We start from the raw sequence: 55,246 nt of genomic DNA on the forward strand, positions 1-55,246 counted from the left end.
GTGGCGCCAGGAGTACCAGGACTCGGGGAAGCCGTGCACCAGCAGGACGAGGGGCCCCGTGCCCTGTTCCACCAGGTGGATCCGGCCCGCCGGCGAGGGGACCAGCCGGTGGGTGCGGTCGGTGAGGTCGGTGAGGTCGGTGAGATGGGTGCGGTCGGTGGCGGTCGGTGGCTCGGTCAGGGTCATCAAGTCCTCCTGGCGGCATGGGCCCTTGCGGGCTTCGGCGACGGCTCTGGCCATGAGGATGCGACGCGGTCCGCGCGCGAGACGACGTTCGTTGCCGTTCCGGCAAAACGGCGAGCCCCCCCCACTACCGCCCCCGCCTACCGACCACCGACCATCGACCACCGGCTACCGGCTACCGGCTACCGGCTACCGGCTACCGGCTACCGGCTACCGGCTACCGGCTACCGGCTACCGGCTACCGGCTACCGGCTACGGAACGATCGAGTCCACGTATCCGCCGTCGACCCGCACCGCGCCCCCCGTCGTCGCCGACGCCAGAGGCGAGCTGAGGTAGACGACCATGTGCGCGATCTCCTCCGGCTCGATGAGCCGCTGGATCAGCGACTGGGGGCGGTGCTCGGTCATGAACTTCCGCTGCGCCTCGTCCCACGGCAGGGACCGGTCCACCAGTTCGTAGACGAAGTCCTCGACGCCGCCCGTGTGCGTCGGCCCCGCGATCACGGAGTTGACGGTGACACCGGAGCCCGCCGCCTCCTTCGCGAAGCCCCGGGAGACCGCGAGCAGCGCGGTCTTCGACGTGCCGTAGTGGATCATCTCCGCGGGCGTGACGAGCGCCGAGTCGCTGGCGATGTTCTGGATCCGCCCCCAGGAACGGTCCTTCATGCCCGGCAGGTAATGGCGGATCATCCGCACCGCCGTCAGGACGTTGACCTCGAAGTAGCGGCGCCACTCGGCGTCGGTGATGTCCAGGGCGGGCTCTGCGCCGAAGACGCCGAGGTTGTTGACGAGGACGTCGGTGTGCGGCACCGCTTCGAAGACCTGCCGGGCGCCGTCGTCGGTGGAGATGTCACCCGGCGCGGGAATGAACTCGGCGCCGCCGCACTCCCCCTTCAGCCGGTCGACGGCGGCGTCGACGGAGCCGCGGGAGCGGCCGTTGACCGCGACGCGGGCGCCGGCGCGGGCCAGGCCCACGGCGATCGCGGCGCCGATTCCCTGGGTGGAGCCGGTGACGAGCGCGGTCTTGCCGGAGAGATCGACGAGCACGGTGCGTACCTCCTGGAACGGTTTACCGGACGGGGCGCTTCACCCCGCTCCCCCACCCCTGCCCCAGTCATACGCCAAGTCCCCACCTTGCGCCGGGGGTTGACACGCCCGGTGGCCTGAATATGTTACATGCAATATGGAACATGCCGTCGAACAACCGGGGGCTTCGTGCTACACACCAGTGATCAACGACCACGACCGTGCGACCTTCTGCTGTCGTACGCCCATGTGGTCACCGTCGACGAGCGCCGAGCGGTGTACGAGCCGGGGTCGGTCGCCGTCGTGGGCGGCCGTATCGCGGCTGTGGGGCCCGCCGCCGAGGTCGACGCGGCCTGGCGGGCGGCCAGGACCGTGGACTGCCGGGGCCGTGCGGTGCTGCCGGGCTTCACCGACGGGCACACCCATCTATTCCAGTCGCTCGCCCGCGGCCTGGGCGAGGGACTGCCCATCTGGCCGTGGCTGTGCGAGTTCATGTGGCCGTACTCCATCGCCATGCGCCCGGACGACGCCCGGGTGGCGGCGACGCTCGGCGCGGTGGAGGCGCTGCGCTCGGGCATCACGACGGTCGTCGACAACCATTACGCGCCCACGGACGCCGAGACGGTCCTCGCCGTGGCCGACGCGGTCGAGTCGGCGGGTCTGCGCGGCGCGATCGCCCGCGGCATGCTGGGCGACCGGACGGCCGTGGCGGCGGCGCGGCGCCTGCCCGAGGAGCTGTTCCGCTTCTCCACCGCCGAGGAACTGGAGCTGACCCGCGAGTGTCTGACGAGGCGTCCGCCGGGGTCGCGGGTGAGTGTGTGGCCCGCCCCGCTGAACCTCAGCTATGTGGACCAGAAGCTGGTCACCGGTTCGGTGGCGCTGGCCGAGGAGTTCACCACGCGCTGGCACACGCACTGTTGCGAGGGCGCGAAGGACCCGGTGAGCTACCGGGAGGCGTACGGAGTGCGTCCTGTGGAGTGGCTCGAACGCGCGGGGCTGCTCGACGAGCGGGCCACGCTCGCCCACGCCGTGTGGCTGGACGACGACGAGATCTCCTGGCTGGGTGAGCGCGGGGCGGGGGTCGCCCACAACCCGGCGTCCAACGCCTACCTCGCCTCGGGAACCATGCGGCTGCGGGCGCTGCGGGAGGCCGGGGCGGTGGTGTCGCTCGGCACGGACGGACCCGCCGCGGGCCACCGGCAGGACATGTTCGAGGTGATGAAGCAGGCCCTGTTCGGCCAGCGTCAGCACACCTTGGACCCGGGCGTGCTGCGGGCCGAGGAGGCCCTGGAGCTGGCCACGCGCGAGGGCGGCAGGTACGCGGCGGTCGGCGCGGGGCCCAGGCGTGGCAGCACAGGGCCCACGCACATCGGCGCGGGGTCGCTGTGCGTCGGCGCGCCCGCGGATCTCGTCGTGGTCGGCCTCGACCGGCCGCACCTGCGCCCGCTGCACCGCGTCGTGGCGACGCTCGTCCACGCGGCGCGCGGCGCGGACGTCGACATGACCATCGTCGACGGGCGGGTCGTCTTCGAGGACGGCCGCTGCCCGCTGGTCGACGAGGAAGCGCTGCTCACCGAGGTCCAGGAGCGGGCCGAACACCTGGTGGAGCGGGCGTCCTTCGGCGGCCTGCGCACACCGTGGCTGCGCTGAGGGGCCCTCAACGGAGGGGGAACGCACATGCCGCACCGGAATCGAACCCGGAACCGAACGCGGAAGTTCGAGCGGAATCGGAACAGCGCAGCGCACCAGAGAGAAGCGACGGATCCCGTCGAGGCCGTACCGTCCGTCTGGCGGCTCGGCGTCTACGGCCTTCAGCACGTCCTCGCCTTCTACGCCGGCGCCGTGGTCATGCCGCTGCTCGTCGCCGAGGGCATCGGCCTGTCGGGCGACGACATCGGCCTGCTCGTCAACGCCTCGCTCCTGACCTGCGGCATCGCCACCCTGTTGCAGTCCGTGGGGCTGCCGGGGATCGGCATCCGGCTGCCGGTCGTCCAGGGCACGTCGACGACCGCCGTCCCCTCGCTCGTCTCCGTCGGTCTCGCGGCGGGCGGCGCGCGGGCGGGGCTGCCGACGGTGTTCGGCGCGGTGATCGCTGCCGGGCTCGCGCTGTTCGTGATCGCGCCCGTCTTCAGCAGACTGGTGCGGTTCTTCCCGCCGCTGGTCACCGGCACGATTGTCACGATCGTGGGCATCACCCTGCTCGCGGTGGCCGCGCGGCAGGTCGGCGGCGGCGATCCGTCGTCCAGCTCCTTCGGCTCGCCCTCCCAACTGGGCCTGGCGGCCGTCACGTTGGCAGCGATCCTGTTCTTCAACAAAGTCTCGCGGAGGTTCCTCGCCACCGTCGCCGTCCTCGCGGGGCTCGCCATCGGTACGGGGGTCGCCGCGCTCGCGGGCCGTACGGACTTCTCCCGGATCGGGGACTCCGCCTGGCTGGGTGTGGCGGCGCCCCTGCACTACGGCGCGCCGCGGCTCGACGCGGTCGCCGTGCTCTCCGTCTTCCTCGTCATGGTCATCATCGCGGTGGAGTCCATCGGGCAGTTCTTCGCCGTCGGGCGGATCGTGGGCCGGGAGGTGTCGGGCCGGCACGTCACCCGCGCCCTGCGGGCCGACGGCCTGGCCACGGCCGCGGCCGGCGCTCTCAACTCCTTCCCCAGCACGGTCTATTCGCAGAACATCGGGCTGATCCAGCTGACCCGCGTGAAGTCACGGTGGATCGTGGCGGCGAGCGGCGTGATCATGATGCTGCTCGGTCTGGTGCCGAAGGTGGGGGCCGTGGTGGCGTCGATGCCGACGTCCGTCCTCGGCGGGGCGACGATCGTGCTGTTCTCCACGATCGCGGTGGTCGGTGTGCAGATACTTGGTCAGGCGGACCTGACAGACCAGCGCAACACCATCCTTGTCGCCGCCAGTGTCGGCGTCGGCTTCCTGCCGACCGCGTTCCCGCAGTTCGCCGAGCAGATGCCGGGGCGGCAACTGCATGCGCTCTTCGAGAGCGGCATCATCCTCGGCACCCTCACGGCGGTGCTGCTCAACCTCTTCTTCCACCATCTGAGGCTGCCGGGCCTGGAGAGACCGCCGGGGCACAAGGAGAAGGCCGCCCGCTCCATTGACCGGTCAGAACATTACATGCAACATGAAGAGCAGGTGGCCGGGTCCGGTACACCGGCCAAGGAGACACCGTGACAAGGGGGTTGGGGATGTCCACGCAGAGGGCGGTGAACCCGGTGGCGGCGGGGAGCCTGCTGGCGGAGCGCGCGTACGAGGAGCTGAAGAGCGCCGTGCTCGCGGGCCGGCTGCGCCCCGGCGACGCCCTGTCGGTGCCCGCGCTCGCCGTGCAGATGGGCATCAGCCGCAGCCCCGTCCGCGAGGCCGTCCAGCGGCTCATCCACGACGGTCTCGCCACGCACGCCGCCCACCGGGGCGCCGTCGTCGCCACGGTCGACATCGAGGACGTGCGCCAGCTCTACGTCGTGCGTGAGGTGATGGAGGGCCTGGCGGCCCGCCTGGCGACGGAGCGTCTGGACGCCGCCGCGGTCGACGAGCTGCGCCGCCTCCTCGAGCGCCACGAGGCCGTCGTCGCCGCGGAGTTCGACGAGCAGGCGCACATCGAGATGGACATGGCGTACCACCGGCTGATCCGCGAGGCCGCGGGCAACGACCATCTGACCGCCGCCCTCGACACCATTCAGGGCAAGGCACACCTGGCCCTCCATTCGCTGTGGCGCAGCCCGCAGGCGCCGCGGCTCGCGGTCGACGAGCACCGGCGCATCTTCGAGGCGATGACGGCGGGCGACCCGGACGCCGCCGAGCAGGCCGCCCGAGATCACATCAGGCGCCTGCGGACCCGCCTCTCGCAGGCCGTGACGGCGGACCCGGCGCAGGGCACGGACCGCCGGGCGGTACGCCCCACCGCGTAACCGCGCGGCCCATCACCCGCAACCCAGGAAGGGATGTGACCGCCCGTGGACACCGTCACCGGTGTGCGTCGCGGCGTCGGCGAGAGCGTCCGGCGCCCCGACGGCAGGCTGAAGGTCCGTGGCGACTTCGCCTACGCGTCCGACCTGCGCTGGGACGGCATGGTGTGGGGCGCGACCCTGCGCAGCCCGCACCCCCACGCCCGCATCCTGCGCCTGGACACCACCCGGGCGAGGCGGCTGCCGGGCGTGGTGGCGGTGCTCACCCACGAGGACGTGCCGGGGCGGCCGCTGTACGGGATGAAGGTCGCCGACCAGCCGGTGCTCGCCGCGGACCGCGTGCGCCACCAGGGCGAGCCGGTCGCCCTGGTGGCCGCCGACCACCCCGAGACGGCCCGCAGGGCGCTGCGCCTCATCGAGGTGGAGTACGCGGAGCTGCCCGCGCTCACCGATCCCGAGCAGGCGCTCGCCGGCACCGGACCGCTGGTCCACGAGCGGCGTGTGGACGGCGGGCGGGGCAACGTCGTACGTCACGTCCGCATCCGGCACGGGGACCTGGCCGCCGCGCGGGGATCGGCGGACGTCGTGGTCTCGGGGACGTACGAGGTCGGGATGCAGGACCAGGCGTTCCTCGGCCCGGAGGCGGGGCTGGCGATACCGGGCGAGGACGGCGGCGTGGACGTGTACGTGTCCACGCAGTGGCTCCATGACGACCGGCACCAGATGTGCGGGGCGCTGGGTCTGCCGCCCGAGAAGGTGCGCCTGACGCTGTCCGGTGTGGGCGGCGCGTTCGGCGGCCGGGAGGACGTGTCGGTGCAGATCCACGCGGCGCTCCTTGCGCTGCACACGGGCCGACCGGTGAAGATGAGCTACCACCGCGAGGAGTCCTTCTTCGGGCATGTGCACCGCCATCCGGCGCGGATGCGGTTCGAGCACGGTGCCACCCGTGAGGGCAGGCTCGTCTTCGTCAGGGCGCGGCTGCTCTTCGACGGCGGGGCGTACACCTCCACGTCGCAGGTCGTCATCGCGAACGGCTCGTACTTCGCCGCGGGCGCCTACGACGTGCCGCACGTCGAGATCGACGGCTACTCCGTCTTCACCCACAACCCTCCCTGCGGCGCGATGCGCGGCTTCGGGGCCGTCCAGTCCTGCTACGGGGTGGAGTCCAACCTCGACAGGCTGGCCCGCGAACTGCGCCTCGACCCGGTGGAGTTACGCGTCCGGAACGCCATGCGGACCGGGACCGTACTGCCGACCGGGCAGGCGGTGGACGGTCCCGCGCCCGCCGCGGAGCTCCTGGAGAGGCTCCGCGCCCGCCCACTGCCGGCCACCGCCGACGGCCCCTTCAGCCTCCCCGGAGGCCTCAACAACACCTCACACGGCGAGGGCGTCAAGCGGGGCGTCGGATACGCGATCGGGGTCAAGGCGATCGGCTTCTCCGGTGGTGTCGACGATCGCTCGGTGGCCCGCGTGCGGCTCTCCCTGGTGAACGGCGAGCCCGTTGCCGAGATCCACACGGCGGCGGCCGAGTGCGGGCAGGGCATCGTCACCGTCCAGGCCCAGATCGCCCGCACCGAGCTGGGCGTGGACCGGGTCGTGGTCCTTCCCGCGGACACCCGGGTCGGCGACGCGGGCTCGGCGTCCGCGTCGCGGATCACCTGGATGAGCGGGGGCGCGGTCCAGGGCGCGTGCAAGGAGCTGCGGGCACGGCTCGCCGGTCTCGGTGACCGGCCCCTCGCGGAACTCCTGGCGGACAGCGGTCCGTTGGAGGCGAAGTACGAGTTCGCGCACCGCCGTACGTACCCCGTCGACCCCGAGCGCGGGCAGGGCGACGCGCACATCGCCTTCGCGTTCGCGGCACACCGGGCGGTCGTCGATGTGGACACCGAACTCGGCCTGGTGAAGGTGGTGGAGCTGGCCACCGCGCAGGACGTCGGCAGAGCGATGAACCCCCTGGCGGTGGAGGGGCAGATCGAGGGCGGCAGCGCGCAGGGTCTGGGCCTCGCCCTCATGGAGGAGCTGCGGGTCTCCGACGGGCGGGTGCGCAACCCGTCCTTCACCGACTACCTGATCCCCACCATCGCGGACATGCCGCCCGTCCCCATCGACCTGCTCGAACTCCCCCACCCGGACGCGCCGTACGGCCTGAACGGCGTGGGCGAGCCGCCGACGCTGTCGTCGACACCGGCGATCGTCAACGCGCTGCGCGACGCGACGGGCCTGGAGCTGCCCAGGGTGCCGGTGCGCCCCGAGGACATCTGCGGCACCGAGCGTTCCCGCGACACGGAAGGGAGGTGAGGCGGGCCCTGCCCGGGGTCCCCAAACGGTCCACCAGCAGAGACACGGTCGGTACCAGCCGGGAAGGAACGAGCACCTTGATCATCGACACCCATATGCATCCCACGAACATCGTCGACCAGGCGTGGCGGCACGACGGTTCCCCGTTCACGGGCGAGCGCACCATCGAGATGATGGACGGCCCGTACATGATCAACGGCAAGCCGCGCCGGATCGACTACGGCTGCATCATGCCGCCGCCCGGCAACAGCGTCTGGCAGGACGGGATGCGCACCGGCCGCGAAGGCATCCGGGACTACATGGCGTACATCACGGAACTGGTCCAGCGGTACCCCGACCGGTTCATCGGGAACTTCATGTACAACCCGCGCTTCGGGCCCGAGAACGGCGCGAAGGAGCTGGAGTTCCACGTCAAGGAGTACGGCTACAAGATGGTGAAGCTGCATGCCAACATGCACGCCTACCGTCCGGACCGGGCCCTGGACTGGCTCCGTCCCGTGCTGCGGGTCTGTGACGAACTGGGGCTCGTCGTCCTGATCCACACCGGGGACGGGCCCTACTCCATTCCGACGCAGTTCTACCCGATCATCCGGGAGTTCAAGGACGTCAACTTCATCCTGGCGCACTTCGGGGTGCAGACCGGCGGGGTGTACTGCTTCGAGGCGCTGTACATGATCCTCGACTCGCCCAATGTGTACGGGGAGTCGGGGTGGCTGCTCCAGTCGCGGATCGTGGAGTTCGCCCAGCAGATGGAGCGCCACCAGCTGGTGTTCGGCACGGACTCGCCGCCGAACGAGCCGGGCATGTGGGCGCGGGAGCTGGAGGTGCTGTGCGGTCCGCCGCCGCAGGGCATGCACCTGTCCGAGGACGATCTGGAGGGCTACCTCGGGAACAACATGGCCAGGCTGCTCGGCCTGAAGCCCACTCCCCCGCCGCGCGACCAGGCGGAGGCGCAGCTGCGGCTGAAGGACACGTACGCCTCGTCGGCCACGGTGTCGGGGCCGTAGCCGTGCCCTCGGGGCCGCCCCCCGCACCCCGGGGGCGGCCCGCCCTGTCCTCTGCCCGTGCCCCACGGCGACGAGAAACGGACTTCCCCCATGCGGCGCATCGGTCACCTCCTCCCCTCCACCTCCCTCGGCGCCGAACGCTGGGCGGCGCAGATCTGCGCGCCCCTCCCGGTGGAGGCCGTGCACCCCACGGCGCGGGCCGCGCTGCCCGAGCAGTTGTGCGGCCCCGCGGTCTCCGGCACGCAGGAGGCCGAACTGACGCGCGGCGCCGAACAGTTGGCGCAGGCGGGTGCGGACGCCGTCGTGTGGAGCGGCGGCTCGTGCGGACTGCACGGCCCGGCGCACGCCCGGTCCGTCGCCCGCACGATCGAGGCCACGGCGGGTGTGCCCGCCTCCACGGTCACGCTCGGCCAGCTCGACCTCCTGGCCCGCCACGCCCTGCCCTCCCTCGCCCTGGTCACCGCGGGCTCGCGGGAGAGCGCCGGGCGCGTCGCCGACACGTACGTCGCCGCGGGGCTGCGCGTCACCTCGGTGACCGCGCTCGGCCTGGGGACGCCCCGGGAGGCGGCGGAGCTGCCGGTGGCGCGGCTGCGGCGGCTGCTGCTCGACGCGGGCTCCGGCGACGCGCACTGCGTGGTGGTGGCGGGCACGGAGCTGCCGGTCGCACCGGTGGCGGCGCTCGTGGAGCGGGAGCTCGGCAAGCCGGTGTTCGACGGGGCGCGGGTCGCGGTGCACACGGGGCTCGATCTCCTGGGCCTGCACGTCAACTCCCCCGGCTGGGGTCGGCTGTTCGCCTCCGGCGACCGCGCGGGAGTCTGCTGTGACACGCACTGATGGGACGTCCGCCGCAGCGGCCACGTACACGGATACGCAGGATCTGCGCGCGTTCCTGCGCGCCCACGGACCCGGGCAGGCCGACGACGTACTGACCGTGGCGCAGGAGATCGAGGGTGAGGACGTGGCCGCGCTGGTGATGGAGCTCGCCGGGCGGGGCCGTGCCGATCTCCTGGTGTGCCCGCGGGTCGCGGGGCTCGGCACGACGCTGATCACCAACGTCTTCGCCTCGCGGGACCGCGTCGCCCGGCTGCTCGGCACCGACCGCGCGGGGCTGCACCGCGCCTACCAGGCGGCCGCCGCGCGCCGCAGAGAGCCGCGCGTGGTCGCCGACGGCCCTGTCCTGGAGGTGGTCGAGGAGGGCGAAGCGGTGGACCTCGGCACGCTGCCGCTCATCCGGCACTTCGCCTCCGACCGCGCCCCGTACATCACCAACGGCATCATCACGGCGGAGGCGCCGCCCGACGCGCCCGGCCGCGCGGGCAACCTCAGCTACCACCGCTCCATGGTCCACTCCCGCACCGAGCTCGCCACGAGCCTGCACTCGCGCGGCCATCTGTGGCAGCTGCTTCGGCTGACCGAGGAGCGGGGCGAGGTCCTGCCGGTGGCGATGGTGATCGGCGCGCACCCCCTCTTCCTGCTCGCCGCGTCGGCCCGTGTCGGCCCCGACGTCGACGAACGCACCATCGCCGGCGGCCTGTTCGGGGCCCCTCTCGACGTCGTGCGGACCCCGCGCCGCGGCATCCGGGTGCCGGCCGGGGCCGAGATCGTCCTTGAGGGGTTCATCGATCCGGGGCGGCGGGCGGACGAGGGGCCGTTCGGGGAGTTCTCCGGCTACTCCTCCGACCGTTCCACCAACAACGTCCTCACCGTGGAGACGGTCCTGCGCCGCCGCGACGCCCTCCTCCTCGACGTCGTCGGCGGCAACACGGCCGAGCACCTGAACCTCGCGCGGCTGCCCCGCGAGGCGGAGATGGCCGACCAGCTGTGCCGCCGCTTCCCCGAGGTCACCGCCCTGCACTACCCCACGTCCGGGACGCACTTCCACGCGTACGTCGCCCTGCGCCAGGCCCGCCCCGGCCAGGCGCGGCAGATCATGCTCGCGCTGCTCGGCTGGGACCCGTATCTGAAGACCGTCGTCGCGGTCGACGACGACGTGGACGTCACCCGTGACGCGGACGTGCTGTGGGCGATGGCGGCCCATCTTCAGCCGCATCGCGACCTGTTCGTCGTCGACGGCCTGCCCGGCAGCCCCCTCGACCCGTCGTCGACCACGGACGGCACGACGTCCCGCATGGCGCTGGACGCGACGCGGGGCGCGGACTTCCACGGCGTACGCATCCGCATGGAGCCGCGCCGCGTGGAGACCGCGCGGCGCCTGCTCGACGGGGACGCGCCACGCGGCTGACGTCCGCGCGCCGGGCCCTCACGGCGACTTCAGTACGTCGACCAGGACCCGCACGTGTCCGTGCGGCAGGTCCTTGGTCGCCGTGAGCAGGGTCAGCCGTCCCGCGCGTGCGACGGCGCGCAGCCGCTCCAGCTCCGCCGCCCGGCCGTCGTCCGCCAGCTCCTGCCGGTAACGCTCGGCGAACGCGTCGAACCGCGCGGGGTCGTGGTCGTACCAGCGGCGCAGTTCGGTGGAGGGCGCCAGCTCCTTGCCCCACGTGTCGAGAGCGGCCCGCTCCTTGGAGACGCCCCGGGGCCAGAGCCGGTCGACGAGGACACGCGTCCCGTCGTCCCGCTCCACGGCGTCGTGGATCCGCTTGACCTGCACGTCGAGAGGGCGGCTCGTCATCATGTCGACATTGTGCTGCGGCCGGGCGCGGACCGCGCGCGTGACCCGTTCGGGCGAGCAGTGCGGGCCGCGGCCCCCGCGCCCTGTTCCAGTGAGGCCATGAGGCGACGGATCGACAGCATCGACCGGCGGTGGTTCGAACGGGTGGCGGCGGCGCGGCTGCCCGGCGCGGAGCAGGTCCTGCCGCCGCTCAGCTCGGCGGCCGACCACGGGCGGCTGTGGTTCGGTACGGCGGCGGCCCTCGCGGCGGCCGGCGGCCCCGCGGCCCGGCGTGCCGCGCGGCGCGGGGTGGGTTCCCTCGCGCTGGCCTCGCTGACGACGAACGTGGCGGCCAAGTACGCGGTGCGCAGGCGCCGGCCCGGCCTCGACGCGGTGCCCGTGGTGCGGCAGCTGTCGAAGGCACCGTGGACGTCGTCGTTCCCGTCCGGGCACTCCGCGTCGGCGGCGGCGTTCGCCGTGGGGGTGGCCCTGGAGGCGCCCCGGTACGGCGCGCTGATCGCGCCGGTCGCGGCGGCCGTCGCCTTCTCCAGGGTGTACGTGGGGGTCCACTATCCCGGCGACGTGCTCGCGGGGTGTGCGCTGGGGGCGGCCGCCGCCGCGGTCACCTGCTACTGGTGGCCGCCGCGTCCCTCGCCCGCGCGGCAGCGGCGGACGCGGGTGCGGGTGCCCGCCCTGCCGGAGGGCGAGGGCCTCGTCGTGGTCCTCAACTCCGGTGCCGGGAAGGGCGTGCCGGGGCGGCTGCCCGCGCGCGAACACCTGGAGCTGCTGCTGCCGAAGGCCGAGATCGTGGCGTGCGACCCGGCGGACGACCTCCACGAGGTCCTCGACAAGGCGGTGGCGCGGGCGGCCGGGTCGGCCGGTGTGCTCGGTGTCTGCGGCGGCGACGGCACGGTGAACGCCGTCGCCCGGCGGGCCGCGGACGCCGGGCTCCCGCTGGCGGTGTTCCCCGGGGGCACCCTCAACCACTTCGCCCTGGACGTGGGGGTGCCCACCTTCGAGGACACCGCGCACGCCGTGCTGCGGGGCGAGGCCGTCCGCGTCGACCTGGCACGGGTGCGCGACGGCGACGGCGCGGAGGTGACCGGTTTCGTCAACACCTTCAGCATCGGCCTCTACCCGGAACTGGTACGCAGGCGCGAGAAGTTGGAGGGCCGCATCGGCAAGTGGCCCGCGGCGGCGTGGTCGGTCCTGGAGGTGCTGCGGACGGCGACGCCCCTGCGGATCCGGCTCGACGGCCGCGACCGCGCGCTGTGGCTGCTCTTCGCGGGCAACGGCCAGTACGTGCCGGACGGTCTCGCGCCCACGCACCGGCCCCGCATGGACGACGGCCTGCTCGACATCCGTACCGTCGACGCCGGGGCGCCACTGGCCCGTACGCGCGTGGCTCTCTCCGCCCTGGGCGGCGCGCTGCGGCGCTCCCGGGTCTTCCACGCCGAGCGCGCCGAACAGCTGAGGCTCAGCGGCCTGGAGGACGTGGCCACCCTCGCGTACGACGGTGAGACCGCCCCCGCGCCGGACTCCCTGCTCCTCGACAAGCGGCACGCCGCGCTGACGGTCTACAGTCCGGCCGCGCGCCTCGACGAGATCGCACAGCGGGCCCGCACCATGACGCGGGCGGCCGGCCGCCGTCCGCGCCAAGACCCGGCCTGATCCCCGTTGCTCCCGGCCCTCGGCGAGTACCGTGTGAGCACGGATGATCTGCTCGAACTCCCGATCCCCGACAGCGCGTTGACCGACGAGCTCGTGCCGTACGCGCATCCGGGCGAGAACTCCCCCGAGCTCGCCTACCTGCGTGAGCGGCGTGCCGCGCTCGGCGGCCCCGCCCCCGCCCGCAGGGTCGTCGCCAAGCCGCTGCCGGTCACGGGCTCCACGGTGGCCGACAAGGCCTTCGCCGCGCTGAAGAAGGGCTCGGGCACGCAGGAGATCGCCACCACCATGGCGTTCGTACGGCTGGTCAAGGAGCTGATGCGGGACAAGGAGACGGGCAGGCGCTGGGTGCCGATCGTGCCGGACGAGGCCCGTACGTTCGGCATGGAGTCGCTGTTCCCGTCCGCCGGGATCTACTCGCCGCTCGGCCAGACGTACGACCCGGTCGACCGCGACCAGCTCCTCTACTACAAGGAGGCGCGCGACGGCCAGATCCTCAACGAGGGCATCACCGAGGCCGGTTCGCTGGCGTCGCTGACCGCCGCGGCCACCTCGTACGCCACGCACGCCGAGCCGATGATCCCGTTCTACATCTTCTACTCGATGTTCGGCTGGCAGCGGACGGCCGATCAGTTCTGGGCGCTCGGGGACCAGTTGGGGCGGGGCTTCGTCATCGGCGCGACCGCCGGGCGGACCACGATGACCGGTGAGGGCCTCCAGCACGCCGACGGGCACTCGCATCTGATCGCCTCGACCAATCCGGCCGCGATCAGCTACGACCCCGCGTTCGCGTACGAGGTCGCGGTGATCGTCGAGGACGGCCTGCGCCGCATGTTCGGCCCCGACGCCGAGGACGTCTTCTACTACCTCACCGTCTACAACGAGACGAAGGTCCAGCCGCCGATGCCGCCCGGCGACGGCGTCGAGGAAGGCATCCTGCGCGGCCTGTACCGCTACCAGGAGGCCGGACCCTCGGCCCCCGACGCCCCGCGCCTGCAACTCCTGGCGTCCGGCACGGCCATCCACTGGGCCCTGGAGGCCCAGCGGCTGCTCCACGAGGACTGGGGCGTCGCGGCCGACGTGTGGTCGGCGCCGTCCTGGACCGAGCTGCGCCGCGACGCGCTGGCCTGCGACGCCGCGAACCTCGCGGCCGCGTCCCACGGCGCGGGGGCGGGCGGCCGCGTCCCGTACGTCACGCGGGCCCTCGCGGGCGCCCCCGGCCCGGTGGTGGCGGTGAGCGACTGGATGCGGGCCGTCCCCGACCAGATCCGGCCGTGGGTCGAGCAGGACTGGACGTCCATCGGGACGGACGGGTACGGCCTCTCCGACAGCCGCGAGAACGCCCGCCGCCACTTCGGCGTGGACGCCCACTCGATCGTGGTCGCCGCCCTGGCCGCCCTCGCGCGCCGCGGCGACGTCAAGCCGGAGACGGTGCGGGAGGCCGCCGCGCGTTACGACAGGTAGGCGCCGGGCGGGCACGCCCTTGCGCCGGGAGCGTGCCGTTCACTTCAATGCGGCGTATGGCAGCCCGTCGAACGACCTCGCAGCAGCAGGTGGCCGCCGACTCCACCGCACCCCCTGACGGCGGGCTGCCGCCGACCGCGTGGGCCGTGCTCGGGCTGCTCTCCTTCCCCGGCGAGCGCACCGGGTACGAGCTCAAGAAGTGGGCCGACGCCTCGCTCCGCTTCTTCTACTGGTCGCCCGCCATCAGCCAGATCTACGCCGAGCTGCGCCGCCTCGAAGCGCTCGGATACGCCACGTCACGGCGCTCGGGGCCCGAGGCGCCCCGCACCAAACGCGCGTACGCCATCACCGACGAGGGCCGTGCCGCACTGGCCGCCTGGGCGGGCGGCGGCCAGGACGTGGGCCCGCCCGTCCTCAAGCACCCGCTGCTGCTGCGGGTCTGGCTCGGGCACCTCACCGCGCCGGAGCGGCTGCGGGCGCTGGTCGCCGGGCACATCGCGCGGACCGAGGAGGAGTTGGGGGAGGTCAGGGCCGCGCTCGCGCGGGCGGACGGCGCGCCCGCGTGGTCGCATCCGCAGGTCGCGCTGCGGTGGAGCGAGCGGCGCCTGGAGTCGGAGGTCGAGCTGGCGCGGGCGATGCTCGACGACCTCGACGACCTCGACGAGCGGGATGAACCGGGTGAGTTGGACGTGGGGACGACCTCGACGGGCTGACCGCGGAAGCGCGTCCGGTCAACGGTCAACGCGGAAAGGACTCGCCCACGCCCGGGTGAAGCCGCTCGCCCCGGCGGCGCTCCCGACGGTAGGACGGACGGGCCCGCCCGACCCCCGCCGTTCGGAGCCGCGTCACCGTGAGCACCCGCGCCGTTCTTGTCGCCGCCCTGATCACCGGGCTCCTGCTCGGCATCTCGGGAACCAGAGCGGACGGCTCCACTCACTCGCGTCCACCCGGTTCCCACGCCGAGGCGGGCCATTAGGCTGCGACATTGCCGCACGGCTTCATCCGTCCTCGCCGCGCGGTCGCCGAGCCTCCGTCGACGGAAGCGAGTGGATCTTGAACTTCCTCACCATCGGTCATCGCGGGGTCATGGGTGTCGAACCCGAGAACACCCTCCGTTCGTTCGTCGCCGCGCAGGCGGCGGGCCTCGATCTCATCGAGCTCGATCTGCATCTGAGCAAGGACGGCGCCCTCGTCGTCATGCACGACGCCGACGTGGCCCGTACGACCGACGGCAAGGGGCCCATCGCCGAGAAGACCCTCGCCGAACTGCGCGAGCTCGACGCCGGCCGCGGCGAGCGCGTCCCCGTCTTCGAAGAGGTCCTCGACGCGGTGAAGGCACCGTTGCAGGCCGAGATCAAGGACGTCGCCGCCGCGCGCGCCCTCGCCGAGGTCATGCACCGCCGCGACCTGGTCTCCCGGGTGGAGGTGATCTCCTTCCACGACGAGGCGATCGCCGAGATCGCGCGGCTTGTCCCCGGGGTGCGCACCGCGCTCGTCGCCAGCCGCTACGGCACCGACGTCGTACAGCGCGCCACCGCCGTCGGCGCCACCACGCTCGTCCTCAACATCCGGCGCCTGACCCTGGAGATCGTCGAGCACGCCAGGAAGGCCGACCTGCGGATCATCGGCTGGGTCGTGAACACGCAGGACGATCTGCGCCTCGTACGGGCGCTGCAACTGGACGGGGCGACCACCGACTACCCCGAGATCAAGCGGACGGGCCGCTTCACCGCCTAGGCATCCGGCGCGTCCCCCGGCGCGGCCTCAGCTCAGCTCCTTGACCAGCAGTTCGAACTCGAGGTCGTCGCGCTGCGGGATGCCGAAGCGCTCGTCGCCGTACGGGAAGGGGGTCATCTTTCCCGTACGGCGGTAGCCGCGCCGCTCGTACCAGGCGATGAGGTCCTCGCGGGCGGATATCACGGTCATGTGCATCTCGCGGACGCCCCACGTCTCGCGCGCCGCCCGCTCGGCCTCGGCGATGATCTCCTTGCCGAGGCCAGCGCCCTGAAGGGCCGGGCTCACCGCGAACATCCCGAAGTAGGCGTGGTCGCCGCGGTGGGCGAGCTGGCAGCAGGCGACGAGCGCGCCGTCCCGCTCGACGGCGAGCAGCCGGCTCGTGGGCGACTCGATGACCTCGACGACGCCCTGCGGGTCGGTGCGCTGCCCCTCCAGGAGGTCCGCCTCGGTGGTCCAGCCGGCCCTGCTGGCGTCCCCGCGGTACGCCGACTCGATCAGCGCGACGAGGGCGTCGACGTCGGGGGTGCCGGCGTCGCGGTAGGTGAGTTCGCCGGAAGCGGGGCGCGGGGCGGTGTCCATCGGGCTGGCTCTCCGAGATTCTTGGCGCGATATGGGGCGCCGTCGAGCCTAACGCCCGGCGGGTGCGGCTAGGGTGCGGCCGCATGGTGCACGTACTGAGCGGCAGGACGCTGCTGAGCCCCACGGATCCGGAGCGCTCCCGCGCCTTCTACGGCGAGGCGTTGGGACTCGCCGTCCACCGGGAGTTCGGCACGGGCCCCGAGCGCGGCACCGTCTACTTCCTCGGCGGCGGCTTCCTCGAGCTCTCCGGCCGCTCCGAGACCCCGCCCGCGCCCGGGATGCGGCTGTGGCTCCAGGTGGCGGACGTCCGGGCGGCGCAGGCGGAGCTGGTGGAGCGCGGCGTCGAGGTGCTGCGCCCGCCGGTCCAGGAGCCGTGGGGGCTGATCGAGATGTGGATCGCGGACCCGGACGGCGTGCGGATCGTCCTCGTCGAGATCCCGCGCGACCACCCGCTGCGCTACCGCCCCGGGATCTGAGGCGGGGCCGGGCAGAGCGCACGCGGGCAGGCGAGACCAGCGGACAGGACGCCCACGGGTGTGAAGCACGTCACACGCGCAATCCATCCGGGATGCAGGGGTACCTGGCCACGGGTACGGTCCGCAGAAGATCTTCCACAGCCCTGGCAGGCCCGACGGCCCAGCACCCGACAGGCCCGACAGCCCTGAAGTCGATCTCCAACAGCCCAGGAGAGACATCACATGGCAGCTCCCCGGATCCTCATCGTCGGCGGCGGTTTCGCCGGCATGGAGTGCGCACACAAGCTGGAGAAGAAGCTCTCGCCCCACGAGGCGGAGCTGCGGCTGATCAGCCCAATGGACCACCAGCTGTATCTGCCCCTGCTGCCGCACGTCGCCTCCGGAGTCCTCACTCCGCAGTCGGTCGCGGTGCCCCTGCGCCGGATGCTGCGCCGCACCAGGATCGTGCCCGGCGGCGCCATCGGCGTCGACCCCAAGACGAAGTCCGTGGTCGTACGGAAGATCAACGGCGAGGAGGTCGTGGAGCGCTACGACTACCTGGTCCTGACCCCCGGCAGCGTCACGCGGCAGTTCGACATCCCCGGTGTCGACAAGCACGCCGTGGGCGTCAAGACGCTCGCGGAGGCCGCCTGGATCCGCGACCACGTCATCTCCCAGCTGGACCTGGCGGCGGCGAGCACGAGCCGCGAGGAGCGCGAGCAGCGGCTCCAGTTCGTGGTGGTCGGCGGCGGGTACGCGGGCGTGGAGACGGCCGCGTACCTCCAGCGTCTGACGTGTGCCGCCGTCAAGCGCTATCCGGGCCTCGACGTGTCGCAGATCAACTGGCACGTGGTGGACGTCGCGCCGAAGCTGATGCCCGAGCTGGGCGAGCGGCTCGGCGACAAGGCGATGGAGATCCTCCAGCGCCGGGGCCTGAACGTCTCGCTCGGCGTGTCCGTGGCGAAGGCGACCGAGGACACCGTCACGCTCACCGACGACCGGGTCCTGCCGTGCCGCACGCTGATCTGGACCGCGGGAGTGGCGCCGAGCCCCCTCATCGCGACGCTCGGCGCGGACACCAACAAGGGCCGTCTCGTCGTCAGGCCCGATCTGACGGTCCCCGGGCTCGACGGCGTCTTCGCGCTCGGCGACGCGGCGGCCGTGCCGGACGTGGTCAAGGGCGGCGACGCGATCTGCCCGCCGACCGCGCAGCACGCCATGCGCCAGGGCTGGGCCGCGGCGAAGAACGTCCTCGCGGCGCTGCGCGGCTTCCCGCTCACCGACTATCGGCACAAGGACATGGGTCTGGTCGTCGACCTCGGCGGCATCCAGGCGGTGTCGAAGCCGCTGGGCGTGCAGCTGACGGGGCTCCCGGCCCAGGTCGTGGCGCGCGGCTACCACCTGGGCGCCCTGCGCACCGTGACCGCCCGCTTCCGCACGGCCGCCAACTGGGGGCTCAACGCGCTCGCCGGCGACGACTACGTCCGCACCGGCTTCCAGGCCCAGCGCCCCGCCACGCTCAAGGACTTCGAGATGACCGACGCGTATCTGACGCCGGAGGAGATCAGCGAGCGGGTGGCCTGAGCCCGCCCGCGTCGGCCGCCGTCTCAGCCCCGGCGCACCCCGAGGCGGCCCTCCAGCTGGGCGAGCAGCTCCCCGAGGAGCCCGCTCAGCTGTCCCTGCCCGGCTCCGTCGAGGACGGACAGCACGACGGTCTCGTACGCGAGCTGTTCGGGCAGGATCGCGTCGACGAGGTCGCGTCCGGCGTCGGTCAGGCCGACGTGGGCGACCCGGCGGTCCCGCGCGTCGGCGCGCCGGCCGACCAGCTCCCTCTCCTGGAGCAGCTTGAGGCGCTTGGTGACGGCGGCGCCGGAGGAGAAGGTCTCACGGGCCAGCTCGCCGGGCGTCAGCTCGTGCCCGGTGCGGCGCAACGCCCCGAGCAGGTCGAACTCGGCGCGGGTCAGGCCCGCGCGGCGCAGCGGGGCGTCCTCGGCCTGCTGGAGGAGCGCCGCGCAGCGGTTGATGCGGCCGATGACCTCCATGGGTCCGGTGTCGATGTCGGGCCGCACCGCCTGCCACTGCCGCACCACCGCGGCCACGGTGTCGCCACCGGGGCCGGCCACCGGGCCGTTCTCCGTCGTCATGCTCGTGTGCCCTCCCAGGCGTCGGCGGCTCCCGCGCGGGCCCGCGTCCCCTGACCGTTCTCACCGCGCTGACCAGTGGGTCGGCGGACCATCGCCGCGAGCGTACGGTGTCCGGTGCGCTCGGCGTCGAGCACCCGCTGTTCGGGCAGGGCGCGCTGCCACCATTCGCCGGCCGCCGCGTCGGCGGCGGCGCGCAGTTCGACGAGGGCGGCGGTGAGGCGGCGCCGCGCGGGTTCGACCGCGCCCGCCCCTGCGAGTGCGGCCTCGGCCCGCTCCCTGGCCCGGTCGGTGGCCTCGATGGCCCGCTCCATGTGGTCGGCGGCGCGCCGGTTGGTGACGAGGACCGCGGCCGCGACGCCGAGCACGGCGCCGACGAGGGTGTCGACGACGCGGTCGAGGATGAGTTCGCCGGGCTGCTGGAGGCGTGCGAACTCGGTGACGAGCAGCGCCATCGGCGTCACGCACACGCTGCCGAGCCAGTAGTTGCGGGTGATGAGCGCCTCCGCCCCGAAGGCGAGGACCAGACAGCTGACGATGAGTTCGGCGTGGCCCAGATGGGCGAAGGGCGCGATGGCGGCGAAGGCGCACACGCCGACGAGGTTGCCGACCACGCGCTGCACGCCCCGGTTCCAGGTGAGGGCGAGGTTGGCCTGGTAGAGGGAGGCCGCGGTGACCAGGGCCCAGTAGGGGCGGCCGATGCCGAGCGCGAGCGAGGCGTAGCCGGCGAGGGCGCAGCCGACGGCGGTACGCAGCGCGATAGGCAGCAGCGGGGAGCCGGGGCCGAGCCGCCGCCACAGCGGAACCTTCGGGGCGGCGAGCTCGGCGTCGAGGCCGAGGAGTTCGGCCTCCTCCCCCGGGTGCATGCCGCCGGGGCGCGGGACGGCGCCCGTGCCGCGCAGTCCTGCCGCCCAGGAACGCAGCGCGGCGGGGTCCGCGTCGGCGGGTGCGGCGAGGGCTTCCTCGGCGCGGACGACGAGCCGGGACAGGGCGCGCCGGGCCGCCGTGGTGCGGGCGCCGGTCGCGAGCAGTGACTGCCAGGCGGCGTGCACGGCGCCGGCCGCGGCGGCGCGGGCCCGCTCGGTGCCGGGCGCGTCGGCGTCGGCGCGCGCGGCCTGCGCGTACGCGGCGGTGGCGTGCAGGGCGCGTGCGGTGGCACGGCGCTCGGGGCCGTGCGGGCGGAGCAGGGCGGGGGCCATGCCGACGAGCCAGGCCAGGGCGCCGCCGGTGAGGGTCAGCGCGAGGTGGCCGGGGACCTGGCCCATGGTTTGCGGCGCGAAGAGGCTCGCTGAGCTGATGAAGGTGAAGATCAGGTGGCCGGGCGGCCCGACGCGGGTGGCGTCGCAGAGCGTCTTCTGCGCGGCGGCGAGCAGTGCGCCGACCGCGACGAGGATCGCGGCGGAGCCGGTCAGCGAGGCGGTGACGAGGGCGACGGCGACGCTCGCGGTCATCCCCGCGACGACGCCGGCCAGGACGCGGGCGCGGGCGGCGTAGGGGAGGTTGTGGGCGTACAGGGCGCAGAAGGACCCGGCCATCGTGTACATCACCAGGTCGAGCCGCCCGAGGGCGAGCAGCGTCAGGTTCGGTGCCGCGTTGGCCACGACCACGCTGGTCGCGGGTTTGAACCAGATGTCGGACGGCTTGCCCGGGCGCAGCACACCGGCGAGCGGGAGCCGGTGGCGGGGGGACGGGTGCGGGGACGGCGGCGTACTGCTCATATTCAAAAGATTAACAAGTGTTTTACTCGCAAACGACCTGGGTCGGTGGGGCGGATCCGGGTGCGCGAGGCAGCTGTGCCGAGAGGATGCCGGAGGGGCGTGCCGGAGAGGCGCATGGAGAGGCGTGCGCCCGTGCGGCCGCTCCCCGCGTGCTCCCCTTGCACCCCTGTGCGCTCGCGTACGGCCCCGTGGACCCGGGCATCGACCCGACGACACCGTCTACAGGGGGAGGGTGCGGTGCACGGACCGGCACAGGCCGCCTGGCTGCTCGTCGCGCTGTGCGCGGCGACCGGGGGTTACTGCCTGCTGCGGATGCGCAGCCGGATCGAGGAACAGCGCCGCACGGCCGGCGGCGAGGCGCTCATGGGGTTCGGGATGGCGGTGATGGCCGTGCCCGCGGCGGTGGTCGCACCGCCGCGCTGGGCCTGGCTGGTGTACGCGGCGGTGTTCGGCGCGGCCGCGCTGCACACCGTGTGGGCCGCCCGCGCGGGCCGCCACCACCTCCACCACCTGGTCGGCGCGTCCGCCATGGTCTACATGTCGGTGGCGATGGCCACGGCACCCGGCGCGCACACGGGCCACGGATCCACCGGCGTCCCACTCCTCACCGGCGCGCTCCTGCTCTACTTCGCCGGGTACGTCCTGTGGTCGGGCGCACGCCTGGCACCCCGGGCGATCGCCTCGACGGCTGGCGGCACCGCGGTGGCGGCCTGGGCGGACCGCCCCGAGGTGGCATTGGCATGCCGGCTGTCGATGGGGATGGGCATGGTGGCGATGCTGCTCACGCTGTAGACGGCCGCCGGCGCGCCGGTGCGGTGCAGTGGCCGATCGACCCCACCGGCACGGTGACGCCGTCGATGCGTCGGTCCACCGCGTCGGCGACGGGCGGGCCGTTCGCCCGCGCCCAGCCGTGCCCCACCCCCGGGCGTGGCGCACCGGACGCGGGTCGCGAGCAACCCCGCCCGCCCGGCGGGGAACGGCCGGCTCGGCCACGTCCCGGGTGCCCGACGTGACGACGTCGGGGGGCGGGCACGCCGAAGGTGCGAGGGAGAGCGGCCTGACCCGCGGGTGGTGCCCGTACGTGGGTTACGCCCGTGTCGGCCGTGGCGTGCGTCACTTGGGATGGCAGCCCATACCCTCGGGTAGCCAACCCTCATAGGCTGGGCGGCATGATGGTCCCCGTCGCGCTGTTGCTGCTGGGCGCCCTGACCGCTGTCGTCGCCCCCCGGATGCTCGCGCGGGCCGACTGGCCGGAGCGCGAACCCGTGGTCGCGCTGTGGGCTTGGCAGTGCGTCGTGGCGGGTGTCCTCCTCTGCTGCGCGCTCTCGATGACGCTGAGCGCCGCCGCCGCGTGGCAGGCCGTGCGCGGCCACGTCTTCGCCCCCGCCCCGCACGCGGTGGTCGAGGCGTACGCCCTTCAGGCGCCCGGCCCTTGGGCCGCGGCCACCGCCGTGGCGCTGGCCTGCGGAGGCGTGTGGACGGCGGTCATGCTGACCCGCGAGGTCGCCCGGGCGCGGGCCCGGCGGTCCGGCCGGCGGTCCGAACTGCTCGTACGCTCTCCGCTGTTGCCCGGCGAGGAGCCGGGGAGCAACCGTCTCGTGGTCCTGGAGGGTGAGCGCCCCGACGCCTGGTGGCTGCCGGGCCAGGCGCCCCAACTGGTCATCACCACCGCCGCGTTGCGGCGCCTGAAGGGCCGTCAGCTCGACGCCGTCCTCGCGCACGAGCAGGGGCACGCGCAGGCCAGGCACGACTGGCTGCTGCACTGCTCGGACGCGTTGGCCGTCGGGTTCCCGCAGGTGCGGGTGTTCGCGGCGTTCCGCGCCGAGATGCACCGCCTGGTGGAGCTCGCCGCCGACGACGTGGCGTCGCGCCGCTTCGGCCGGCTGACGATCGCCCTCGCCCTGGTCGAACTGAACGAGGACCGCGGTGTCTTCGGCCCCTGCCCGGCCCAGCACGCGCACGTCCCGCAGCGCGTGCACCGGCTGCTCGCGGCCCGCCCGCGCCTCACCGCTGGGCGCAGGCTGCGCCTGACGGCGACGGCGGCGCTCGTGCCGGTGATCCCCGTCCTGGTCACGTTCGTGCCGGGCCTGCGCGCACTGGGCTAGCGGCTTCCCGTGGGCCGGCGCGCGCCCGGCCCGCCCCCGGGATGGCCTCCGCACCGCCCCGTCGGCGAGGATCAATACATGTACCCCGCGCCTCCCGACTCCCCGACCCGGCCCCCCGGCTCCCGCGCCGCCGTCACCGCGGCGGCCCTCGGCGTGCCGTCGCTCCTGCTGCTCCTCCTCGTCGGCCTGGAGTGGCGGCCCCTGCTCTCGCTCGACGAGGACATCGCGCGCACCACGCACCGCTGGGCGGTGGACGACCCCGGCACCACGCGGGTCAGCCGCGTCCTCACCGACTGGGTGTGGGACCCGTGGACGATGCGCGCGCTGATCGCGGTGGTGGTGATCTGGCTCGCGGTGCGCGGGGCGCGGTGGCTCGCGCTCTGGGTCGCCTGCGCCTGTCTGATCGGGTCGGTGGTGCAGCAGGGGCTCAAGGCGGCGGTCGACCGGCCGCGCCCGGTGTGGCCGGACCCGGTGGACTCCGCGCACTACGCGGCGTTCCCATCGGGGCACGCGATGACGGCGGCGCTCGTCTGCGGGCTGCTCCTGTGGCTGCTGCGCGTGCACGGCGCGGGCCCCGCCCTGTGGCGCACCGGCCTCGGCCTGGCCGCGGTCTCCGTCGTCGGCGTCGGCCTGACCCGCATCTGGCTCGGTGTGCACTGGCCCACGGACGTCGTGGGCGGTTGGCTGCTCGGAGCGCTGACGGTGGCGCTGACCGTGGCGACGTACGCGTACGGCCCCGGCAGGGACACCACGGACGGCCTGCACACCACGCACGGCACGCGCGGCATGCGCGAGACGCACGGCACGCGCGAGACACGCGACACGAACGGCACGCACGGCACGCGCGAGACACGCGACACGAACGGCACGCACGACACGGACTGACCGCGCTTCCCCTCGCCCCTTCCCCCTCGCCCCTTTCCGCCCCCCGACCCTTTGGAGGCTCCGCACATGACCATCAAGGGCGTGCTCTTCGACTTCTCCGGGACGCTGTTCCGGGTCGAGTCGGCCGATTCCTGGTTGCGGGCCGCGCTCGGCGAGCTCGAAGTGGCCTGGCCCGACGAGGAGTCGGGGCCGGCCGCCGCGGCGCTGGAGAGAGTGGGCGCGCTGCCCGGCGGGGCCCACCCCGTGGCCGTGCCCCGGCACCTCGCCGCCGCGTGGGCCGCCCGCGACCGGAGCGCGGAGCTGCACCGCGCCGCGTTCACGGGCCTGGCCCGCGAGGTGCCGCTGCCCGATCCGCGGCTGTACGACGCGCTGTACGACCGGCACATGACGCCTCCCGCGTGGCGGCCCTACGCCGACGCCGCGGAGGTGCTGACCGGGCTGCGGGAGCGGGGCATCGGTGTCGCGGTGGTCAGCAACATCGGCTGGGACCCGCGGCCCGTCTTCCACGCCCATGAACTCGACCCGTACGTCGACGCGTACGTCCTGTCGTACGAACACGAGATCCAGAAGCCCGACCCGCGTCTCTTCGCGCTGGCCTGCGACGCGCTCGGGGTCGCCCCGGAGGACGCCCTCATGGTCGGTGACGACCGGGGAGCCGACGGGGGCGCGGCCGGCCTGGGGTGCGCGGTGCACTTCGTCGACCATCTGCCGGTGGACCGGCGCCCCGGCGCCCTGCGCCCCGTGCTGGACCTCGTCGGATGACGGACGGCCCGATGACGGACGGCCGCACGGGCGCACGCCTGTGGGCAGGCAACACTCCCCCGCGGTGCTGCCTGCCCCAGGCTCCAGCGACCCGCGCGCGGTCTCTGTCGAGACGCCGCCTCGGGACGCACTGAGTATATTGGCTCGGAGCCAGTCAACGCAGGAGTTACAGAATGTCCCCGCGTAGCCCATCGGTCAATGAAGAATTGCGCAGACGTTCCCGGGAGCGTCTGCTTCAGGCGACGGTGGAGCTCGTGGGCGAGCGGGGGTACGAGGCCACGACGCTCGGCCACATCGCGGACCGGGCGGGCGCCGCCCGCGGACTGGTGTCGTACTACTTCCCCGGCAAGCGCCAGCTGCTTCAGTCCGCGGTGCACCGGCTGATGCACCGCACGCTGGAGGCGGCGCTGGAGCGGGAGCCGCGCACCGAGGACGGGCGCGAGCGGTTGGCGCGGGCCGTCGACGCGATCCTGGGTCTGGCCCGCGACGAGCCGCTGCTGATGCGGACGCACATGGCGGGCATCCTCCAGGCCGAGGGCTTCGTGCAGTGCCCGGAGCAGCAGCGGCTCGCGGAGCTGCTGCGCGACACCGTCGTGCGGTACGGATCGCACGACGTGGACCGGGACTATCCGCTGCTGCGGGCGCTCCTGATGGGCGCGGTCTTCGCGCTGCTCATCCCCGGGGCGCCGATGCCGCCGGCGACGCTGCGGGCCGAGCTGTTCCAGCGGTACGGGCTCGACTGGGAGCTCGGCGTCCCGCCGGGCGGCGCACCGCCCGACGGGACCCCGTTGGTCAGTCGAAGTAGTCCGGCTGCGTCTGGACGTTGAGCTCGTGCAGGCGGACCCGCTGCGCGGGTTCCGTCCGCTTGTCGTTGATCTTCAGGACGTCGAGGCCCTTGGCCATGTCGTTGGAGTAGACGCGGCCGTTGTAGTAGTACGCCGACCAGGAGCCACCGGTCGTGATCTTGTCGGTGCTGAGCGGGCCGCGCTCGAAGTAGCCGATCTCCTTGGGCTTGGTGGAGTCGGTGAAGTCCCAGACGGAGACGCCTCCCTGGTACCAGGCCTGCACCATGAGGTCCTTGCCCCTGACCGGGATCAGCGAGCCGTTGTGGGCCACACAGTTCTCGGTGTCCGCCTGGTGGCGGGGGATCTTGAAGTAGCTCTTGAAGACCAGTTTGCGCTTGTCGCCCTTGCCCTTGATCTCGTAGATGCCGTTGGCACCGCGCTGGGGGCCGATGGCCGCGTTGCAGGTGGCGCCGGAGCCGCCGCCGAGCTCATCGGTGAAGACGATCTTGTCCGCCTTCTGGTTGAAGGTCGCCGAGTGCCAGAACGCGAAGTTGGTGTTGTCCTGGACCTGGTCGATGATCTTCGGGTTCTCCGGGTCCTCGATGGAGAAGAGGATGCCGTCGCCCATGCAGGCGCCGGCCGCGAGGTCCTCGGAGGGCAGCACGGTGATGTCGTGGCAGCCGCTGGTCTTGCGGACGCCCGGGTTGGTGGGTCCGCCCGGGTTGCCGCCGCCGTCGGGTCCCTCACCGGGGAAGAGGACGGGGAAGTTCACGACCGCGGCCCGCTCCGGGGCCCTGCGCGGCACCTTGATGACGGAGATGCCGTCGTGCGGCGGCTGGCAGTCGGGGAACGCGGCGTCCGGGGAGTACGAGGAGACGTACACGTAGACGTTCCTGCGCTCCGGCACCAGCGTGTGCGTGTGCGAGCCGCAGGCGGTCTCGACGGCGGAGACGTACTTGGGGTTCGCCTTGTCGCTGATGTCGAAGATCTTCATGCCCTCCCAGGAGGACTTCTCCGTCGCGGGCTGCGTGGTGCTGTTGCAGGAGTTGTCGCTGCGCGAGGAGTCGGTGGACAGGAAGAGGAGGTCACCGGAGACGGAGACGTCGTTCTGCGAACCCGGGCAGAGGACCTGTGACACCGTCCTCGGGGCCTTCGGGTTGCTGATGTCGAAGATCCGGAAGCCGTCGTAGTTGCCGGCGAAGGCGTACTTGCCCTGGAACGCGAGGTCCGTGTTGTTGCCGGGCAGCGCGTCCTTGGGGATGTTGGCGAGGTGCTCGATGTTGGCCGAGCGGGAGATCTCGTCGGGCGCGGGTATCTCCCCGCGCTCGATGGCCTCCCTGGTCTGGGCGGCGTCGCTCTTGGAGACGCTCTTGGGTGCGGCTGGGGTGTCGCCGGGGTCGGGGACTGCTCCCGCGGGTGCCGCGGTCAGCAGCGCGGCCAGCAGTCCGGCTGCCGCCGTGCCGACCGCCAGCCGTCTGCGTCGCGTTCGGGGGTTGCTCAACAGGGTCACTGCGTCCTCCCTTGTCGCCGTTCGCAGGGGAACGGGTCACGGACACCCGCAGTATCGTGCTCATCATGCACATATCAATAGGGGCCGCGGGCTTCTGAACGCGGACTCGTGACCGGACTTGTGCAAGTCGCCCGTGTGCCACAGGAGGTCGCCGTGCTCAACCGTCGTACGCCCGCCGTCACCGCGCTCATGGCCGCCGCGGCCCTCGTACTCGCGGGGTGTGACTCCGACACGGGCGGCGGGGGCCGGTCCGGTTCCGGGCGCGCGGCGTCACCGGGGCCCTCGGTGATCGCGCCGGGCAAGCCGGGCGAGACCGCGGCGACCCTTTCCGCGAAGGACGCCGCACGGCAGAGAGCCGAGGACGACTCCCCCAACTCGGCCGACTTCACCTACGCGCAGATGATGATCGTGCACCACGGCCAGGCGCTGCGGATGGCCGAGCTGGCCCCGAAGCGGGCCGGGTCGAGCCGGGTCGAGCGGCTGGCGTCGCGCATCGGCGCGGCGCAGCGCCCGGAGATCGACGCGATGAAGGGCTGGCTCAAGAAGCACGGCGGCCCGCGCGGGCACGCGGGGCACGACCACGCGACGATGCCCGGCATGGCCTCCGAGGCACAGCTCAAGCAGTTGCGCGCCGCGAAGGGCACGGCGTTCGACCAGCTCTTCCTGAAGCTGATGATCACGCATCACAGCGGGGCGGTCACGATGGCCACGGATGTGCTCTCCGAGGGCAACAACATCCAGGTCGAGGAGATGGCGAACGACGTCGTGGCACAGCAGTCGAGCGAGATCGGCAGGATGCGGGAGATGGGGTGACGTGGGACGTGAAGGGGTCAGTCGAGGTGGAGCAGGCCGGAGCGGCCCGCGGCGGCTTGTTCCATGGCCCGGACGAGACGGGAGAACACCGGAGTGTTCCGGACGTCCACCGGGCGGCCCGAGCCGCTGCGGACCTCCCGGTAGAGGCTGTGGCCGATGAGGTGACGTCGGCCGCGCTCCCAGGCACCCGCTCGGGGGTGCCCCGGCGCCAGGCGCAGAGCACTCTCCAGGAAGTGGAGACGGAGCGGCTCGTCCTCGTGGGTGTCACACACGTCGAGGCCATGGATGCTGACGGCCAGTGCGTAACGGGGTTCCTCCACGCGCTCCAATAGGACGGCCAGCTGCCGGAGTTGGCGTAACAGCGTGGGCGCGTCCTTGGGACGGCTCGGCAGGACCTGCGTGAGGAAGGCGGCCAGTTCCACCGTCTGTCGGCGTGCCTCGTGGACGTCCCCGCGCAGGACGAGACCTGTCGCCGCGTGCAGCCGGAAGGCGGCCTCGTCGTAGGCGGAGGCGGGGTCTCCCGAGCCGGCCCGTGCCACGGCCTCCTCCGCTCTGCCCTGGTGCAGGAGGCACAGGATCTCCCCCTCGGTGAGGAAGGAGTGCCAGGCGCTCGGCACGGTGCTCCGTAGCCGGGCGAGGGCGGCTGCCATGCCAGGGAAGTCCCGCCGTCCGAGGTAGCACCTGGCCGTTTCCAGCGTTTGCGCGTTCCAGAGCACGTCGTGCAGTGCCGGTGCGGCGTCGAAGACGTCCGGCCAGGCGTCCTCCGGTACGTGGCAGGGTCCCAGGAAGACGGGGCGCCGCGCCGCCGCCTCTTCCGCGACGGTGAAGTGCGGCAGCGCCCGCTCCAGGTCGCCTCGCAGGCCGTGCAGGCGCCCCGTGTTGATCCACGGCTGGAACGCGTGCCCGAGCATTGCGGTGTCACCGCAGTCGCTGTGGCGCTGCGCCACCCAGCGGAGCTGGCACTCGCACGCGTACTGCGCGCAGTACGTGTCTCCCGCGGCGGCCAGCACGAAGCTCGCCTTGTTCATGAGGGACGAGACGGTGTCCATGACGCCCGGCTCTTCGGCGGTCGCCGCGTCGAGCGCGGTCAGTCGCTCGTACAGCTCGGTGGCCCAGAGGTCCAGCGGTGGCCTCAGCAGCCTTTCGTGGTGGCGCAGGAACTCCCTGGCGGGCAGCGCCGAAACGGCGGTGTCCGTGCCGGGCGGCCGCGTCATCGGCGCTCCCGGTGCGGCGCCGGGGTGATGTGCAGGAGTACGGGCTCGCGCTGGGCGGGCGCGTCGGCGGCGTCCCGCAGGGTGAATCCGTCGGCGGGACAGGCGAGGGCCTGCCGGTCGCCGGTCTGCCAGCCGCGCAGCCACGGGGCGAGGAGTCCGTCACGGAACCGCAGAGTGCCGTCGGGGCGCAGCTCTCCCAGGTCGTTGGCGGGATCGTTGAGCGACACCGTGCATTTGCCGAGTCGGCCGTCGGCCCTGATCACGAGGGAGTTCGGGCGGGCCGCGTAGCAGACGGGCGCGTCCGGCACGGTCGGAGTGCGTCCGCCCGTCCGCAGCAGGGCGGTGAGGTCCGCGATCGTACGGGGGCGGGTGGCTTTGTCGACCACGTCCATCCGGTCGTCGCCCGGGCCCCCCAGCCGCTCGACGGTCTTGAGGTGCACGGAGAAGCGGGGGTCGCCCAGGAAGGTGTCCCTGAGCAACACCAGGAACTCGGGCATCGCCGGCAGGTTGGCCGGCGTCAGGTGCACCCGCAACGTCACCGTGACGGGCAGGTCCCCCCGCCGGATGGCCAGCAAGTTCTGCCACACCCTGCGGAACGAGCCCCGGCCGTCCGCCCTCACGCGTGTCGTGTCGTGCAGCCGCTCCGGACCGTCCAGCGAGATCTGGTAGGAGGTCACCCCCACCGCGGCCAGCCGTTCCGCCATGGCCGTGTTGAGCAGATAGCCGTTGGTCGTCACATCACCGGAGAATCGCGGCCCGCCGCTCCGGTCCGCGCCCGCGGCAGCACCGCCGCCCGCGGCCAGGCGGGAGACGTCCTCGATGATGTCCACCGCGAGCAGCGGTTCGCCACCGAACCAGGAGATGTTGAGAACCCTGAGATCGGTGAGCCGGTTTTCGATCAGCTTCTTCACGCCCTGCACGATCTCCGGACGCATCCGGCCCACCGAGAAATCCTCGTAGCAATACGTGCAGCGGAAATTGCACTGCTCCGTAGGGAGCAGGATGAGATGGAAGACGTCATTTCGCAGGGAGTGGATGCGCTCCCGCTGGAGGACCGAGCCTCCGTCGTTCTTCTCCGACCCTGCCCCCATCGAGGACACCTCCGCCGTCGTCGCCCGGTCAGCCGCCGCAGCCGTGGTTGCAGGACTGGTTGGGCACGAGCATGGCCGTGCCGTCCGACAGCTCACGGAGCTGCTTCGCCAGCTCCGGATCCGTGATCACGATGCGCCCGAAGGCGTCGACCACCACATCGGACGGCGTCAGCCCGGAAAGGATTTCGGAAAGTTTGTCACTCACGCAACTCCCCTTTCTTTTGCACCCCTCGATAACCCGGAGTTCCATATTTCCGCGAGTGACACAACCCGTCCACACAGGTTATTGGACATTTATCGGGGCAATGCGTGTGACCTCGACGGCGCGCGCACGGACGGTCGCACACCCCTGACATCGCGCGGCTCCCGGTGCGATCCTGAAACCGTCCCGGGCGCGCCTCGCGGAAGGAGCACCACAGTGCTGCAGGTCGCCGTCGTCGGTTCGGGCCCCAGCGGGGTGTACGCCGCACAGTCCCTCGTCCAGCAGGACCGCGTGCCGGACGTGCGGGTCGACGTGCTCGACCGGCTCCCCTGCCCGTACGGCCTGGTGCGCTACGGGGTCGCGCCGGACCACGAGAAGATCAAGTCCCTACAGAACAACCTGCGCACGGTCCTGGAACACGAGCGCGTGCGCTTCCTCGGCTCCCTGGAGATCGGCTCCGGCGCCCTCACCCCGGCGCGGCTGCTCGGCCTCTACCACGCGGTGGTCTACTGCGTCGGCGCGGCGGCGGACCGCAGGCTCGGGGTGCCCGGCGAGGACCTCCCGGGCAGCTACTCGGCGACCGAGTTCGTCTCCTGGTACAGCGCGCACCCGGACGCGCTGACCGACGGTTACGCGCAGGACGGGTTCGTACGGGACGTGGAGTCCGCCGTCGTCATCGGCGTCGGCAACGTCGCGGTGGACGTGGCGCGCATGCTGGTGCGCGGCGCCGCCGAACTGCTCCCCACCGACATGCCGGACGCGCCGCTCGGCGTGCTCGCGGGCAGCGGGGTGCGTGAGGTGTCCATGGTGGGGCGGCGCGGGCCCTCGCAGGCGCGCTTCACCACCAAGGAGCTGCGGGAGCTCGGCTCGCTGCCGGACACCGAAGTCGTGGTGGACCCGGCGGAGTTGGCGCTGGACCCCGCGTACACCGACCCTTCGGGGCTGCCCGCCGCGAGCCGCCGCAACGTGGAGGTGCTGCGCGGCTGGGCCGAGCGCCCGGCGCGGGGCCTGGCCCGGCGGATCAGACTGCGCTTCTTCCTGCGGCCGGTCTCCCTGACGGCGGGGGCGGCGGGCCGCGTCGCCCTGACCCGGTTCGAGCGCACCCTGCCGGACGGCCGGGGCGGGGTGACGGGCTCCGGGCGGTACGAGGACATCCCCGCACAGTTGGTGCTCCGCTCGGTCGGCTACCGCGGAGTGCCCCTGGAAGGGCTGCCGTTCGACGCCGAGCGGGGCACGGTGCCGCACGCGGCCGGCAGGGTGCTGCGTGACGGCGTGCCGTCGCCCGGTGAGTACGTGGCGGGGTGGATCAAACGCGGCCCGACCGGCGTGATCGGCACGAACCGCCCCTGCTCCAAGGAGACGGTCCAGTCCCTGCTGGACGACGCCCCCGCCCTCGCCCGGAGGCAGCTCCCGCAGGACCCGCTGACGGCGCTGCGGGCCGCGGGCCTGCGTCCGGTCGAGTGGCCTGGCTGGCTGGCCATCGAGCGCGCGGAGGCCCGCCTCGGCCACTCCCTCGGCCGGGGCGTGGTGAAGATCCCGGACTGGGAGGGGCTGCGGGCGGCGGCGGAGGAGGTGCCGGGCTAGCGGGTGGGCGAGGGGCGGGCGGCGACGGAAGGGACGCGGCTCGGGGCGTCCGTCGCGGCCGCGGAGTCGCACGCCGGCGCCCGTGTCGTTCCCCGGCACTCCTGTCGTCGCGGAGGCCGCGCAGGGCGTGGTCGGTCAGTGCGACCGGTTGGTTCGAGAGGGAGCTGCGGCCGTTCCAGGCCGCGCTGCGGGCCCGGACGCCGCCGGTCACCGAGGAGTCCTTCGCGGTCAGGGCGGCTGACGGCCCGGCTCAGCCCGCGTCGCCGAGCCGGTCGGCCTGGCGGGCCGCCGCGGCCAGGACGCTGTCGAGCAGGCCGGGGAAGAGCGCGTCGAGGTCGTCGCGGCGCAGCACGTTCAGCTTGGCCGTGCCGCGGTAGAGCTGCCGGATGACGCCGCTCTCGCGCAGCACCCTGAAGTGGTGCGTGCACGTGGACTTGGTGACGGGCAGCTCGAAGTAGGAACAGGAGAGTCCGGCCGCGCCCTCCTCCCGGGCCAGCTCCCTGACCACCCGCATCCGCATCGGGTCGGCGAGGGCGTGCAGCACGGCTTCGAGGCGGATCTCCTCGGGCTCGGGGTGGGCGAGCGTCCTGCTGCTCGCGCTGCCGGTCGCGGCGGCGGTCGTCATGGCGGCTCCACTTCGTCCTGTGCGCCCCGGGCGCTTGGTCCCCGGGCGATCCCTGCGCGCCATTGTACGAGAACCGTCGTAGTTTGACATCTGCCGTACTACGAGGTCTATCGTACGAGGAGCACATCAGCCCCGACGAATGGGAGCCCGCCGTGAGCGCGCTGTTCGAGCCCTACACCCTGCGATCGCTGACCATCCCCAACCGGGTCTGGATGCCCCCGATGTGCCAGTACTCGGCGGCGCCGGACGGGCCCGCGGCGGGCGTCCCGCAGGACTGGCACTTCGCGCACTACGCGGCGCGCGCCACCGGCGGCACCGGCCTGATCGTCGTCGAGGCCACCGCGGTGAGCGCCGAGGGCCGCATCAGCCCGTACGACCTGGGCATCTGGAACGACACCCAGGCCGAGGCGTTCCGCCGGATCACGGACTTCCTGCGGACCCAGGGCACCGTCCCGGCGATCCAGCTCGCCCACGCGGGCCGCAAGGCGTCCACCGACCGGCCGTGGAAGGGCGGCGCCCCGGTCGGCGCCGACCAGTACGGCTGGCAGCCGGTCGCACCCAGCGCGGTCGCCTTCGACGAGCGGCACCCCGTGCCGACGGAGCTCACCACCGAGCAGATCCGCGAGATCGTGGAGCAGTTCGCCGACGCCGCGCGCCGCTCGCTCGCCGCGGGCTTCGACGTCGCCGAGATCCACGGCGCCCACGGCTATCTGATCGGCGAGTTCCTCTCCCCGCACAGCAACAGGCGGACCGACGAGTACGGCGGCTCGTACGAGAACCGCACGCGCTTCGCGCTGGAGGTCGTCGACGCCGTGCGGGCCGTGTGGCCCGAGGACAAGCCGCTGTTCTTCCGCATCTCCGCCACCGACTGGCTGGAGGAGGCGGGCTGGACGGCGGACGACACGGTCCGCTTCGCCACCGAGCTCAAGGAGCACGGCATCGACCTGCTCGACGTCTCCACGGGCGGCAACGCCGCGGGCGTCCGGATCCCCGTCGAGCCCGGCTACCAAGTCCCGTTCGCCGCACGGGTGAAGGCCGAGACGGAGCTGCCGGTCGCCGCGGTCGGTCTGATCACCGAGGTCGAGCAGGCCGAGAAGATCCTGGCCAACGGCGAGGCGGACGCCGTCCTGCTGGGCCGTGAGCTGCTGCGCGACCCCTCGTGGGCGCGGCGCGCGGGGCGTGAACTCGACGCCGAGGTGCACGTGCCGGACCAGTACCACCGCTCCGTCTGAGGGCACGGGCGGACCGGCGGGCGGAAGCGCCTGTCCGGTCCGCCCTGTTAGTCGCTTCCGGCCCTGGGCACCCGGGTGGCCAGACCACCTCCACCCGCGCAAGAGGGGCGACGATGTCGACAGACCGGCTTCCGGAGCACGAGCAGCGCATCCTCGACGAGCTGGAAGCCGCTCTGCGGAGCGACCGCCGGCTCAAGACCCGCATGTGGTTCCTGCGGGCCGGGCGCCGCGTACGCGCGGTGCTCATGCATACGCCGCGCCCGCTCACCGTGGCCTTCTTCGCGACCGTGTCCTGCACGCTCCTCGTCATCGGCATCCGCACGTCGGCCCCCGGTGTGATCTGGGCCTTCGCCTTCCTGTGGCCGCTCACGCTGATCGGGGCCCTGCGGCTGCTGTGCCGGTGGACGGAGCCGTGAGACGGGCTCGCGGGGGTCAGCGGCGCAGGTTCAACGGCGCAGCTTCACCCGGTCGAGGGCCGCGACGCCGAGAGCTGCCAGAGCGATCTGGATGAGCCACTCGACCCAGTCCACGCCGTCGGTGTCGGCCACGCCCAGGCCCGCCGCCACGGCCGTGCCGATGAGCGCCGCCACGATGCCGACGACGATCGTCCACAGCAGGCCGATGCGCTGGCGCCCGGGGAGGACGAGCCTGCCCAGAATGCCGATGAGGGCGCCGATCAGAATCGCGCTGATGAGTCCCGAAATCTCCATCACTGCCCCTTCGTCGGTGAATTCGTCACTGTGTTCGGAACCACCGAGTGCCCGGGGAGAGCTCGCGCAATCCGGTCCGGCACGGGCTCACGCCACGGCCGGCCCGGCGCTCACTCGGAACGGGGCGCTCACTCGGGGATGGCGGCCAGCGTGAAGGAGTGCCCGGCGGGGTCGGAGTAAGTGCGGCTGTCCCGTGGCCCGTTGTTGTTCTTCGTGTCCACGGGCCGCGCGCCGAGACCGACCGCCTCGCGCTCGGCCTCGTCCATGTCGTGCCGGGCCACCATGATCCTGAGGTGCGCCTGCTGCGAGTCCTCGGGGCGGGGCCAGCTCGGCGGGATGTAGTCGCGCTCCCTGTGTACGGCCAGGCAGACCCCGTTCTCGTTGGTGACCTCTACGTAGTCGGGGTCCTTGCTCAACTGCACCTCGGCGCCCAGCAGTCCGGCGTAGAACTCGGCGAGGGCTTCGGGCTCCGAACAGTCCAGTACGAGCACGGTGTTCTTTTGGACGGTCATGGTGGCCGGGTCCCCCTCCCCGCTCCCCCCAAACGGCTGCCGGTTTCCGGGCTTTGACCCTGGGAACCCGCGCGGGCATGGAGTTGTTGAGCATGGAGTGGCTGGAGAAAGCCGCCTGTACCGAAGAGGATCCCGACCTGTTCTTCCCCGTCGGCACGACGGGACCCGCCGCACGGGAGACCGCTGCCGCCAAGGAGGTCTGCGCCCACTGCGAGGTGCGGGTGCAGTGCCTGGCCTGGGCGCTCAAGGCCGGGGAGACCGGCGTGTGGGGCGGGACGTGCACGGAGGAGCGGGCGGACCTGCGGAGAAAGGCACAGTGGGCGCACTCGGCCCGGTCGGCGCGCGCCGCCCGGTCGGAGCGGTCCACGCGGGCGGAGCGGTCCACCAGGCCCGCGCGGTCGGGGCGGTCCGCGCGGTCCGTGGCGACGTGACGCCGCAACGGACCGCGCGCTGACGGGGGCTTGGTTACAGGGCCCTCGGAGGTCTCACCCGCGCGTGCCGGGGCCACCGCTGCCGAAGGCTCCGCTGCTCCCCCGGTTCCAGCGCCGGCGCCGCTGGTCGTCGCTCCGCTTGGAGGCGACGTTGCCCGAACCCTTCAGCTGATGAGGGGTCAGCCTGCCGCCGTCCCGCGGGACTTCGTCGGGTTCGCGGTGCTCCACGACCGCCCCGGCGGGCCCTTCGGCGGGCAGCCGGGGCTGCTCCTGCGGTTTCGGCGGACGCTGCTCCCTGCCGCGGACCCGGATTCCGAACCAGACGGCCCAGATCAGCAGGACGGCGATCCCCAGACCGGTCAGGAACGGTGCGAGCCCGCCGCCGGGCACGGCTGCCAGATGTTCCACGCTGAGATACGTCATGGGCGCCGGGTACCCCCGCCGTCCGTCAGGAAAAGCCCGCGCGCCCCGGCAGGACCCGCTCGTGGCGGGCCGCGCCCGCCTCATCCACCGCGCTCACCCCAGCCACTCGGCCTCGTACTGCGCGTACGTCCCGTCGTGCGTCGCGAGGTGCACGAACTGGTCGACGTACGCCTTGAACTCGTCGTCGCCGCGCGGCATCGCGTACGCCTTCTCGGCGAAGGTGAAGGGCTTGTCGGGATGGAGCGAGCACAGTTCCGGGTGGATCTTCGACTGGTAGAGCGTCTCGCTCGCGTCCGTCATCATCACGTCCGCCCGGCCGTCGATGATCTCCTGGAAGATCGTGGTGTTCTCCGGGTGCAGCTTGATCGTGGCCCGCTTGATGTTCGCCCGGGCGAACTGCTCGTTCGTGCCGCCGGGGTTGACGACCACGGTCGTGCCCGGCTTGTCGATGTCCGCGAGTGCGCCCGCCCCGAACGCGTCCTTGTCGGCGCAGCGCACGATGGGCGTCTTGCCGTCCTCGCGCGTGGGCTCGCTGAAGTAGACCTGGCGGGCGCGCGGCAGGGTGATGGAGACGCCGCCGACGCCGATGTCGCAGCGCCCCGCCGCCACGTCCTTGGTGAGGTTCGCCCAGGTCGTGGCGGTGAACTTCGGCTTGGCCGCCAGGCTCTTCGCGAGGTCCCGCGCCATCTTGATGTCGACGCCGCTGTACGTTCCGTCGGCGGGGTCCAGCTTCGTGAAGGGGGCGTAGTCGCCGGTCGTGCAGACCTTCAGGACACCGTTTCTCGGCACGGTGTCCAGGAGGCTGCGCGCGTGGTGGCCGTCCGGGCGGCGGACCGCGTCGGGAGAGGCGGGCGCGGCGGCCGTGACGGCCAGCAGGCAGACCAGTGCGGACAGGGTGGCAGCACGCTTCACAGGGAGCTCCTCTGCGCTACGGACGGACGACGGCGGCTCGGCGGGATCACCTTCGCAGACCCGTTCGCGCGGGTGAAGCCCCTTCTCAGGGAGCGAGCGGGGTGAGCCGTGCCGGGGTCAGGTCGGGCGTCCCGCCGTCGTACGCGTCCTCGTCGAACGGGTACAGCGGCCGCTCCACCCGGTGGTGGCCGAGGCGCCGCAGGTTTTGGTCGACGCCGCCCGGGGTGAGGGCGAGGAGCCAGTCGGCCGCCATGGCGTGGAGTTCGGGCTCCAGGTAGCCGATCTTCACGACCACGAGGTCGTACGTACGGGGGTCGATGCCGAGGCCGCCCTCCGCCGGGCCCATGAAGTCGGCGAGCGTGTGGAAGGCCTTGCGGCGCGCGACGAGGATGACGGTGAGGCCGCCGCTGCGCACGGCCGCCATGTCGACGCCCCGGTCGTACGCGCCGCCCTCCGCGCCGTCCTTCCGGTCGGCCGCCTGCTGCAACGCGACGACGGTGCCGGTCAGTTCGTACGGTCCGCCATGGTTCCTGTCGACCTTGCCGCCGACGCTCAGGGTGACCTCCGCGCCCACGCCCGCGTCGAAGCAGTGGGCGACGGCTGCCGGGTCGGTGATGCCGGGGTGGACCGCGGTGACCCGGCCGTCGCGGATCGCGTCGTTCTCCAGCAGCTTGCCGAGCATGTACGCGAGGTCGCCCGCGCCGCCCGCCGTCGGGTTGTCGCCCGAGTCGCTGATGAGGAAGGGCCGCGCGGACGACTTCACCGCCCGCTCGACGCACTCCTCGGCGGTGCCCGTCGGGCCGACGAAGACGAAGTCGCGGCGTGCGTCCCAGTAGCGGCGGGCCAGCTTCTCGGCCTCGGCGGCGGCGAGTTCGGCGTCGTCGCCGGTGACGACGACGGCGGCCCGGCAGCGCGGTTCGTCGGCCCAGGCGTAGCCGACCCACAGTGCGGCGTCGAGGATGCCGGGCAGCCGCTCGATCTCGGCGAGCGAGGCGTAGAGGGACCTGGCGGGCTCCAGGCGGGTGCTGGTCTTCTCGCCGGGCAGGAGGACCGGGACCCGCACCCAGGCGCGGTGCGGCCGGGTGCCGTCGAGGAGGCGGCGCACGAGGTTGCGGGCCGCGCGTTCGCGGGTCTCCCAGGCGTCCTCGTGCGGGGCGAGGCGGTGGGCGGTGAGCAGGTCGACCGGCTCGGCGAAGCGGCGTGAGACGTTCCCGTGCAGGTCCATGGCGGCGGAGATCATCGGGCGTCCCGTGCCGTCCGGGGTGCCGGCGGAGTCGAGGGCCGCGCGGACCGCCTCGGTGAGGTCGGCCTCGGCGTCGGTGAGACCGATGACGCTCATCGCGCCGTGGATGTCGTAGACCAGGCCGTCGAGCGGGCCCGCCGCCCGTATGCGGGTGACCAGTTCGTCCTTCAGCGTCAGGTACGACTCCGCTTCCACGGGTCCGCCGGGCAGTGCGGTGGCGTGGAGCAGGGGCACCCATTCGACGGTGTCCGCGAGGTCGGAGTCCGTCCGCGTCCATGTGTAGCGGTCGAGGAGCTCCTGGCCGCGGGTCTGGCGGAAGTCGTCGGTGGTGGAGCGGTGCGGGCAGAACGTGGACGACTCGATGCCGATGCCGCCGATGCCGATGCGCAGGCGGCGACGGTTCGCGGAGGAGGGGGTCATGCGGGTGCGCTCTCTTCCTGGGGTGCGGGGGCGGGGGCGGCCGGCGGGGTGGAGGTGGGGAGGTGGCGGCCCAGCGCGGTGAGGCCCGCGCCGAGCAGTCCCGCGTCGGGCCCCGTGGCGGTGGTGGTGATCTCCAGGTCGGCCGTGGCGAGGGGCAGGCAGCGTTCGTAGAGCACCCCGCGCACGGCGGCGACCAGGGGTTCGGCGGTGGCGAGGACGCCGCCGAGCGCCACGGCCTGCGGGTTGAAGAAGTTGACGACGACGGACAGGACCGTGCCGATGTGCCGTCCCGCGGTGCGGACGAGGGTGGTGGCCTGCGGGTCGCCGTCGGCGACGAGCCGCAGCAGGCCCGCGGTGTCGCTCACTTCCACGCCCTGCGCGCCCAGTTCGCGGATCAGCGCGGCGCCGCTGGCGACGGTCTCCAGGCAGCCGATGTTGCCGCAGCTGCACGGGCGGTCGCCCGCCGCGTCGACGCGGACGTGGCTGATGTCGCCCGCGCTGCCGTTGGCGCCGTCGTGCGGGCGGCCCGCGGAGATGACGCCGCTGCCGATGCCGCGTCCGGCCTTGACGACGACGAGGTGGTCGAGGTCGGGGCGGGCTACGCGGTGCTCGCCGACGGCCATCATCGTGGCGTCGTTCTCCACGGTGACGGGGATGCCGAGCCGCTCGGCGAGGACGTCGCGCAGCGGGTGGCGGTGCCAGCCGGGCATGCGGGACGGGCTGAGGACGAGGCCGGTGGCGGGCTGCACGGGGCCGGGGAAGGCGACGCCGAGCGCGCGTACCGTGCGGCCCTGCTCGCGTTGGCGGGCGATCAGCGTCTCGGCCTGGCCGCAGAGCCAGTCCACCGCGGACTTCGGGCCCGCGGTGATGTCGTGCGGCAGGTCGACGGCGTCGGTGACGGTGCCGCCGAGGCCGACGGCGCCGAGCCGCGCGTGGTGGCTGCCGAGGTCCGCGGCGATGGCGACGTCCCCGTGCGCGGCGACGCGCAGCAGCCGGGGCCTGCGGCCGCCGCGCGAGGCACCCTCGCCGGACTCGGTGAGCAGTCCGGCGTCGACGAGTTCCTGCACGCGCAGGGAGACCGTCGAGGGGGCGAGGCCCAGCTCGCGTACGAGGTCGGCGCGGGACGTGGCCGCTCCCGAGGAGACCAGGTGCACGATGTGCTGCGCCGAGCCGGGCTCGCCGCGTGGTCTTTCGGTCATGCCGCCCCCAGTTGTTTCGGAGTCTTCGTTCGAGATCGGCATGAACTCTAGGTGCGGCTGAACCAAGTTGGCCAGCACGGCCGGGTTTTCCACTTCTTGCCGAAGGAAGCTATTGACTTGGTTTTCGGGCCCGGCCTAGCGTTCGGGCGCCGCCCCGTCGTTCTCCGGCACGGGCCGGCCCCGTACCCCTTGGAGGCCCATCGCCATGCGCTCATTCAGGTCCGCCGGGTCCGCGGCGGCCGCGCTGCTCGTCCTCGCGGCGTCCCTCACCGGATGCACCCGCGAGGGCGGCCGCATCGACATGGGTCCGACCGGTGGCACGCCCGTGGAGGGCGGCACGGCGACGATGGCGCTGCCGCCCGCGGCGACGCCCAACTGGATCTTCCCGATCGGCGCGCCGGGCTATGGTGCCTCGTACAACCACGGGATCAATTCGCTGCTGTTCACTCCGGTGTACGACGCCGTGCAGGACGAGGCCAAGGGCGAGCTGACCACGCACGGGCCCGGGACGCTGGGCCTCGCGCCGAAGTACGGCGACGGCAACAGGACCGTGACGGTGCCGCTGCGCGAGGGCGTCGAGTGGTCCGACGGGAAGCCGGTCACCGCCCGCGACCTGGAGTTCTGGTTCAACCTGGTCAAGGCCAACAAGGCGGAGTGGGGCAGCTATTCGGTCGGCACGATGCCGGACAACGTCAAGCGGTTCGAGACGCTCGACGCCCACACTGTGCGGCTGCACCTGACGCGCGCGTACAACCCGGACTGGTTCACGGCCAACCAGCTCACCCTGTTGCGCGCGCTCCCGCAGCACGCCTGGGGCGCGAAGACCGACGGCGGGCGCATCGGCGACTGGGACCGCACGCCCGCCGGCGCCAAGGCGGTCTTCGCGCGCCTGACGAAGCACGCCAAGAGTCTCGGCTCGTACGGCTCCGACCCGCTCTGGAAGACGGTCAACGGGCCGTGGAAGCTGGCCGGCTGGCGGGACAGCGGGCAGGTCACCATCGTGCCGAACGAGAAGTACACCGGCCCGGAGTCCGAGCGCCCGCGCCTGGACAAGGTGGTCTTCAAACCGTTCACGACGGCCGACTCCGAGTACAACGTGCTGCGTTCGGGCGGCGTCGACTACGGCTACATCCCGCCGTCGGTCCTCGCGCAGAAGGAGAAGTTCCAGGAGAAGGGGTACCGGGTCGATCCGTGGGAGGGCTGGGCGGTGACGTACATCGTCTACAACTTCAACTCCACGCGCGGCGGCCCGCTCATGGACCAGCTCTACATCCGGCAGGCCATGCAGCACCTCGTCGACCAGAAGGCGATGAGTGACGTCATCTGGCAGGGCAGCGCGACTCCGACGCTCGGCCCGGTGCCGGTGACGCCGAAGAGCCAGTACCTGTCCCCGGAGATGGAGCGGAACAAGTATCCGTTCTCCGTCGACAGGGCCCGGCGGCTGCTCGAAGCCCACGGCTGGCGTACGGAGGACGGCACGGCACGCTGCGTACGCCCCGGAACGGGCGAGGGCCGGTGCGGCAAGGGCATCGGGAAGAACGCCCCGCTCGAACTGACCCTGCTCTCCCAGTCGGGGTCGACCGAGACGACGAACATGATGCAGGAGCTGAAGTCGTCCCTGTCCAAGGCCGGCATCGACCTGACCGTGCGTCAGCAGCCGCTGAACTCCGTGCTCGGCAACTCCGTCCCGTGCACGGCGAAGGACCCCGGCTGCGACTGGGACATGTCGTTCTTCGGGACGGCCGGCAGCTGGTACTACCCGCTCAACCCCAGCGGCGAGCAGCTCTTCTCGACGGGTGCGTCCGCCAACTTCGGCAATTACAGCGACAAGAAGGCGGACCGCATCCTGCGGGGCATGCAGTACTCCCCCGACATGGAGCCCGTGCACGAGTACGGCGAGTACCTCGCCGAGCAGCTGCCCGTGATGTGGCTGCCGAACCCCGCGTACCAGGTGTCGGTGATCCGCAACGACCTGCGGGGGATCGAGCAGAACCCGACCGTCACCTTCGCACCCCAGCACTGGTACTACGTCGAGAAGAAGGGAGCCGAGAAGTGACCGGCTTCACCGGGTTCCTGCTCAAGCGCCTCCTCCAGGCGGTCGTCGTCCTCTTCCTGGTGTCGGTCATCGTCTTCGTCCTGCTGCACCTGCTGCCGGGCGGGCCCGCCCGCGCCATCCTCGGCCCGAAGGGCACGCCACAGCAGATCGAGCACTTCAACCACCAGCAGGGGTACGACCGTTCGCTGCCCATGCAGTACGCGATGTACCTGAAGCGGCTGCTCACAGGTGATCTCGGCGATTCCTTCAAACTCAACTCGCCCGTCTTCGACCTGCTGAAGCAGCGCCTGCCCAAGACGCTGCTCCTGACCGTGCTTTCCACCGCGCTCGCCGTGCTCATCGCGGTCCCGCTCGGCCTGCTCCAGGCCGTACGGCGCGGCAAGGCATCGGACTACGCCCTGACCGGCCTCGCCTTCCTGCTGTACGCGACGCCCGTGTTCTTCCTCGGCCTCATCATGATCATCCTGTTCGCGCAGGTCATGCCGATCCTCCCGGCGGAGGCCCCGCAGGGCGAGACGATCGGTGAACTCCTCGGCGACTTCACCGGGTTGATCCTCCCGGTGGTCACCATGGCGTTCGGCATCGTCGCGATGTTCAGCCGCTACATGCGCTCGGCGGTGCTCGACAACCTCAGCGAGGACTACGTCCGCACGGCGATGGCCAAGGGGCAGTCGAGCCGCCGGATCATGGTCAGGCACGTCCTGCGCAACGCCCTGATCCCCCTCGCGACACTCCTCGGCCTCTATCTGCCGACGCTGTTCAGCGGCGCCCTCGTCGTCGAGTCGATGTTCAACTACCCCGGCATGGGCCTGCTGTTCTGGAACAGCGCGCAGGGCTCGGACTTCCCCGTCCTGCTCGGCGTGACGCTCGTCGTCGGCGTCGCCACCGTCGTCGGCTCGCTGCTCACCGACGTCCTGTACGCCGCCCTCGACCCCCGGATACGGAGCGTGGCATGACCACCACCGCTGCCCCCGCCACCGCGCCGGGCCACGAGGACGCCGAGCGGGCCACACCCTCGCTCGCCCGCCGTACCCTGCGCGTCTTCACCGGCAACAAGCTCGCCCTGACGGGCGTGGTGGTGCTGGTCCTGCTGCTGGCGTTCAGCTATCTCGGCCCATGGGTGTACGAGACCGAGCAGGTGCACACCGACCTGTCGCAGGCGAACCTCCCGCCCGGCAGCCCCGGCCACCTCCTCGGCACCACCGACCTCGGCTACGACCTGCTCGGCCGCCTGATGGTCGCGGGGCGGACCTCACTGGAGATCGGCCTGGCGGCGGGTCTCCTCGCCACGCTCTTCGGCACCGTCTACGGCGCGGTCTCCGGCTACTTCGGCGGCTGGGTCGACGCCACGATGATGCGCGTCACGGACGCGGCGCTCGCCATCCCGGCGATGTTCCTGCTCGTCGTGGTCGCCGCCATCGTCACCCCCAGCAAGGGCGTCCTCGTGGTGATCATCGCCGCGGTGGCATGGCTGTCCCCCGCCCGCCTGGTGCGCGGCGAGGCCCTGGCGCTGCGCGACCGCGAGTACGTGCAGGCCATGCGGATGATGGGCGGCGGCGGCACGCGGGCCGTCTTCAGGCACATCGTGCCGAACGCGATCGGCACGGTCATCGTCAACTGCACGTTCCAGATCGCCGACGCGATCCTGTACGTCAGCTACCTCGCGTTCCTCGGCCTGAGCATCCCGCCGCCGTCGGCGGACTGGGGATCGATGCTGTCGGCCGGCATCACCTACACGCAGAACGGCTACTGGTGGCTGATCTTCCCGCCGGGCATCGCGATCGTGCTGGTCGTCGCCGCGTTCAACTTCATCGGCGACGGCCTGCGGGACGCCTTCGAAGTACGGCTGCGGAAATGAGTACGGCTGCGGAACCAAAGGGAGAACCGGGAAGATGACCGAGCCGCTGCTCACCATCGACGACCTGAGCGTCGACATCACCTCACGCGAACGCACCGTCCACGCCCTCGACGGCGTCTGTCTGACCCTCGCCCCCGGCGAGGCCCTGGGCATCGTCGGCGAGTCCGGCTGCGGCAAGACGATGACCGCGCTGAGCGTCCTCGGGCTGCTGCCGCCGGGCGGCGGGATCACCGGCGGCCGCGTCCTGTTCGACGGGCAGGACCTGGCCACCGCTCCCGCACCCGTCCTCCAGGACGTCCGCGGCAACACCATAGGAATGGTCTTCCAGGACCCGCTCACCTCCCTCAACCCGACGATGCCCATCGGGGCGCAGGTGGCGGAGCCCCTGCTCCTGCACCGCCCCGGCATCGGCAGGAAGGAGGCCTGGGCGCGCGCCCGGGAAATGCTGCGCCTCGTCGGCATGCCGCAGCCCGCCGAGCGCATGAAGGCCTATCCGCACCAACTGTCGGGCGGCATGCGGCAGCGTGTGGCGATCGCCATGGCGCTGGTCTGCGAGCCGAAGCTGCTGATCGCCGACGAGCCGACGACCGCCCTCGACGTGACGACGCAGCACCAGATCCTGGAGCTCGTCGACGACCTGCGCGCCCGGCTCGGCATGGCGATGATCCTGGTCACGCACGACCTGGGCGTGATCGCCCACCGGGTGGACCGGGTGGCGGTGATGTACGCGGGCCGCGTCGTCGAACAGGCCGCCGTACGCCACCTGTTCGGGCATCCGCGCCACCGCTACACCGAGGCGCTGTTCGCGGCGCTGCCCGAGCGGGTCGCCGGGAGCGGCACCGAACTGCACACGATCCCCGGCCTGCCCCCGAACCTGGCGGTGCGCCCCACGGGCTGCCGTTTCGCGCCGCGCTGCGCCTTCGCCACGGACGAGTGCCGTGCCGGGGAACCCCCGCTCGCGGACGACGACGTGCGCGGCGCGGCGCACCGCTTCGCGTGCTTCCACCCGGTGCCGGAGGAGGGCGTCACCGAGGATGACGTCGTGGTCCCGGCGACCGCGCCCGCCACCGCCGCCCCGGGCGCCGTCCTCGTCGAACTCGACTCGCTGGTCAAGGAGTTCCCGCTGAAGGGCGGCGCGTTCTCGCGCAGCCGGGGGACGGTCAGCGCGGTCGGCGGGGTGTCCCTGTCGATCCGCAAGGGCGAGACGTACGGCATGGTCGGCGAGTCGGGCTGCGGGAAGACGACGCTCGGGCGCATCGTCGCGGGCCTGGAGGAGCCGACGGGCGGCGCGGTGCGCTTCGAGGGCGCCGACCCGTCACGGATGTCGCGGGCGGAGCGGCGCACGCACCGGCGCCGCGTCCAGCTGATGTTCCAGGACTCCACCGCGGCGATGGACCCGCGCATGCGGGTCGGCGACATCCTGCGCGAACCACTCGTCATCCAGCGCGTCGGCAACCGCGCCGAGCAGGAGGAGCTGGTCGCCGGACTCCTCGACGCCGTCGGCCTGCCGCGCGGCGCCGTGCACCGCTACCCGCACGAGTTCTCCGGCGGCCAGCGCCAACGCCTCGGTCTGGCACGGGCGTTGACGCTCTCCCCCGACCTGGTGGTCGCCGACGAACCGGTGTCCGCGCTCGACGTGTCCGTGCAGGCGCAGATCCTCAACCTGATGCGGGAGCTCCAGCGCGAGCGCGGTCTCACCTATCTGTTCATCTCCCACGACCTGGCCGTCGTACGCCATCTGGCGGACACCGTCGGCGTGATGTATCTCGGCAAGCTCGTGGAGTCGGGCCCGGCCGAGCAGGTGTACGCGCATCCGCTGCACCCCTACACGCGCGGCCTCCTGGACACGGTCAACCTGCCCGACCCCGAGGCCGCGTCCGGCGCGCGTCGCACACCTCTGGAGGGCGAGACCCCCTCCGCGGCGCAGCCGCCCTCCGGCTGCCGCTTCCGCACCCGCTGTCCCGTCGCCCAGGAGGTGTGCGCCACGACGGAACCGCGGGTCAGCACGCCGAACGGGACCGGACACGAGGTGGCCTGCCACTTCCCGGCGACCGCGCCTCGGCTAGCGTCGCCGGCATGAGACTCGCCGACACCCTCGCTCAACGCCCGGTCGTGCTCGACGGGGGCCTCTCCAACCAGCTGGAGGCCGCGGGGCACGACCTGAGCGACGCCCTGTGGTCCGCGCGGCTCCTCGCCGACGAGCCGGACGCCGTCGAGGCCGCCCACCGCGCGTACTACGAGGCGGGCGCGGAGGTCGCGATCACCGCGAGCTATCAGGCGACGTACGAGGGGTTCGCGCGACACGGCATCGACGCGGGCCGCACGCGCGAACTGTTGCATCTGAGCGTGGAGTTGGCGCGCCGCGCCGGGAACGGTCTCGGGCGTGCGGTGTGGGTGGCCGCGTCGGTGGGGCCCTATGGGGCGATGCTCGCCGACGGCTCCGAGTACCGGGGTCGGTACGGCCTCTCCGTGGCCGCACTGGAGCGCTTCCACCGGCCGCGCCTGGAAACCCTCGCCGAAGCGGGGCCCGACGTCCTCGCCCTGGAGACGGTCCCGGACGCCGACGAGGCGCGGGCCCTGCTGCGGGCGGTCCGCGGCCTCGGGGTACCGGCCTGGCTGTCGTACAGCGTCGCGGGTACGCACACGCGCGCGGGCCAGCCTTTGGAGGAGGCCTTCGCCCTCGCCGCCGACGTGGACGAGGTGATCGCGGTCGGCGTGAACTGCTGCGATCCGCGGGACGCCGACGCCGCGGTGGCGCTCGCCGCGCGGGTCACGGGGAAGCCCGTGGTCGTCTATCCGAACAGCGGCGAGACGTGGGACGCGCAGGCCAGGGCCTGGCGGGGTCCCACGCGGTTCGCGGCCGGGCAGGTCGCGGGGTGGCGGGCGGCGGGGGCGCGGCTGGTCGGCGGGTGCTGCCGGGTGGGCCCCGCGGCGGTCGCGGAGGTGGCGAGGGAGCTCGCGGGGCCAGGGCCGAAGGACTGAGGACACGGCCTTGACCTGCGGGAAAGTGCCGTCGGAGGGTGACTGTCAGTGGTCGGGTGCAGACTGACGCATACCTGAGACAACGACGTCGCGGAGGTGGCCACGATGGCCGATGTACTTCTGACCGTAGGCACGCGCAAGGGCCTCTTCATCGGCCGCAGGCGAGGGGGCGTCTGGGAGTTCGACGACACTCCGTACTTCAACGCGCAGGCGGTGTACTCGGTCGCCATCGACACCCGCGGCTCCACACCCCGGCTCCTCGTCGGCGGCGACAGCGCGCACTGGGGGCCCTCCGTCTTCCACTCCGACGACCTCGGACGCACCTGGACGGAGCCGACGAAGCCGGCCGTGAAGTTCCCCAAGGACACCGGGGCCTCGCTAGAGCGGGTGTGGCAGCTGCACCCGTCGGCCGCCGAGCCGGACGTGGTCTTCGCCGGCACGGAGCCCGCCGCGCTGTACCGCTCGGAGGACCGCGGCGAGTCCTTCTCGCTCGTCCGCCCTTTGTGGGAGCACCCCACCCGCTCCAAGTGGGTGCCGGGCGGCGGCGGAGAGGGCCTGCACACCGTGCTGACCGACGCCCGCGACGCCGGCGCGGTGACCGTCGCGGTCTCCACCGCAGGGGTGTTCCGCACCCTGGACGGCGGCGCCAGCTGGGCCCCGTCGAACAACGGCGTGTCCGCGGTGTTCCTGCCCGAGCCGAACCCGGAGTTCGGCCAGTGCGTGCACAAGGTCGCGCGGGACGCGGCCGACCCGGACCGGCTGTACTTGCAGAACCACTGGGGTGTGTACCGCAGCGACGACGCGGGCGCGCACTGGACGGACATCGGCGAGGGCCTGCCGTCCACCTTCGGCTTCGCGGCCGTCGCCCACCCGCACCGCGGCGGCACGGCGTACTTCTTCCCGATCACCGCGGACAGCGACCGCGTCCCGGCCGACCACCGATGTCGCGTCTACCGCACGGCGGACGCGGGCAGCAGCTGGGAGGCGCTGAGCGCGGGCCTCCCCGAGGACGACCACTACGGCACGGTGCTGCGCGACGCCATGTCCAGCGACGACTGCGACCCGGCCGGCATCTACTTCGGCAATCGCAACGGAGAGGTGTACGCGTCGGCGGACGACGGCGACAGTTGGCGGCAGCTCGCCTCCCACCTGCCGGACGTGCTCTGCGTGCGGGCGGCGGCCATCGGTTGATCGCCCCCGTCGTTACGGCAGTAGGGTGACGCCGTGGCACCACGACCCTTGCATGAAATCGTCGAGTCCGGCTGGGCCAAGGCCCTGGAGCCGGTGGCCGAACGGATCGCCTCCATGGGGGACTTCCTGCGCGCGGAGATCGCCGCGGGACGCACCTATCTCCCTTCGGGGGCGAACGTCCTGCGCGCCTTCCAGCAGCCCTTCGACGACGTCCGCGTCCTGATCGTCGGCCAGGACCCCTATCCCACGCCCGGTCACGCGGTGGGCCTGTCGTTCTCGGTCGCCCCCGACGTGCGGCCGCTGCCGGGCAGTCTCATCAACATCTACCGCGAGATGAACAGCGACCTGGGCCTGCCCCCGCCGTCCAACGGTGACCTCACGCCATGGACCCAGCAGGGCGTCCTGCTGCTCAACAGGGCACTCACCACCGCCCCGCGCAAGCCCGCGGCCCACCGCGGCAAGGGCTGGGAAGAGGTCACCGAGCAGGCGATAAGGGCACTGGCCGCGCGCGGCAAGCCGCTGGTGTCGATCCTGTGGGGGCGGGACGCGCGCAATCTGCGGCCGCTGCTCGGGCAGTTGCCCTCGGTGGAGTCCGCGCACCCGTCCCCCATGTCGGCGGACCGCGGCTTCTTCGGCTCGCGCCCCTTCAGCCGGGCCAACGACCTGCTGGTCCAGCAGGGGGCGCAGCCGGTGGACTGGCGGCTGCCGTGACTCCCGCCGAGTGGGTGCTGGGCGTCGATTCCGGCGGCTCCGGGCTGCGGGCGGCGCTGCGCGCGTCACACGGCACGCACCGCCCCGGCCACGTGTTCGTTACGGAACCCGTGTCCGTTACGGAACCCGTGTCCGTTACGGAACCCGGGCGCACCACGGAACCCGTGCGCACCACGGAACCCGTGCGCACCGGGCCGCGTGGCATCGACGCCGGGCACCTGCTGGAGCAACTCCTGCCCATGGCGCGCGGCTTGCTGGAGCGGGCCGGTGGTGGGCGGATCACGGCTGTCGCCATCGGCGCGGCAGGTATGGCGAGCCTCGGTGACGACCTCCGCGCCGAACTGCCGTCGGCGCTCGGCCGGACGCTGGGGGCGCGCCGCACGGCGCTCGCCGCGGACGCCGTCACCGCGTACGCGGGCGCGCTCGGCGACCGCCCCGGCGCGGTGGTCGCGGCGGGCACCGGCCTGATCGCGATCGGCACGGACCTGACCGCCTGGCGCCGCGCCGACGGCTGGGGGCACCTGCTCGGCGACTGCGGCGGCGGCGCCTGGATCGGCCGCGCCGGACTCGACGCGGCGCTGCGGGCGCACGACGGCAGACGCGGCGGTTCGAAGGCCCTGCTCGCGCGGGCCGAGGAGATGTTCGGCCCGGCCGCGGAGTTGCCGGCCCGGCTCTATCCCCGTACCGACAGGCCCGCGATGCTCGCCTCCTTCGCGCCCGAGGTGGCCGGCGGCGCGGCGGACGACCCGGTGGCGAGTGACATCCTGCGGGCGGCGGCCCGTCACATCGCCGAGGCGGCGGCCGCCGTCTGCCCTCCCGCCGACGCGTGCGAAGTCGCCCTTACCGGCGGCCTGTTCAAACTGGGCGCGCCCCTGCTCGTACCGCTGCGCGCCGAGCTCGCGGACCAACTGCCGCACGCGCGGCCCGTTCCCGCGGCCGGCGACCCGCTGGACGGGGCGCTGCGCATAGCGGCCGATATCGCCGCGGACCGGCTGCGGCTGCCGCACGACGCGCGCATGCTCTCCGTCCACAGCGAAGACGACAGTTGACCTCTACGTAATTCATCAGACAAAAACGGACTTATACCGCCCACCTGCACCCTCCCCGAACAGGGATGGCCCGCAAGCCAGTAGCATGCGGGCGCATGAGCTCCCCCACTGGGCCCGCATCCGGCCTGCCTGTACGAATGCCGCGCCCCCGTCAGCCGGGCCGGCACCGCCGTCCGGAGCCCGTCGCGGCTCCTGAGGGCGCACCCGCGCTTGTTCTCGCCGTGCCGGGCACCCCCAGCACGTCCACGCGCGGCCTCGCCGAGGAAGTCGTGAGCATCGCCCGCTCCGAGCTGCCCGGTCTCGACGCCAGAATCGGTTACGTCGACGGTGAGGAGGACGCCACCGTCACGTCCTTCCCCGAGTTCCCCTCGCTACAGTCCGTGCTCGCGCGCGCGGCGGCCGAGCGCGCCGCCCGCCTGGAGCGCGCGCGCGAGGCCGGCGCCGAGGTGGCGGAGACCGCTGAGGCGGATGGGCCCGTCGCGGTCGTCGTCCCGCTGCTCGCGGGTCCCGACAGCGCGCTGATGCGCCGTATCCGGCAGGCCGTCATGGACAGCCGTGCCGCCGTCGAGCTGACGGATGTGCTCGGCCCGCACCCGCTGCTCGCCGAGGCGCTGCACGTGCGGCTGTCGGAGGCCGGCCTCGCCCGCGCCGACCGTGCCCGTCTGTTCACCGTGGCGACCGCCGCGGACGGCATCGTGCTGGCCACGGTCGGCGGCGAGGAGGCCGTGCAGGCCGCCGGGATCACCGGCATGCTGCTCGCCGCGCGCCTCGCGGTGCCGGTGATGGCCGCCGCGCTCGACGAGGAGGGTGCCATCGCGGCCACCGCCGAGCAGCTGCGCGGCTCGGGCTCCGCCCAGCTGGCGCTCGCGCCGTATCTGATCGGCCCCGAGCTCGACGGCGCGCTGCTCGACGCGGCCGCGAAGGAAGCGGGCTGCTCCGTCGCCGAGCCGGTCGGCGCGTACCCGGCGATCGGCAAGCTGGCGCTCGCCAAGTACACGACGACGCTCGGCATCACGCCGCAGCCTTCGGGCGCGCCCGTGCACTGAGCCGTTCCACCTGTACGCCGATGGGCCCGCCCCGATGTGGGGGCGGGCCCATCGGCGTACCCCGACGCACCTCGGCGTACCCCGACGCACCTCGACGCACCTGGGCGTGTACGGACCGTCTCAGTCGAAGATCACGCAGGAGGCGGCCGGCACCTCGACGGAGCCTGCCCGGCTCGGGATGCCCGTCTCCTGGTCGATCGTGAACCAGGTGACGTCCCCGGAGCGCTCGTTCGCCGCGTACAGGTGCCGTCCCGTCGGGTCGACGTCGAGGTCGCGCGGCCAGTGTCCGCCGCACGGCACGGTCGCCGTCAGCCGCGGCGCGTCGCCCTCCTCGTCCAGTGCGATGACCGAGATGACGTCGGTGCCGCGCGTGGCGGTCCACAGGAACCGCCCGTCGGGCGCGACGACGACCTCCGAGGGGTAAGCGTCCCCCTCCGGGGTCTCCGCGAGGACGGGCAGCTCACCGAGCGGCCCGAGCGTACCGTCGGCGGCGTCCCACGTGCAGACGGTGAGAGTGGGGCTCAGCTCGTTCAGGACGTACGCGCGGTCGCCCCGCGGATGGAAGACGAGGTGCCGCGGGCCGGAGCCCGGCCGCAGCGCGACCTCGCGGTGCAGGGTGAGACCTTCGTGCCCGAACGCGCAGACGCGCACGGAGTCCGTGCCGAGGTCGACACTGACCGCCCAGCGGCCGCTCGGGTCCGCGAGGACCTGGTGGGCGTGCGGGCCCTGCTGACGCTCCGGGTGCGGTCCGGAGCCGGTGTGCGGGAGTTCGCTCGCCGCCGCGGGGGCGAGGGTTCCGTCGGCGCTCAGCGGCACGGCGGTGACGCTGCCGGAGCTGTAGTTGGCGGCGAGTACGTGCCCGTCGTACAGGGCCAGGTGGGTGGGCGCCGAACCGACCGGCACGGGCGGCCCCACGAGCTCCGCCGTCTCTTTCCCGGTCCGGAAGGCGGCGAGGGCGCCGTCCGGGGTCTCGCTGACCGCGTAGAGCGTGTCACCGGAAGGGGAGAGCGCCAGATAGGACGGGTCGGCGACCGCGTCCGTGGCGCCGAGGACGGTCAGGGCGCCGGTGTCCGGGGCGACGGCCGCGGTGACGACACCTGGCCCCCCGGCCGCGGTGAAGGATCCGATGTACGCCCGCTCCGCCTGCCTGCCGACGACCACTGCCAGTTCCCCTCTCGCCGGGGCGCCGCATCCGAGGCGCCGCTCGTGCGGCCGACGCTAGCAGCCGGTCTGGACCAAGCGGTGACCGGAGGTCTTGCCGGGGCCTCTCCGGAGCCTTCGGCGGGGGCCGTGGTGAGGGCGGTCGGCTCCTGGGCAAGGTCGGTTTCGGGGCGCGGTCCGCTCCCGCACGGCCCGCGCCCGTTCACCGCGCGGGTACCCCCCGGCGGGCTGATCCACCGCGTATGTGCCCGATGCACATGCTCGCTCCGGGTGTGGCGCGTCGCGTCACGCCCCGGCCGGTCCGGCGCTCCCACCGGGCTGGCCGCGAGTCATGCGGAAGGCGATGGTGGGCAAGTGGATCACATGAACGACCTCGGCTTCTACGTCCGCGGCTACGGGCCTCCACCGCGCGAGGACCGGCCGCCCACAGTGCTCGTGCACGGGCTCGGACTCTCGGGCCGGTACTTCGTGCCGCTCGCGCGGCGGCTGGCCGCCGGCGGGGCGACCGTACTGGTGCCGGACCTGCCGGGCAACGCGCGTTCGCGAGCCGCCGTGCGCCGCGCGCCCGAGGTCGGAGAACAGGCCGACGCGCTGGCCCGCCGGGTCCGGCGGCTGTCTGCGGTCCCGGGCCCGGTCGTGGCCAACTCGGTCGGCTGCCAGGTCGCCGCCGCCCTGGCCGCCCGCCACCCCCACCTGGTGAGCCACCTGGTGCTGATCGGTCCGGCGCTCGAACCGGGGGTCTCCGGCGTACGCCAGTTCGGACGGCTCGTCGCGGACGCCCCCGCAGAACCGCTGGGCCTGCTGTCGCTGGCCGCGTTCGACTACCTGGTGACCGGTCCGCTGCGCTGCGCCGCGTCCTTCCGGCACGCGCTGCGGGACGCGGCGGATGCATTCGAGGTGAACCTGTCCCGGGTCCGCGCGCCCACGCTCGTCGTACGGGGAGCGGGTGACACCATCGCCTCCGGCACATGGACCCGGCGGGTGGCGGGTCTCGTCGCCGACGGGCGCGCGGCGGACCTTCCCGGCGCGGCGCACGCGGCCCACTACAGCGCGCCGGACGCCATGGCCGCACTGATCGAGAAGTTCACAGCAGGAGAAGCGGCAGAGGCGGGAGAGGTGGGAGAGCCCGGATGACATCCACGCAGGACCCCTCGCAGGACCCCTCCCAAGGGGAACGGCCCTCGCCCTGGCTGCGCCTGCTGCCCGGCATCTCCCCGAAACGCCGGGGCTTCGTCCTTGCCTGGTGGGGCTTCGCCCTCACCTTCGGCGGCATGCGGCTGCTCACCTGGCTCATCCACATCGACGTGGCCGGCATCGGCGACATGCAGGCCGGCGGCGTCCACATCCACCACTACGTGTGGGGGATCGTGCTGCTCGCGGTGGTGGGCGCGGCGGGCCTGGCCGAACGCTCGGCGCGGGCACGCGCGTGGATGGGGCTGGCCTACGGCGTGGGGCTGGCCCTCGTGGTCGACGAGGCGGCGCTCCTGATCAGTCTGGAAGACGTGTACTGGGACACGGAGGGCGGCGTCAGCATCGCCCTGGCCATCGCCGTCATCGCCGTCGCCGGCAGCGTCCTCGCGGTCACCCGGGGGCGGCGCGCCTCGAAGAACGATCAGGACGGCGCCGGCGAAGGTGCGCGGACAGGCTCTCAGGACTGAGCGGGGTCCACGTCGGCGTACAGCAGGTTGTGGTCCGAGTACGGGGTGGGTCGCACGGCGTGGTCGAGCGGGGCGACGCCGCGCAGGAAGACGTAGTCGAACTTGCTGAGCCAGTCGGTGGTCGGCTCGCAGGTGGCGGCGGTCGAGGGACGGCACCGGGAGCCCGTGTTCTCGGTCAGTGCCCACATCCGGGTGAGCTCGGGCGCGTCCGGCACGGCGTTGAAGTCGCCGAGCGCGATGGCGCGGTCGTGCCGGGCGACGGCCTCGGCGAGCACGCGGACCTGTTGCGCCCTGACGGCCTCCTGCCGCCGCTGGGCGAGGTGGGTGTTGAAGACCCGGACGGGCCGGCCGCCCACCATCGTCGTGACGGCCATGTACCCGCGGTCCTCCGACCCGCCGTCCGGGTACTCCACGCTGACGGGATCCGCCATCGGTGCCGCCGAGAGCAGCGCCTGCCCGAAGGCGCCCGGGTTCCACGGCACTCCCCCGCAGCGGCCCCAGTCCCGGAGAACCGTCCCGTACTCGACGTGGTAGGCCAGACCGTAGAAGCGCTTCAGGTAGTCCCTGATCTGTTCGACGTCACGCGTGCACGCTTCCTGCAAGCCGATGACCTGGGGCGCGTACGTGGCGATCTCCGCGGCCCGGTCGACGTTGCTCTCCTCGCAGGGGTTGCAGATGTTCCACGTCATGACCCGGTTCGGCACGATGTCCTTGACCGCGTGAACGGGCAGTGGCCTGCCGAAGGGAACACCTTTCGGCGCACTGGGACCGACGAACACCAGGCAGGCCACGCTCATCACGGTCACGAGCAACCACGTGCCCTTTCCGAGCACCATCGCCTCCTCATCACGCGGACGCACAACGTGTGCAGTCTGCACCCTACTTCGGGGCCCGCACCTCACGCCCCTGCTCATCCCCCTGCCCATGCCCCTGCTCAAGTCCCTGAAGGAGAAGGGCGATCAGGCGTCGGGGGTCGTAGCGGGGGTCGTTGTCGCGTCCGATGCAGAGGTTGCCGATGCCGCGCATCAACTCGTAGGGCTGCGTACCGGGCCTGATGTCGCCGGCCTCGACCGCGGCGTCGAGCAGTTGGGCGCAGACGGGCAGCAGGCGGTCGAGGAAGTACGCGTGCAGCGCGGCGAATCGGTCGCTGTCGGATTGCAGGGCGTCGGCGAGTCCGTGCTTGGTGACCAGGAAGTCGACGAAGAGGTCGATCCACCGGCGCAGCGCGTCGAGCGGCGAGTCGGCACTGGCCAGCAGGTCCGGGCCCGCCTCGGCGCACGCCTCGATCTGGTGGCGGTAGACGGCGGTGACGAGATCCGCGCGGGTCGGGAAGTGGCGGTAGATCGTGGCCATCCCGACGCCCGCCCGCGCCGCGATCTGACGGATCGGCGCGTCGACGCCGGAGATGGCGAAGACCTCGGCGGCGGCGGTGAGCAGCGTCTGCCGGTTGCGCTGGGCGTCGGCCCGCTTGCTCCGGGAGGGGGGCTCCGCTGCGGGGTGCGGGGGCCCTGCGGGGTGCTCGGCGCTGCGCTCGGCGGGCATCACGTTCTCCTTCGACACCGATGGCTCGACTGATGGTTCGACACACCGGTGGTTCGACACCGATGTTTCGGCACTGCTTGACAAAGCGGATCAGCGCTCCGGATAGTAAGTGGAGCGTAGTTCCGTTTCAGAGTAGTCGAAACGCACCGCTCCTTCACGCCTAAGGGGAACCCACACCGTGAGCACATCCACACCTATATCCGCCACCACCGACGCCTTGGGAGCACCCGCCCCGGTCCTGTCCTTCAGCCCCGTCACCCTGCCCGTGCCCGGACGCCCCGTGGACCTTCAGGTGCGCGTCTCCGCCCCCGCCATCACCGGGGCAGGAACCGGGGCGGGCACCGGAACCGGCCTCCCCGTCATCCTCCTCTCCCACGGCCATGGCCCTTCCCACAACCTCTCCTCCCTCAACGGCTACGCACCGCTCGCCGACTTCTGGGCGGCACACGGTTTCGTCGTCATCCAGCCCACCCACCTCACCTCCAGGACACTGAGCCACCTGGTCTCCGACGCCCCGGGCGCACCGGACTTCTGGC

At 72.7% G+C, this 55,246-nt stretch carries 54 protein-coding genes and 1 pseudogene (2 of these 55 running past the window's edge); 35 read left to right on the forward strand and 20 right to left on the reverse strand.

Annotated elements, in window-relative coordinates; all coding sequences use genetic code 11:
- Positions 1 to 186: the beginning of an alpha/beta fold hydrolase gene (locus ACZ4Z4_RS25000; RefSeq protein WP_468331285.1), read on the reverse strand. 846 nt of this gene lie to the left of the window's left edge; only the first 186 of its 1,032 coding nucleotides appear in the window; it begins with the start codon at positions 184 to 186; the stop codon falls past the left edge of the window.
- A 249-nt stretch (positions 187 to 435) separates the two neighbouring features.
- Entirely contained in the window at positions 436 to 1,230 is a 795-nt protein-coding gene (locus ACZ4Z4_RS25005) for an SDR family NAD(P)-dependent oxidoreductase (protein WP_468331288.1), read from the reverse strand.
- A 228-nt stretch (positions 1,231 to 1,458) separates the two neighbouring features.
- Between ACZ4Z4_RS25005 and ACZ4Z4_RS25010 the strand changes: the two genes are divergently transcribed.
- From ACZ4Z4_RS25010 to ACZ4Z4_RS25040, 7 genes are all read left to right on the forward strand, one after another.
- Entirely contained in the window at positions 1,459 to 2,859 is a 1,401-nt protein-coding gene (locus tag ACZ4Z4_RS25010) for an amidohydrolase family protein (RefSeq protein WP_468331291.1), read from the forward strand.
- 27 nt (positions 2,860 to 2,886) lie between these two features.
- Positions 2,887 to 4,392 carry a nucleobase:cation symporter-2 family protein gene (locus ACZ4Z4_RS25015; protein ID WP_468331294.1) on the forward strand — a complete coding sequence of 502 codons (1,506 nt, stop codon included), beginning with the start codon at positions 2,887 to 2,889 and terminating at the stop codon, positions 4,390 to 4,392.
- A gap of 14 nt (positions 4,393 to 4,406) precedes the next feature.
- Positions 4,407 to 5,126 (forward strand): GntR family transcriptional regulator, encoded by a 720-nt coding sequence (locus tag ACZ4Z4_RS25020; protein WP_468331297.1) that lies wholly within the window; start codon positions 4,407 to 4,409, stop codon positions 5,124 to 5,126.
- A 45-nt stretch (positions 5,127 to 5,171) separates the two neighbouring features.
- A complete protein-coding gene (locus ACZ4Z4_RS25025) occupies positions 5,172 to 7,421 on the forward strand; it encodes a molybdopterin cofactor-binding domain-containing protein (protein ID WP_468331300.1) in 2,250 nt (749 codons plus the stop codon).
- 77 nt (positions 7,422 to 7,498) lie between these two features.
- Entirely contained in the window at positions 7,499 to 8,428 is a 930-nt protein-coding gene (locus ACZ4Z4_RS25030) for an amidohydrolase family protein (protein WP_468331303.1), read from the forward strand.
- Between the two features lie 90 nt (positions 8,429 to 8,518).
- The gene (locus tag ACZ4Z4_RS25035; protein WP_468331306.1) at positions 8,519 to 9,262 is read left to right on the forward strand and encodes an aspartate racemase/maleate isomerase family protein; all 744 of its coding nucleotides are present in this window, start codon (positions 8,519 to 8,521) and stop codon (positions 9,260 to 9,262) included.
- The gene (locus tag ACZ4Z4_RS25040) at positions 9,249 to 10,670 is read left to right on the forward strand and encodes a UbiD family decarboxylase (protein ID WP_468331309.1); all 1,422 of its coding nucleotides are present in this window, start codon (positions 9,249 to 9,251) and stop codon (positions 10,668 to 10,670) included. Before ACZ4Z4_RS25035 ends, ACZ4Z4_RS25040 begins: the two co-directional genes overlap by 14 nt.
- Before the next feature lie 18 nt (positions 10,671 to 10,688).
- Here ACZ4Z4_RS25040 and ACZ4Z4_RS25045 read toward each other — a convergent pair whose 3' ends face one another.
- Positions 10,689 to 11,060: a DUF488 domain-containing protein gene (locus ACZ4Z4_RS25045; protein ID WP_468331312.1), complete on the reverse strand. Its 372-nt coding sequence runs from the start codon at positions 11,058 to 11,060 to the stop codon at positions 10,689 to 10,691.
- 96 nt (positions 11,061 to 11,156) lie between these two features.
- Here ACZ4Z4_RS25045 and ACZ4Z4_RS25050 point away from each other — a divergent pair, with 96 nt between their 5' ends.
- The 4 genes and pseudogenes from ACZ4Z4_RS25050 (at position 11,157) to ACZ4Z4_RS25065 (ending at position 15,905) form a co-directional block, all read left to right on the forward strand.
- Entirely contained in the window at positions 11,157 to 12,707 is a 1,551-nt protein-coding gene (locus ACZ4Z4_RS25050; protein ID WP_468331315.1) for a phosphatase PAP2 family protein, read from the forward strand.
- A 45-nt stretch (positions 12,708 to 12,752) separates the two neighbouring features.
- A pseudogene (locus tag ACZ4Z4_RS25055) lies at positions 12,753 to 14,168 on the forward strand (transketolase-like TK C-terminal-containing protein); the annotation flags it as partial.
- Between the two features lie 146 nt (positions 14,169 to 14,314).
- Positions 14,315 to 14,881 (forward strand): PadR family transcriptional regulator, encoded by a 567-nt coding sequence (locus ACZ4Z4_RS25060; RefSeq protein ID WP_468331516.1) that lies wholly within the window; start codon positions 14,315 to 14,317, stop codon positions 14,879 to 14,881.
- Between the two features lie 340 nt (positions 14,882 to 15,221).
- The gene (locus tag ACZ4Z4_RS25065; protein ID WP_468331319.1) at positions 15,222 to 15,905 is read left to right on the forward strand and encodes a glycerophosphodiester phosphodiesterase; all 684 of its coding nucleotides are present in this window, start codon (positions 15,222 to 15,224) and stop codon (positions 15,903 to 15,905) included.
- Positions 15,906 to 15,932: 27 nt separating this feature from the next.
- Here ACZ4Z4_RS25065 and ACZ4Z4_RS25070 read toward each other — a convergent pair whose 3' ends face one another.
- Complete coding sequence (locus ACZ4Z4_RS25070) at positions 15,933 to 16,484, reverse strand: GNAT family N-acetyltransferase (RefSeq protein ID WP_468331322.1); 552 nt, start codon at positions 16,482 to 16,484, stop codon at positions 15,933 to 15,935.
- An 83-nt stretch (positions 16,485 to 16,567) separates the two neighbouring features.
- On the opposite strand from ACZ4Z4_RS25070, the gene ACZ4Z4_RS25075 reads away from it, so the two are divergent.
- Both ACZ4Z4_RS25075 and ACZ4Z4_RS25080 read left to right on the forward strand, forming a co-directional pair.
- Positions 16,568 to 16,960: a VOC family protein gene (locus ACZ4Z4_RS25075; protein ID WP_468331325.1), complete on the forward strand. Its 393-nt coding sequence runs from the start codon at positions 16,568 to 16,570 to the stop codon at positions 16,958 to 16,960.
- Between the two features lie 222 nt (positions 16,961 to 17,182).
- Positions 17,183 to 18,523, forward strand: a complete 1,341-nt coding sequence (locus tag ACZ4Z4_RS25080; RefSeq protein ID WP_468331328.1) for an NAD(P)/FAD-dependent oxidoreductase — start codon at positions 17,183 to 17,185, stop codon at positions 18,521 to 18,523.
- Between the two features lie 23 nt (positions 18,524 to 18,546).
- On the opposite strand, the gene ACZ4Z4_RS25085 is transcribed toward ACZ4Z4_RS25080, so the two are convergent.
- Both ACZ4Z4_RS25085 and ACZ4Z4_RS25090 read right to left on the reverse strand, forming a co-directional pair.
- Positions 18,547 to 19,083 carry a MarR family winged helix-turn-helix transcriptional regulator gene (locus ACZ4Z4_RS25085; RefSeq protein WP_468331331.1) on the reverse strand — a complete coding sequence of 179 codons (537 nt, stop codon included), beginning with the start codon at positions 19,081 to 19,083 and terminating at the stop codon, positions 18,547 to 18,549.
- The gene (locus ACZ4Z4_RS25090; protein WP_468331334.1) at positions 19,080 to 20,798 is read right to left on the reverse strand and encodes an FUSC family protein; all 1,719 of its coding nucleotides are present in this window, start codon (positions 20,796 to 20,798) and stop codon (positions 19,080 to 19,082) included. Before ACZ4Z4_RS25090 ends, ACZ4Z4_RS25085 begins: the two co-directional genes overlap by 4 nt.
- 237 nt (positions 20,799 to 21,035) lie before the next feature.
- On the opposite strand from ACZ4Z4_RS25090, the gene ACZ4Z4_RS25095 reads away from it, so the two are divergent.
- The 5 genes from ACZ4Z4_RS25095 (at position 21,036) to ACZ4Z4_RS25115 (ending at position 25,377) form a co-directional block, all read left to right on the forward strand.
- Positions 21,036 to 21,590 (forward strand): DUF5134 domain-containing protein, encoded by a 555-nt coding sequence (locus ACZ4Z4_RS25095; RefSeq protein WP_468331338.1) that lies wholly within the window; start codon positions 21,036 to 21,038, stop codon positions 21,588 to 21,590.
- Positions 21,591 to 21,967: 377 nt separating this feature from the next.
- Complete coding sequence (locus ACZ4Z4_RS25100; RefSeq protein ID WP_468331340.1) at positions 21,968 to 22,903, forward strand: M56 family metallopeptidase; 936 nt, start codon at positions 21,968 to 21,970, stop codon at positions 22,901 to 22,903.
- Positions 22,904 to 22,981: 78 nt separating this feature from the next.
- Positions 22,982 to 23,788, forward strand: a complete 807-nt coding sequence (locus tag ACZ4Z4_RS25105; RefSeq protein WP_468331343.1) for a phosphatase PAP2 family protein — start codon at positions 22,982 to 22,984, stop codon at positions 23,786 to 23,788.
- Between the two features lie 66 nt (positions 23,789 to 23,854).
- Complete coding sequence (locus ACZ4Z4_RS25110; protein WP_468331346.1) at positions 23,855 to 24,550, forward strand: HAD family hydrolase; 696 nt, start codon at positions 23,855 to 23,857, stop codon at positions 24,548 to 24,550.
- Positions 24,551 to 24,723: 173 nt separating this feature from the next.
- Positions 24,724 to 25,377 (forward strand): TetR/AcrR family transcriptional regulator, encoded by a 654-nt coding sequence (locus tag ACZ4Z4_RS25115; protein ID WP_468331349.1) that lies wholly within the window; start codon positions 24,724 to 24,726, stop codon positions 25,375 to 25,377.
- On the opposite strand, the gene ACZ4Z4_RS25120 is transcribed toward ACZ4Z4_RS25115, so the two are convergent.
- Positions 25,343 to 26,845: an LVIVD repeat-containing protein gene (locus tag ACZ4Z4_RS25120; protein ID WP_468331352.1), complete on the reverse strand. Its 1,503-nt coding sequence runs from the start codon at positions 26,843 to 26,845 to the stop codon at positions 25,343 to 25,345. The two genes, ACZ4Z4_RS25115 and ACZ4Z4_RS25120, sit on opposite strands and share 35 nt — an antisense overlap.
- 153 nt (positions 26,846 to 26,998) lie before the next feature.
- Here ACZ4Z4_RS25120 and ACZ4Z4_RS25125 point away from each other — a divergent pair, with 153 nt between their 5' ends.
- Positions 26,999 to 27,658 carry a DUF305 domain-containing protein gene (locus ACZ4Z4_RS25125; RefSeq protein ID WP_468331355.1) on the forward strand — a complete coding sequence of 220 codons (660 nt, stop codon included), beginning with the start codon at positions 26,999 to 27,001 and terminating at the stop codon, positions 27,656 to 27,658.
- 17 nt (positions 27,659 to 27,675) lie between these two features.
- On the opposite strand, the gene ACZ4Z4_RS25130 is transcribed toward ACZ4Z4_RS25125, so the two are convergent.
- The 3 genes from ACZ4Z4_RS25130 to ACZ4Z4_RS25140 are packed head-to-tail and all read right to left on the reverse strand — an operon-like array spanning position 27,676 to position 30,168.
- Complete coding sequence (locus tag ACZ4Z4_RS25130) at positions 27,676 to 28,872, reverse strand: hypothetical protein (RefSeq protein ID WP_468331358.1); 1,197 nt, start codon at positions 28,870 to 28,872, stop codon at positions 27,676 to 27,678.
- Positions 28,869 to 29,963 carry a radical SAM protein gene (locus ACZ4Z4_RS25135; protein ID WP_468331361.1) on the reverse strand — a complete coding sequence of 365 codons (1,095 nt, stop codon included), beginning with the start codon at positions 29,961 to 29,963 and terminating at the stop codon, positions 28,869 to 28,871. The genes ACZ4Z4_RS25130 and ACZ4Z4_RS25135 overlap by 4 nt, the downstream gene beginning before the upstream one ends.
- A 28-nt stretch (positions 29,964 to 29,991) precedes the next feature.
- The gene (locus ACZ4Z4_RS25140) at positions 29,992 to 30,168 is read right to left on the reverse strand and encodes a hypothetical protein (protein WP_468331364.1); all 177 of its coding nucleotides are present in this window, start codon (positions 30,166 to 30,168) and stop codon (positions 29,992 to 29,994) included.
- Positions 30,169 to 30,381: 213 nt separating this feature from the next.
- Between ACZ4Z4_RS25140 and ACZ4Z4_RS25145 the strand changes: the two genes are divergently transcribed.
- On the forward strand, positions 30,382 to 31,749 hold the full coding sequence (locus ACZ4Z4_RS25145; protein WP_468331367.1) for an FAD-dependent oxidoreductase: 1,368 nt from the start codon (positions 30,382 to 30,384) through the stop codon (positions 31,747 to 31,749).
- 250 nt (positions 31,750 to 31,999) lie between these two features.
- Here the strand turns inward: ACZ4Z4_RS25145 and ACZ4Z4_RS25150 are convergent, their stop codons facing one another.
- Positions 32,000 to 32,374: an ArsR/SmtB family transcription factor gene (locus ACZ4Z4_RS25150; RefSeq protein ID WP_468331370.1), complete on the reverse strand. Its 375-nt coding sequence runs from the start codon at positions 32,372 to 32,374 to the stop codon at positions 32,000 to 32,002.
- 152 nt (positions 32,375 to 32,526) lie between these two features.
- Here ACZ4Z4_RS25150 and ACZ4Z4_RS25155 point away from each other — a divergent pair, with 152 nt between their 5' ends.
- Together ACZ4Z4_RS25155 and ACZ4Z4_RS25160 are read left to right on the forward strand one after the other, a co-directional pair.
- Positions 32,527 to 33,606: an NADH:flavin oxidoreductase/NADH oxidase gene (locus tag ACZ4Z4_RS25155; protein WP_468331373.1), complete on the forward strand. Its 1,080-nt coding sequence runs from the start codon at positions 32,527 to 32,529 to the stop codon at positions 33,604 to 33,606.
- Between the two features lie 113 nt (positions 33,607 to 33,719).
- Entirely contained in the window at positions 33,720 to 34,022 is a 303-nt protein-coding gene (locus tag ACZ4Z4_RS25160; RefSeq protein ID WP_468331376.1) for a DUF3040 domain-containing protein, read from the forward strand.
- A gap of 30 nt (positions 34,023 to 34,052) precedes the next feature.
- Here ACZ4Z4_RS25160 and ACZ4Z4_RS25165 read toward each other — a convergent pair whose 3' ends face one another.
- Positions 34,053 to 34,316 (reverse strand): GlsB/YeaQ/YmgE family stress response membrane protein, encoded by a 264-nt coding sequence (locus ACZ4Z4_RS25165; RefSeq protein WP_468331379.1) that lies wholly within the window; start codon positions 34,314 to 34,316, stop codon positions 34,053 to 34,055.
- Positions 34,317 to 34,444: 128 nt separating this feature from the next.
- Positions 34,445 to 34,828, reverse strand: a complete 384-nt coding sequence (locus ACZ4Z4_RS25170) for a VOC family protein (protein ID WP_468331383.1) — start codon at positions 34,826 to 34,828, stop codon at positions 34,445 to 34,447.
- Between the two features lie 77 nt (positions 34,829 to 34,905).
- On the opposite strand from ACZ4Z4_RS25170, the gene ACZ4Z4_RS25175 reads away from it, so the two are divergent.
- Complete coding sequence (locus ACZ4Z4_RS25175; RefSeq protein WP_468331386.1) at positions 34,906 to 35,259, forward strand: WhiB family transcriptional regulator; 354 nt, start codon at positions 34,906 to 34,908, stop codon at positions 35,257 to 35,259.
- A gap of 54 nt (positions 35,260 to 35,313) precedes the next feature.
- On the opposite strand, the gene ACZ4Z4_RS25180 is transcribed toward ACZ4Z4_RS25175, so the two are convergent.
- From ACZ4Z4_RS25180 to ACZ4Z4_RS25195, 4 genes are all read right to left on the reverse strand, one after another.
- Complete coding sequence (locus ACZ4Z4_RS25180; protein WP_468331389.1) at positions 35,314 to 35,682, reverse strand: DUF6479 family protein; 369 nt, start codon at positions 35,680 to 35,682, stop codon at positions 35,314 to 35,316.
- A 93-nt stretch (positions 35,683 to 35,775) separates the two neighbouring features.
- The gene (locus ACZ4Z4_RS25185; protein WP_468331392.1) at positions 35,776 to 36,594 is read right to left on the reverse strand and encodes a transporter substrate-binding domain-containing protein; all 819 of its coding nucleotides are present in this window, start codon (positions 36,592 to 36,594) and stop codon (positions 35,776 to 35,778) included.
- A gap of 85 nt (positions 36,595 to 36,679) precedes the next feature.
- Complete coding sequence (locus ACZ4Z4_RS25190; RefSeq protein WP_468331395.1) at positions 36,680 to 38,257, reverse strand: M81 family metallopeptidase; 1,578 nt, start codon at positions 38,255 to 38,257, stop codon at positions 36,680 to 36,682.
- Positions 38,254 to 39,456 (reverse strand): ROK family protein, encoded by a 1,203-nt coding sequence (locus ACZ4Z4_RS25195; RefSeq protein WP_468331398.1) that lies wholly within the window; start codon positions 39,454 to 39,456, stop codon positions 38,254 to 38,256. The genes ACZ4Z4_RS25190 and ACZ4Z4_RS25195 overlap by 4 nt, the downstream gene beginning before the upstream one ends.
- Positions 39,457 to 39,661: 205 nt before the next feature.
- Between ACZ4Z4_RS25195 and ACZ4Z4_RS25200 the strand changes: the two genes are divergently transcribed.
- From ACZ4Z4_RS25200 to ACZ4Z4_RS25240, 9 genes are all read left to right on the forward strand, one after another.
- Positions 39,662 to 41,512 (forward strand): peptide ABC transporter substrate-binding protein, encoded by a 1,851-nt coding sequence (locus ACZ4Z4_RS25200; protein ID WP_468331401.1) that lies wholly within the window; start codon positions 39,662 to 39,664, stop codon positions 41,510 to 41,512.
- Positions 41,509 to 42,468 carry an ABC transporter permease gene (locus ACZ4Z4_RS25205; protein ID WP_468331403.1) on the forward strand — a complete coding sequence of 320 codons (960 nt, stop codon included), beginning with the start codon at positions 41,509 to 41,511 and terminating at the stop codon, positions 42,466 to 42,468. Before ACZ4Z4_RS25200 ends, ACZ4Z4_RS25205 begins: the two co-directional genes overlap by 4 nt.
- Positions 42,465 to 43,370, forward strand: coding sequence for an ABC transporter permease (locus tag ACZ4Z4_RS25210; RefSeq protein WP_468331407.1), 906 nt, complete (start codon positions 42,465 to 42,467; stop codon positions 43,368 to 43,370). The genes ACZ4Z4_RS25205 and ACZ4Z4_RS25210 overlap by 4 nt, the downstream gene beginning before the upstream one ends.
- A gap of 34 nt (positions 43,371 to 43,404) precedes the next feature.
- Positions 43,405 to 45,450: a dipeptide ABC transporter ATP-binding protein gene (locus tag ACZ4Z4_RS25215; protein WP_468331410.1), complete on the forward strand. Its 2,046-nt coding sequence runs from the start codon at positions 43,405 to 43,407 to the stop codon at positions 45,448 to 45,450.
- Positions 45,447 to 46,352 carry a homocysteine S-methyltransferase gene (gene mmuM, locus ACZ4Z4_RS25220; protein ID WP_468331413.1) on the forward strand — a complete coding sequence of 302 codons (906 nt, stop codon included), beginning with the start codon at positions 45,447 to 45,449 and terminating at the stop codon, positions 46,350 to 46,352. Before ACZ4Z4_RS25215 ends, mmuM begins: the two co-directional genes overlap by 4 nt.
- Before the next feature lie 105 nt (positions 46,353 to 46,457).
- Entirely contained in the window at positions 46,458 to 47,543 is a 1,086-nt protein-coding gene (locus ACZ4Z4_RS25225; protein WP_468331416.1) for a WD40/YVTN/BNR-like repeat-containing protein, read from the forward strand.
- Positions 47,544 to 47,576: 33 nt separating this feature from the next.
- Positions 47,577 to 48,254, forward strand: coding sequence for a uracil-DNA glycosylase (locus ACZ4Z4_RS25230; protein ID WP_468309381.1), 678 nt, complete (start codon positions 47,577 to 47,579; stop codon positions 48,252 to 48,254).
- A complete protein-coding gene (locus ACZ4Z4_RS25235; RefSeq protein ID WP_468331519.1) occupies positions 48,239 to 49,303 on the forward strand; it encodes an N-acetylglucosamine kinase in 1,065 nt (354 codons plus the stop codon). Before ACZ4Z4_RS25230 ends, ACZ4Z4_RS25235 begins: the two co-directional genes overlap by 16 nt.
- Positions 49,304 to 49,398: 95 nt before the next feature.
- Entirely contained in the window at positions 49,399 to 50,349 is a 951-nt protein-coding gene (locus ACZ4Z4_RS25240) for a sirohydrochlorin chelatase (protein WP_468331419.1), read from the forward strand.
- Between the two features lie 120 nt (positions 50,350 to 50,469).
- Here ACZ4Z4_RS25240 and ACZ4Z4_RS25245 read toward each other — a convergent pair whose 3' ends face one another.
- Positions 50,470 to 51,510, reverse strand: a complete 1,041-nt coding sequence (locus tag ACZ4Z4_RS25245) for a lactonase family protein (protein ID WP_468331422.1) — start codon at positions 51,508 to 51,510, stop codon at positions 50,470 to 50,472.
- Between the two features lie 363 nt (positions 51,511 to 51,873).
- Here ACZ4Z4_RS25245 and ACZ4Z4_RS25250 point away from each other — a divergent pair, with 363 nt between their 5' ends.
- Both ACZ4Z4_RS25250 and ACZ4Z4_RS25255 read left to right on the forward strand, forming a co-directional pair.
- Entirely contained in the window at positions 51,874 to 52,644 is a 771-nt protein-coding gene (locus tag ACZ4Z4_RS25250) for an alpha/beta fold hydrolase (protein ID WP_468331522.1), read from the forward strand.
- Positions 52,641 to 53,168 carry a hypothetical protein gene (locus ACZ4Z4_RS25255; RefSeq protein WP_468331425.1) on the forward strand — a complete coding sequence of 176 codons (528 nt, stop codon included), beginning with the start codon at positions 52,641 to 52,643 and terminating at the stop codon, positions 53,166 to 53,168. The genes ACZ4Z4_RS25250 and ACZ4Z4_RS25255 overlap by 4 nt, the downstream gene beginning before the upstream one ends.
- Here the strand turns inward: ACZ4Z4_RS25255 and ACZ4Z4_RS25260 are convergent.
- Positions 53,159 to 54,004: an endonuclease/exonuclease/phosphatase family protein gene (locus tag ACZ4Z4_RS25260; protein ID WP_468331428.1), complete on the reverse strand. Its 846-nt coding sequence runs from the start codon at positions 54,002 to 54,004 to the stop codon at positions 53,159 to 53,161. The two genes, ACZ4Z4_RS25255 and ACZ4Z4_RS25260, sit on opposite strands and share 10 nt — an antisense overlap.
- A gap of 43 nt (positions 54,005 to 54,047) precedes the next feature.
- Positions 54,048 to 54,710 carry a TetR/AcrR family transcriptional regulator gene (locus ACZ4Z4_RS25265; RefSeq protein WP_468331431.1) on the reverse strand — a complete coding sequence of 221 codons (663 nt, stop codon included), beginning with the start codon at positions 54,708 to 54,710 and terminating at the stop codon, positions 54,048 to 54,050.
- A gap of 178 nt (positions 54,711 to 54,888) precedes the next feature.
- On the opposite strand from ACZ4Z4_RS25265, the gene ACZ4Z4_RS25270 reads away from it, so the two are divergent.
- Positions 54,889 to 55,246, forward strand: partial view of an alpha/beta hydrolase family protein gene (locus tag ACZ4Z4_RS25270; protein ID WP_468331433.1) — the 5' portion only. 641 nt of this gene lie beyond the right edge of the window; 358 of the gene's 999 nt are visible here — the first part of the coding sequence; its start codon is at positions 54,889 to 54,891; its stop codon lies off the right edge, out of view.

It is taken from the genome of Streptomyces sp. NPDC030245, assembly GCF_055572995.1.

Bases quoted from the DNA above. Each gene is read 5' to 3' on its own strand.
- ACZ4Z4_RS25015 (WP_468331294.1), top strand. From the start codon at position 2,887: ATGCCGCACCGGAATCGAACCCGGAACCGAACGCGGAAGTTCGAGCGG.
- ACZ4Z4_RS25020 (WP_468331297.1), top strand. From the start codon at position 4,407: ATGTCCACGCAGAGGGCGGTGAACCCGGTGGCGGCGGGGAGCCTGCTG.
- ACZ4Z4_RS25035 (WP_468331306.1), top strand. From the start codon at position 8,519: ATGCGGCGCATCGGTCACCTCCTCCCCTCCACCTCCCTCGGCGCCGAA.
- ACZ4Z4_RS25045 (WP_468331312.1), bottom strand. From the start codon at position 11,060: ATGATGACGAGCCGCCCTCTCGACGTGCAGGTCAAGCGGATCCACGAC.
- ACZ4Z4_RS25050 (WP_468331315.1), top strand. From the start codon at position 11,157: ATGAGGCGACGGATCGACAGCATCGACCGGCGGTGGTTCGAACGGGTG.
- ACZ4Z4_RS25070 (WP_468331322.1), bottom strand. From the start codon at position 16,484: ATGGACACCGCCCCGCGCCCCGCTTCCGGCGAACTCACCTACCGCGAC.
- ACZ4Z4_RS25075 (WP_468331325.1), top strand. From the start codon at position 16,568: ATGGTGCACGTACTGAGCGGCAGGACGCTGCTGAGCCCCACGGATCCG.
- ACZ4Z4_RS25080 (WP_468331328.1), top strand. From the start codon at position 17,183: ATGGCAGCTCCCCGGATCCTCATCGTCGGCGGCGGTTTCGCCGGCATG.
- ACZ4Z4_RS25085 (WP_468331331.1), bottom strand. From the start codon at position 19,083: ATGACGACGGAGAACGGCCCGGTGGCCGGCCCCGGTGGCGACACCGTG.
- ACZ4Z4_RS25090 (WP_468331334.1), bottom strand. From the start codon at position 20,798: ATGAGCAGTACGCCGCCGTCCCCGCACCCGTCCCCCCGCCACCGGCTC.
- ACZ4Z4_RS25100 (WP_468331340.1), top strand. From the start codon at position 21,968: ATGATGGTCCCCGTCGCGCTGTTGCTGCTGGGCGCCCTGACCGCTGTC.
- ACZ4Z4_RS25105 (WP_468331343.1), top strand. From the start codon at position 22,982: ATGTACCCCGCGCCTCCCGACTCCCCGACCCGGCCCCCCGGCTCCCGC.
- ACZ4Z4_RS25110 (WP_468331346.1), top strand. From the start codon at position 23,855: ATGACCATCAAGGGCGTGCTCTTCGACTTCTCCGGGACGCTGTTCCGG.
- ACZ4Z4_RS25115 (WP_468331349.1), top strand. From the start codon at position 24,724: ATGTCCCCGCGTAGCCCATCGGTCAATGAAGAATTGCGCAGACGTTCC.
- ACZ4Z4_RS25130 (WP_468331358.1), bottom strand. From the start codon at position 28,872: ATGACGCGGCCGCCCGGCACGGACACCGCCGTTTCGGCGCTGCCCGCC.
- ACZ4Z4_RS25135 (WP_468331361.1), bottom strand. From the start codon at position 29,963: ATGGGGGCAGGGTCGGAGAAGAACGACGGAGGCTCGGTCCTCCAGCGG.
- ACZ4Z4_RS25150 (WP_468331370.1), bottom strand. From the start codon at position 32,374: ATGACGACCGCCGCCGCGACCGGCAGCGCGAGCAGCAGGACGCTCGCC.
- ACZ4Z4_RS25160 (WP_468331376.1), top strand. From the start codon at position 33,720: ATGTCGACAGACCGGCTTCCGGAGCACGAGCAGCGCATCCTCGACGAG.
- ACZ4Z4_RS25165 (WP_468331379.1), bottom strand. From the start codon at position 34,316: ATGGAGATTTCGGGACTCATCAGCGCGATTCTGATCGGCGCCCTCATC.
- ACZ4Z4_RS25170 (WP_468331383.1), bottom strand. From the start codon at position 34,828: ATGACCGTCCAAAAGAACACCGTGCTCGTACTGGACTGTTCGGAGCCC.
- ACZ4Z4_RS25175 (WP_468331386.1), top strand. From the start codon at position 34,906: ATGGAGTTGTTGAGCATGGAGTGGCTGGAGAAAGCCGCCTGTACCGAA.
- ACZ4Z4_RS25180 (WP_468331389.1), bottom strand. From the start codon at position 35,682: ATGACGTATCTCAGCGTGGAACATCTGGCAGCCGTGCCCGGCGGCGGG.
- ACZ4Z4_RS25190 (WP_468331395.1), bottom strand. From the start codon at position 38,257: ATGACCCCCTCCTCCGCGAACCGTCGCCGCCTGCGCATCGGCATCGGC.
- ACZ4Z4_RS25195 (WP_468331398.1), bottom strand. From the start codon at position 39,456: ATGACCGAAAGACCACGCGGCGAGCCCGGCTCGGCGCAGCACATCGTG.
- ACZ4Z4_RS25200 (WP_468331401.1), top strand. From the start codon at position 39,662: ATGCGCTCATTCAGGTCCGCCGGGTCCGCGGCGGCCGCGCTGCTCGTC.
- ACZ4Z4_RS25210 (WP_468331407.1), top strand. From the start codon at position 42,465: ATGACCACCACCGCTGCCCCCGCCACCGCGCCGGGCCACGAGGACGCC.
- ACZ4Z4_RS25215 (WP_468331410.1), top strand. From the start codon at position 43,405: ATGACCGAGCCGCTGCTCACCATCGACGACCTGAGCGTCGACATCACC.
- mmuM (WP_468331413.1), top strand. From the start codon at position 45,447: ATGAGACTCGCCGACACCCTCGCTCAACGCCCGGTCGTGCTCGACGGG.
- ACZ4Z4_RS25225 (WP_468331416.1), top strand. From the start codon at position 46,458: ATGGCCGATGTACTTCTGACCGTAGGCACGCGCAAGGGCCTCTTCATC.
- ACZ4Z4_RS25240 (WP_468331419.1), top strand. From the start codon at position 49,399: ATGAGCTCCCCCACTGGGCCCGCATCCGGCCTGCCTGTACGAATGCCG.
- ACZ4Z4_RS25250 (WP_468331522.1), top strand. From the start codon at position 51,874: ATGAACGACCTCGGCTTCTACGTCCGCGGCTACGGGCCTCCACCGCGC.
- ACZ4Z4_RS25255 (WP_468331425.1), top strand. From the start codon at position 52,641: ATGACATCCACGCAGGACCCCTCGCAGGACCCCTCCCAAGGGGAACGG.
- ACZ4Z4_RS25260 (WP_468331428.1), bottom strand. From the start codon at position 54,004: ATGGTGCTCGGAAAGGGCACGTGGTTGCTCGTGACCGTGATGAGCGTG.
- ACZ4Z4_RS25265 (WP_468331431.1), bottom strand. From the start codon at position 54,710: ATGCCCGCCGAGCGCAGCGCCGAGCACCCCGCAGGGCCCCCGCACCCC.